This window comes from Flavobacterium gelidilacus DSM 15343 (assembly GCF_000422685.1).
In the GTDB taxonomy this organism is placed as follows: Bacteria; Bacteroidota; Bacteroidia; order Flavobacteriales; family Flavobacteriaceae; genus Flavobacterium; species Flavobacterium gelidilacus.
Map to the genome: position 1 here is coordinate 57,672 of NZ_AUGN01000001.1, position 57,671 is coordinate 115,342.

Genomic DNA, 57,671 nt, shown 5'->3' on the forward strand with positions numbered 1-57,671 from the left:
CCAATATTATTTTTAAAATTTTCAATGGTTTTTAAACTGTATTTTTGAGAAATTTCTGTGTGAATCATTTCATTAGCATCAAAATTAATCTTTTGATTTTCAATTGTTACAGTTTGTTCAATTTTGCTAAAAATATAACTATAAGTTGTTCCAGAAATCGGATCATAATTAGCATAATGGTCAAATTTTTCTATATCGAAATTTCCGTTTAATTCGCGATTAATTCTCTTTAATAGATTTAAATTGAATCGTTTTGTAACTCCTTTAGAATCATTGTATGCTTCCAAAACTTTATGTGGATTTTTTTTTAAGTCAAAACTGACCATTAAAATATCGCGCTCGTCCATCATGTCGTATATTTTTTTCATGAACATTTCTGCGCTTTCGTTGTCATAATTTCCGATTGTACTTCCTAAAAACAAGATGATTTTTGGATTATCATGAACCAATCGATCTAACGTTTCAAAATAATCACCAGCAATTGGATACATTTCTATAGATGGAATATGAGCTGTTATGTTTTTCTTATTAGTTTCTAAAACATCAGCAGAAATATCTAAAGGATAATAGACCACTTTCTTATTTAAATCTGTAATTCTTTTTAAGAAATGCTTTGTTTTTGAACCGTCACCAGCACCTAAACCTACGATATCAAAACTGTCAAAACCAAAACTAGTTACAATTTTTTCGGTTTGATTATTCAATATTTCTACTTCGCATTTCGGAAGATAATATTCATCCATATGCATAATTTCTTGGAATATTTTATCACCTGCATCATCATAAAAATATTTTGAGGACATTGTTTTTAGAGGTTTTGAAAGACCTTCGATTATATCTTTGTAAAAAGTTTGATTCATTTATTTTTTTATTTTTTTGCAAGTCTAATTCCAGAAAATATCCAACGTGAACTGGTGTGGAAAAAATTTCTATAGGTTTTTCGACTGTGATCTTTTGATGTTGCTATAGACGAACCTCTTAAAACGTGTTGGTTCACCATAAATTTCCCATTATATTCACCTAAAGCTCCAGCAGCTTTTTCAAAATTAGGATAAGGTAAATAGGCACTTGATGTCCATTCCCAAAGTTGTCCGTGATTTAATTTTTCGGAAGCAATTTCCCATTCAAATTCAGTTGGCAAACGCATTCCTTTCCATTCTGCAAAAGCATAAGCTTCGTAATAACTGCAATGTATGACTGGTAAATTTGGATTTACTTTTTCCAAACCATTAAAGTTATAGTAGTACCATTCACCTTCAATTTTGTACCAATATAAAGGTGCTTTTATGTTATTTTGATTGATAAAATCCCAACCTTCAGCGTGCCATAAATTGAAATTTTCATAACCATCAGCATTCATAAATTCTATAAATTCTCCATTGGTGATTAACTTATTTGCTATTTCTGTGTTTTGAATGTAAGTTTTATGAAATCCCAACTCGTTATCAAAACAAAAGTTGTCATTGTTATGACCAATTTCGTAAACACCTTCTTTTATTTGAATAAATTCAGACTTATGTGTTTCTTCTTTTAAATGCATTTCAGTTTCAAAAGAAGGAAAAGTGGGTTGATTTCCTAAAATGAATTTGATGTCATAAGCCAATAATTCCTGATGTTGTTCTTCGTGATTAATTCCTATTTGAAGTAAATTTAGAATTTCATCAGAAGGATTATTTTCAACTAAAGCAATAATATTTTTGGTTACATATTTTCGATAAGATAAAACTTCTGAAACAACAGGTCTAGACATTAAACCTCTGTTTGGTCGCAGAACTCTTTTTCCTGCATTGTTATAATAACTGTTGAATATAAATCCGAAATCTTCATGAAAAACTTCGTAATTTTTATCAAATTGAATCAAAATAAATTGTTCAAAAAACCAAGTAGAATGTGCTAAATGCCATTTTGGCGGTGATATATTTTCATTAGGTTGAACCGAATAATCTTCGATTTCCAAGGGTTTACAAAGGTTTTCTGTATTCGTTCGAGTTATTTTAAATTTTTCAAGTATCCTTTCAATCTTCATATACTATTATTCAATAATTTCTGTTTCAAATTTCACTTCGCTTGCCAATGTTTTATGTACTGGACATTTTGAAGCTATTTCCTTCATTTTTGTTTTTTGTTCGGAAGTCAAATCACCAATAAACTTTAATTTTTTTGTGATGAAGTCAATAGAACCATCCTTTTCACCTAAATCATCAATATGTTTTTTGGAATGTGTGATGTAAACAAAAACTTCTTCTAAAGGCCATTTTTTTCGTTCAGCATATAATTTTATAGTCATAACAGTACAAGCAGCTAAACCAGCCGTTAATAATTCATATGGTGAAGGTCCAAAATCATCTCCACCAACACTTGTGGGTTCATCAGCTATTAAAGTATGATTTTTAGTTTGAATTTGTGTCGTGAAATTGTCTTCCAATAGATTAAGATGTCCAACTAATTGTTCACCTTCAGTAGAAAGCATAGTGTTTTCTTCTGTTTTAAAATAACGTTGTACCCAAGCACCAATAAGATTTCCGATATAAACACTATCTTCTTTTTTGGATAATAAATGATCGGCATTATCTAAAGAAATAAAACTTTTTGGATGTCTTGCATTTTTATAAAGTTGTTCAGCATTTTCAATTCCGACAATTGTATCGGTTGGCGAATGCATTATTAATAAGGGTTTGCGTAAATTTTTTACGATTTCTGGTAAATCTATTTTATCAAAATCATCTACAAATTCTTTATTGATAACAAAAGGCCTTCCTCCGATATTTACCGAAATATCACCTTTAGTAGGAACATCATCTAATTGATGTATAAATAAATTTTTAACATGTGAAACGGAAGCTGGAGCTGCAATAGTTACAACTGCTTTTATGTCATCTAGTTTAGAAGCTGCTGTTAAAACGGCTGCACCACCTAGAGAATGTCCAATTAATAGGCTAGGAGCGTTGTAATTTTCTTTGATATACTTATGAACACTAATTAAATCATCAACATTTCCTGAAAAATGACTTTCTGCGAATTTACCTTCACTATTTCCTAAACCTGTAAAGTCAAAACGAATTACTCCAAAACCATGATTGGTTAACGCACGACTGATATTTCGAACGGGTCCAAAACTTCCGCTACAAGTGAAACAATGTGCAAAAATGGCAAAATGATTTGGTTTTTGATTCGCAGGAAGTTCTAAATAAGCATTAAGAGCGTTTCCTTTTGTATTTATAATATTTAGTTTTTCGCTTTTCATGCTTTAATTTTATTTTTATTTATTAAGTTTTTTTGAATTTAAAAAAAATACTTAATTGATATATCGACTTTTCTCATAGAATGCATATTATTGACAAATTTACTTTAATTGATGTTTTTAAATTTATATAATTCCTATCAAATTTTATAAAATATGCTGTTAAAAAGTTTATTTTTCAACAGTTACCCCTTTCCAAAAGGCAACATATCCTTTTATTGGAGTAAATCCAGCTTTAACTTCTGGGTAAAACCAAGCTGCATCTTTATTTTCGTTTCCTTCAACATTGACATTATAATAACTCGCAACACCTTTATAAGGACATGTTGTGTGTGTTTGAGATTCATTAAAAAACTCCTTGTTAATACTTTCTGCAGGAAAATAATGATTTCCTTCCACGACTTGAGTTTTGTCGCTTTCTGCGATAACTTGATTGTTCCAAATAGCTTTCATAGTTTTTAGTTTTTTTAATCTGAACTTGTTTCAGATTCTGTTTATTATTAATTATTAAGAACTACAAGACAAAGCAGAGCAACCTACTTTATTTTTAGCCCATTCTGGTCTTTTGGCAAACCATTTTTCAAATTGAGGTTGTTCCTCATAGGGTTTTAACAGTATTTCATATAATTCGTTGAGTAAATTATAATCATTTTTATCAGCATCATCAATAGCTAATTGAGCCATATAATTTCTCAAAACGTATTTTGGGTTAACCAAATTCATAGCTTTTTTTCTTTCTGAATCCAATTGATTTTCAAGCTTCAACTGATCTATATATAAAGTAAACCAATACATCCAAGTATCATAAGTTGCATCTTTAACTTCATCAATACTATAAAAAGCTTCTTTAATTTTCTCAAAAGCATTTTCAACAGAATCTTCTTTTGAAACGTGACTCAAATTTCTGAAGAAAATAGTCATGTCAGTTTCAGTTAGTTCTAGGTTTTCAGTCAAAAGATAGATAATATTTTTAGTTGCTTCATTTGAAATTTTAAGACCTAACTTATTGTGCATCATCTGAATATAATCGGCTTCATACTTAATAGGAAAGTTATTCAGAATTTTTTCTAAAGGTTTTACTTCCTCAATTAAAGGAAACAAAGCATTCGCTAATTGCAGTAAATTCCACTGAGCAACTTGAGGTTGATTCCCAAAGCGATAGCGTTTGTGTTCATTGTCCGTTGTATTTGGTGTCCAATTTGGATTATAATCTTCCAGCCAACCATAAGGACCATAATCAATTGTGATTCCATGAATGGACATGTTATCTGTATTCATTACACCATGAACAAAACCAACGCGTTGCCAATGCACTATCATTTCACGAGTTTTATCAGCAACAGCTTCAAAGAATTCCAAATATTTTTCTTTTCCTTCGGATTGTATTTCGGGATAATAATGTTTGATGGTATAATCTGTCAATAATTGAAGATTTTTTACGTCTTCGCGTGAAGTAAATAATTCAAAATTTCCAAAGCGGATGAAACTTGGTGCTGTTCTGCAAACAATGGCTCCTTTTTCATAAGCTTCATTTCCGTTATATAAGACGTCTCTTAAAACTTCATCACCACTCAAAAACAAAGCTAAAGAACGAGTAGTTGGAACTCCTAAATTGTACATAGCTTCGCTACACAAATGTTCCCGAATTGACGAACGTAAAACAGCTAAACCATCACCACGTCGAGAGTAAGGAGTTTTTCCAGCACCTTTTAATTGAAACATTGTACACTTGTTGTTATGAATAGCTTCAAAAAGTGTAATGGCTCTTCCATCACCTAATTGTCCGGCCCAATTACCAAATTGATGACCAGCATAAGCCATGGCATAAGGTTTAGAGTTTTCTAAAACAGTATTTCCTGTAAATACATTTAAAAATTCTTTTGATTTTGTTTCTTCTAAAGAAATACCAAGACTTTTAGCAACTTCATTAGATACATGAATTAAACTTGGTTTTTTTGGTTTCACTGGATTTACATATGAAAAAGCAGCTTCTATGACTTGTCTTGTCTGGTTTGATTCGATTAAATCAGCTGGTAATTCATTAGTAAAAAGGTTTTTTATTTTTTCTTTCAATTTTAGCATAGGTAAAATTACAAAAATTACATTTTATTTAACTTTCTCATTTCATAAAAAATGGTTAATTTGTCAATCAATCAATTGAAATTTATGAAAAAATACTTTTTTTACTTGCTTTTTGTTTTATTCTTAAGCAATTGTTCTTCTGTCCAAAAACATAATGCCTTATTAGAAACTAACTTGTCCGTTGAAGAGCAAATTGAAGATGTAAACTATTTAGAACAAAAATTGGAGAAAATTCAACCTAGTTTGCATCAATTTATTTCAGAAGAAGAATTAAGAAGAAAATTTGATAGTGTTAGAAGTACCATAAATATTCCATTAAAACCAAATGATTTTTATTTTAAAGTTAGTCCGCTTTTAGCATCAATTCGTCAAGGTCATGCTGCTATGAGTCCATTAACTCTTAAATATTCTAATAAAGAATCAAAAGAAATGAAGAAAAAAGGGCTTGGACCTGTTTCTCAATTTGATTATAAATTTATAGAAAATAAACTATACATTGTAAAAAATAAATCCAAAGATTCAACAATTCAAGAAGGAACAGAAGTTGTTTCAATTGATAATGTGACTCCACAAGAATTGTTTTCAAAATATAGAAAAACCTATTCTTCTGATGGTTATAATGAAACATTTATTCCTTACGCTTTTACGATGCGTTTTGGTTCTTATATTTTTTATGAATTAGGTATAAGAGATAGTTTGAACTTTAATCTTAAATGTTATGATTCTGTTTCTACAAAATTGATTAAAAGATTTCCGGATAAAAAAGAGGTAAAAAAAGAAGAAAAAAAAGATTCACTTTCAGATTCTAAAAAGAAAGATTTAACGGTTAAAAAATTAACTAAAGAAGAGAAAAAGTTAGCTAAGAAGAAGAAGAAAGAAAAAGACTCGTATGATTATAATTACGGATATGACAAGGCAAATAAAGAATATACAAAAACCTTAACATTTACTGATATTGACAGTTGCACTGCCATTTTAAAGATTAAAAACTTTTCAAAAGGTGGTTATAAAGAAGCTTATGAAGAAGTATTTGAGTTATTAAAAAAAACTAACACAAAAAATTTAGTTTTAGATTTAAGAGGAAATCCTGGTGGAAGATTAAACGAAATTCATGAATTATACTCTTATCTAACAGTCGACTCTACTTTTCAATTGATAGAAGCAGCCAAAGTTACATCAAAGACTAGTTTGTTGCAAGCTGATTATTTGAGTTCAATACCAAAATCATTATATATTTTGGCTATTCCAACTTATCCTGTTTATGCAGGTGTTTTGATGTTAAAAACAAGAAAAGATGAAAATGGTGATTATCGTTTTAGAATGAAAAGTAGTAAAGAAAAACCTCATAATGCAGATTATTTTGATGGAAAAATTTATGTTTTAATTAATGGAGGAAGTTTTTCTGCTGCTTGTATAATATCGTCCAAATTAAAAGAAAATCCAGAAATTACATTTGTTGGAGAAGAAACGGGTGGAGCATTTAATGGAACAGTTGCTGGTAGAACTTCTTCTTACGAATTGCCTAATTCTAAATTAAGAACACGTTTGTGGATTATGGATATTGCTGCAACAAATAAAACGGTAGAAGAGGGAAGAGGTATTTTTCCGGATAAAGAAATAATTCCCTCAGTAGATGATTTATTATCTGGTGCTGATCCTGAAATAGAATGGATTAAATTGGACATTGAAAGTAAAAAGTAAAATTAAAAAAGCCATTATAAATTAATAAAATGGCTTTTTCTTAGTTATATTTTAGTTGAAATTAAATGTCATCAAAACTAATATCTGTAAAGCTATTTTTTGATGATTCTTCGATGGCATCTTCTTGATTTTCAAAACTTTCTTTCTTAAAATCTTTTTGATGTCTTTCTGAAATAACTTCTTCCCCTTTATGTTCTAAAACATAATCAGTCATTTCGTCTAATATTTCTTTAAATGCTGCAAAATCTTCTTTGTATAAATAAATTTTGTGTTTTTTAAAATGGTACGAACCATCTTCTTCTGTAAACTTTTTACTTTCTGTGATTGTAATATAATAATCATCAGCTTTTGTTGATCTAACATCAAAGAAATAAGTTCTTCTTCCGGCTCTTAATACTTTAGAAAAAATATCTTCCTTTTCATACATGTCTTTATCGCTCATAATCCTTCGTTCTTTTTTATGTTTAAACTCAACCAAAATTCTAAAAAAAATAATTATAAAACAATAGTTTAGTAAATTTCTTTTTCTAAAAGTTGTTTATTGTATAATTCTTTGTAATAGCCTTCAACTTCTATTAATTGATTATGAGAACCTTGCTGAATAATTTGACCTTCATCAAGGATAATGATTTTATCAGCATTTTTGGCTGATGAAATTCTATGGCTGACAATTATAGTTGTTTTTTGTTGAGTTAATTGCAATAAATTGTTTAAAATTTGCTCTTCAGTTTCAGTATCTACAGCACTTAGACAATCATCTAAAAGTAGTACAGGAGCTTCTTTAATGAATGCTCTTGCAATAGAAACACGCTGTTTTTGACCACCAGAAAGCGTAATTCCTCTTTCTCCCAGAACAGTGTCATATCCTAGAGAGAAGTTAATTATATTATCATGAACGGCTGCTTTTTTCGCAACATTTATTACTTCTTCGTCCGTAGCATTTTCTTTTCCAAATTTAATGTTATTTTTTATCGAATCTGAAAACAAAAAAGCATCTTGAGGAACAACTGCAATACTGTCGCGTAAATCGTTTAAATTTATGTTTTTTATTGGCTTATCGTCAATTAGAATTTCTCCACTTGTTGTATCATAAAGTCTGCTTATTAATGTTAAGATAGTAGATTTTCCTGATCCTGTTTTTCCTAAAATAGCTAACATTTTTCCGTTTTCAACTTCAAAAGAAATATTTTTAAGAGCTTCTATGTTTGTGTCATCGTAGGTAAATGATACATTTTTAAAGGAAATTTTTCCGTCTATATAAGACTTCTGAAGGTTATAATTTTGAATATCTGACTCTGTATTTAAAAACTCATTTAATCTTTTTTGAGAGGCTTCTGCTTCTTGAATCATTGATGAAACCCAACCTAATGAAGCAACTGGCCAAGTTAACATATTAATGTATAATATAAATTGAGCAATAGTTCCAATATTTTGAATAGTTCCATTGATATACATCATCCCACCAGCGTAAATAACCACTAAATTAGATAAACCAATAAGCAAAATCATTAACGGTCCAAAGAATGAGTTAGTTTTAGCTAACGATAAGTTTTTGTCTTTACTTTCTTGAGTTAATGCTTTAAATTCTTCTGATTTATTGTTTTCTAACGCATAAGCTTTTACAACTCTAATTCCAGAGAAAAATTCTTGCGCAAACGAAGATAAAGTAGATAAATTTTGTTGGTATAAACTACTTTTTTTATGAATTTGAGCACTAATTTTAAAAATACTATAAGATAGTAAAGGCAATGGTAATAATGAATACAATGTTAATTTTGGTGAAATATTGTACATATAAACAATTACTACTCCAAATCGAATAACAGTGTTAAGCGAATACATTACTGCTGGTCCAACGTACATTCTTACCTTGCTGACATCTTCACTTATTCTATTCATTAAATCACCAGTTCTATTTCTTTTATAGAAGCTTTGTGATAGTTTTTGGTAATGCTTATAAACTTCATTTTTTAGATCAAATTCAATATGCCTTGACATAACTATTAACGTTTGTCGCATTAAAAAAGTCAATAACCCTGCAATAATGGTAGTGGCCAAAATTATTAAAATGTTGTTTAATAGTTCTCTTCTAGCAAAAGCAGGATTTGATTTAGCAAACTCTTCAATAGTGTTTATCGAATTACCAATATATTCTGGTGTATATAAAGAGAAAACTTGGGCTAAAATTGTAAACAACAATCCTAAAAAAAACCTGTATTTATATTTAACAAAATACTTATTTAGATACTTTAATTCTTTCATTTTTGTAAAAAAAGTAATTTTTTAATATTAATTTAATAAAAAACAGCAAAATAACGCAATTATCAAATTGTTAGTTAAAACATGATTTATTAATAATTTATTAAAAAAACCAAACGTTTTAGAAATATATCGAATTAATATTTAATTTTGTGCTTTAAATATATGAAAATAACAATATAACAAAATAATTATGACTTCAAACATTATACCTGTAAATGAAATGCACAAAGTTGATCCAGTTTTTGGTCAAATTTCATTTGATGGTCATGAACAAGTTGTTTTTTGCCACGACAAAGATACTGGTTTAAAAGCAATAATTGGTATTCATAACACAATTTTAGGACCTGCATTGGGTGGAACGAGAATGTGGAATTATACAAATGAATGGGAAGCACTAAATGACGTTTTACGATTATCAAGAGGAATGTCTTTTAAATCTTCAATTTCTGGTTTAAATCTTGGTGGTGGAAAAGCTGTTATCATTGGCGATGCTAAAACCCAAAAAACACCTGAATTAATGAGAAAATTTGGTGAATTTGTTAACTCCCTATCCGGAAAATATATTACAGCTGAAGACGTTGGTATGGAAACTAAAGATATGGATACAGTTAGAGAAGTCACTCCTTATGTAACAGGAATTTCTGAATCGAAAGGTGGTTCTGGAAATCCATCTCCAATTACAGCTTATGGTGTTTATATGGGAATGAAAGCGGCATCAAAATATCAATTTGGTACAGATAATCTTGAAGGTAAAAAAATATTAGTTCAAGGAATTGGACATGTTGGGGAAGTTTTAGTTGAACACTTAACTAAAGATGGTGCAATAGTTACTATTTCTGATATAAATGAAGATAGGTTACACCAGGTTGGAGCTAAATATGGTGCTAAAATTTTTAAAGGTGAGAGTTTGTATTCTGCTGATGTAGATATCTATGCTCCTTGTGCTTTAGGGGCAACTATTAATGATGATACCATAAAATTAATTAAAGCTAAAGTTATTGCGGGTGCAGCAAATAACCAGCTGGCAAATGAAGTTATTCACGGACAAATATTAAAAGATAAAGGAATTTTATATGCTCCTGACTTTTTAATAAATGCTGGTGGTGTAATTAATGTTTATTCTGAATTAGCTAAATTATCTAAAGCTGAAGTAATGGAAAAAACTGAGAATATATATAATACTTCCTTAGAGATTTTCAAACATGCTGATGCAAATAACATTACAACACATCAAGCAGCATTGTTAATTGCTCAAAAAAGAATTGATGACAGAAAAAAAGAAAAAGCACAATAATAAACTATAAAAAGTGTATTTTTGCAGAGCGAGAGGGAAATCTTTCGCTTTGTTAATTAAATAAGTTCTTATACAATGTTGAATAGAAGACATATTCGAGTTAAAGTAATGCAAAGTATTTATGCGGTTCACCAGCATAAATCAGATGATTTGAACAGAGAAGAGAAATTTTTGTTTTATAGTATTGAAGCAATTCAGGAACTATATCTTTTGCTTTTTTCGGCTCTTATTGAGTTAAAAAATAAAGAAGAAAATTATCTTAATTTAGCGTCCAAAAAGCATTTAGCTTCAGCAGAAGAAAAAATTCCAAATCTAAAGTTTGTGCAAAATGAAGTACTAAACTTATTGGAAAATCAATCTAGTTTATCTGTAGCAATCGAAACTAAAAAAATTAATCATTGGAAATTAAATGATGATTTAATTTTGCAGTTGTTAGAAGATATCAAGAAATCCGATGTTTACAATGCTTACATGTCTACAGAATTATCATCTTTTCAAGAAGATGCTAAATTTGTTGTAGATTTATTTGTAAAAGTTCTTGCTCCAAATGATAGATTATATGATTATCTAGAAGACAATAAATTAACTTGGATTGATGATTATGCTTTAGTGAACACTTATATTAGTAAACAATTAAAGCAATTAAAAAATCCATCTAGCATAATTGATATTCCTAGAGTTTATAAAGATGAAGATGATAAAGATTTTGCCAAGCAACTTTTTGTTAAAACACTTTTAAACGAAACGGAATTAGGTAAAGAATATGTGAATAAAACACCAAATTGGGATTCTGAAAGAATTGCAGAAATAGATACTATTTTATTAAAAATGGCTATTTGTGAAATATTAAAATTCCCATCAATTCCCGTTAAGGTTACTATCAACGAATACCTAGAAATCGCTAAAGAATATTCTACACCAAAAAGTAGTATTTTTATAAACGGAATTTTAGATAACTTGATAAAAGATTATAAAGAAGAAAATAAACTGAATAAATCAGGAAGAGGTTTAATGTAAATTATAAATAATTATGAAAATAAAATTAATACCAGTATTTGCTATTGCTACTTTATTTTTAGTAGCGTCATGTAAAGACAATGCTTCATCAAAAATTACTGAAGCTGATATGAAAGTTGCCAACGAAGTTTCTGCTACTTCTGGAAAATTACCTGTTTTAGAATTTGACAAAACAGAACATGATTTCGGAAACATAAACGAAGGAGATAAAGTAACAACAGAGTTTATTTTAAAAAATACAGGTGATGCAGATTTAGTTATTGTGAGTGCTGTAGGAAGTTGTGGTTGTACAGTTCCTGAACCTCCAAAAGAACCAATTAAGCCAGGAGATTCAGCTCCTATTAAAGTAACTTTTGATTCTAATGGTAAACCAGGTCAACAAGAAAAAACAGTTACTATTACATCAAATACAGCTGTTGGTAAAGAAACTTGTAAAATAAAAGCAAACGTAAAACCAAACCCTAACAAACCTGTTGTAAAACACTAAATAAAAATTATGGATTCAAGTTTAATAATACAAATCGTTTTAATGATTGCTGTTTTTTATTTTTTACTAATTATGCCACAGCAAAAAAGAGCTAAAAAAGAAAAAGCTTTTGAACAAGGTATAAAAGTAGGAGATAAGGTTATAACTAAATCAGGAATTCACGGTAAAATTGCAGAATTAGCTGCAGATTCAGTTGTGATTGAAACTATGGCAGGAAAAATTAAAATGGAAAGAAATTCAATTTCTATGGAAATGAGTTCTAAAATGAATGCACAGAAATAAGATTAACTTCTGTATTTATCATTTAAACCGATGTTCGAAAGAATCATCGGTTTTATTTTTTCTAACCGATTTATAGTAGTCTTTTCTTGTTTTGCATCATTAATATATTCCATAAATTCTCTTTGTTTGAATAGAGTAAATAAATCAAATGCTTTTTTTAAATTTGAATCAGACTTAAATTCTTTATCAAGAAGTTCACACGAAATTTCAGCTTTCTTCTGAGGTTTTATTTTTAAATCTTTTCCTTCATTTTCAATAGCTTCTTTTATATATTTTAGAATAGTTTTTTCATTTACTTCTTCTATTGAATTAAATCGCATTTGACGTAAACTTTTGGTATTTTCTTCATTGGCATTAATTAATATATTTTTTTCGTCATTTAAAAAAACACCATTAAAAAACCAAATTCCAAAGTAAGATTTAAAACCACTTATCCCAATTACATTTTTTGATTTATAAGTATAGACAGAAGTTCCCCATTTGATGGTTTCAACTAATTTAGTTTTATTAATTATAGCTTTTAGTAATTCTAATTCTTCTACCCATTTATTGGTTTTATCCCATTTTTTTTTCTCAGTCATTTTTTTAATTAAATATAAAAAAAAAGGCTGTTAATTAAAAAATTAAATTAATTTTTTTGTTTAAAATACTTTTGATATTAACTATATTAATTGTATTTTATCATCTAACAAAAAACAAAATAATAATAAATGAAAATTGGAATTCTATCAAGAAATAGCAAGTTATATTCTACAAGAAGGTTAGTTGAAGCTGGTGAAAAATTAGGTCATGAAATGCATATAATAGATCATTTAAAATGTGATTTAGTAATTGAAAAAAAAGCACCCTCAATAGTATATAAAGATATAAAGTTAGAAGATTTTGATGCTATTATTCCTAGAATTGGAGCTTCTGTAACTTTTTATGGTACGGCAGTTGTTCGCCAATTTGAAATGATGAAAGTTTTTACGGTTGTTGAATCTCAAGCTTTGGTTCGTTCAAGAGATAAGTTAAGAAGTCTTCAAATTTTATCTCGTGCAGGTTTAGGTTTACCAAAAACTGTTTTCACAAATGACACAAGAAATGTTGAAGCCATTATAAAAGAAGTTGGTGGTGCACCATTAATTATTAAATTACTAGAAGGAACTCAAGGTTTAGGTGTAGTTTTAGCCGAAAACGCAAAAGCTGCTGAATCTGTTTTAGAAGCCTTTCATGGTTTACAAGCAAGAGTAATTGTACAAGAATTTATTAAGGAATCAAAAGGTGCTGATATTCGTGCCTTTGTGGTTGATGGACAAGTGGTTGGTGCTATGAAACGACAAGCGAAAGAAGGAGAATTTCGTTCCAATTTACATCGTGGTGGAAGTGCAGAAATTATTGAACTAACAGATGAAGAAGAAACTATGGCTATAAAAGCTGCCAAAGCAATGGGATTAGGTGTTGCAGGTGTTGATATGCTTCAATCTGCTCGTGGACCGCTTATTCTTGAAGTTAATTCTTCTCCAGGTTTAGAAGGTATTGAGCGTGCAACTGGACAAGATATAGCTGGAAAAATTATGAAATATATTTCTAGAAACGTTTAATATTGTTTCTTTCAAAAATAAAAAAGTGCAAAGAAAATTAATTCTTTGCACTTTTTTTATACCAAACTTTGTTGAACTTAAAATTCAATACTTTTTATTTTATAGATTTCAAATACAATTGTTCTACTTTTTCTCTAGCCCAAGGTGTTTTTCTTAAGAAAGTCAAGCTTGATTTTATAGTTGGATTATCAGTAAAACATTTGATCTTAATTTTTTCTCCTAAAACTTCAAAGCCATAGTCAGCGACTAGTTTTTCTAAGATGTCGACTAATTTAATTCCGTGTAATGGGTTGTTGTTCATTTTTTTGATATTCGAATATTAAGAAATTGGATTTTCAGACAACTGAATATCTGAAAATCCTATATTTAATAATCTATTTTTTAGCAGTCAATTCAACAATCTTTATAATTACTTCAGTAGCTTTTACCATACTTTCTACAGGAACATATTCGTATTTTCCATGAAAATTATGTCCACCTGCAAAAATATTTGGACAAGGTAAACCTTTGTAAGATAATTGAGAACCATCTGTTCCACCTCGAATTGGTTTAATTAAAGGTTCAATTCCTAGTTCTTTCATAGCTTTTTCAGCAATATCAACAATATGAAAAACAGGAGTAACCTTTTCTTTCATGTTATAATATTGATCTTTTATTTCTGCTTCACATATATTTTCGCCAAATTGTTTATGGTAAGCTGCATTAAATTCATCTGCAATTGAATAAATTAATTTTTTACGAGCTTCAAATTTATCTTTGTCGTGATCACGAATAATTAATTCAACGGTTGATGCTTCAATTGAACCATTTAAATGATGCACGTGGAAAAACCCTTCATAATCTGTAGTTCTTTCTGGAACTTCATTTTCTGGTAATTTTGCTATAAACTGACTTGCTAATAACATTGAATTAATCATTTTTCCTTTAGCATATCCAGGATGAACACTTTTTCCTTTGAAAGTAACTTTAGCTCCAGCAGCATTGAAATTTTCATATTCTAATTCACCAATCTGACTTCCATCCATAGTGTAAGCCCATTCAGCTCCGAATTTTGCTACATCAAATTTATGAGCACCACGACCAATTTCTTCATCAGGTGTAAATCCAACACGAACTTTACCATGCTTAATTTCAGGATGATTGATTAAATGTTCCATAGCTGTCATGATTTCTGTTATTCCAGCTTTATCATCAGCACCCAACAGAGTAGTTCCATCAGTTGTGATAAGGGTTTGTCCTTTATAAAGTAACAAATCTTCAAAATAACTTGGAGATAAAACTATATTTTGTTCCGCATTTAAAACAATGTCTTTTCCATCATAATTTTCTATGATTTGTGGATTTACATTTTTTCCTGTAAAATCTGGAGTAGTGTCAAAATGAGAAACAAATCCGATTGTAGGAACTTCATGATCAACATTACTTGGTAAAGTTGCCATGATGTACGCATTTTCGTCAATAGTGACATCTTGCATTCCCATTGCTTTTAATTCGTCAACCAATTTGTTTGCCAAATCCCATTGTTTAGCTGTACTTGGAGTTGTGTCTGAATTGGGATCAGATTCTGTATCAATAGTTACGTAACTTATGAATCGATCTATTATTTTTTGCATTTTTTATTTTTTTATTTTCCGTTGGCTAAAGCCGAACGGCAATGAATTATCTGTTTTCTGAAAATCCGAAAATCTATTTTAAAGAACCAACCATATCTTCTGGTTTTACCCAAGCATCAAAATCTTCTTCGGTTACATAACCTAAACGAACGGCTTCAATCTTAAGAGTTGTTCCGTTTTTGTGAGCTGTTTGGGCGATTTCTGCTGATTTGTAATATCCAATTTTTGTATTTAAAGCAGTAACTAACATTAATGAATTATCAACTAATTCTTTAATTCTTGGGTAGTTAGGAACTATTCCAGAAGCGCAATGCTCATCAAAAGACATACAAGCATCTCCTAATAATCTTGCTGATTGCAAGAAATTTGCAGCCATCATTGGTTTAAAAACATTTAATTCATAATGACCTTGTGTTCCACCAATTGTGATGGCAACATCATTACCCATAACTTGAGCACAAACCATTGTTAAAGCTTCAGATTGTGTTGGATTTACTTTTCCTGGCATAATTGAAGAACCTGGTTCGTTTTCTGGAATAATAATTTCTCCAATTCCTGAACGAGGACCAGAAGCCATCATTCGGATATCGTTAGCAATTTTATTTAATGAAACAGCTAATTGTTTTAATGCTCCATGAGATTCAACAATTGCATCGTGAGCTGCTAAAGCTTCAAATTTATTTTCTGCTGTTACGAAAGGCATTCCTGTAAATTTTGCAATGTATTCTGCCACTTTTACATCATATCCTTCTGGCGTATTTAATCCAGTTCCAACTGCAGTTCCACCTAAAGCTACTTCAGATAAATGAGCTAATGTGTTTTTAACCGCTTTTAATCCGTAGTTTAATTGAGCCACATAACCAGAAAGTTCTTGCCCAAGTGTAAGTGGAGTAGCGTCCATAAGGTGTGTACGTCCAATTTTGACTACATTCATATATTCTTTTGACTTAGCAGCCAAAGTATCTCTTAATTTTTCTACTCCAGGAATAGTTACTTCAACGACTGCTTTATAAGCTGCAATGTGCATTCCTGTTGGATAGGTATCGTTTGAAGATTGTGATTTGTTTACATCGTCATTTGCTTTAACCACTGGTTCACCTTCACCAATCTTGAATCCAGCTAAAACTTGAGCACGGTTAGCTACAACTTCATTTACATTCATGTTGCTTTGTGTACCAGAACCTGTTTGCCAAATTACTAAAGGAAATTGGTCGTCTAATTTTCCTTCTAAGATTTCTTCACATACTTGTGCTATAGCATCTCTTTTTTCAGTTGAAAGTACACCCAAATCGCAATTTGCATAAGCTGCAGCTTTTTTAAGGTAAGCAAATCCCATGATTACTTCTCTTGGCATTGAAGCAGAAGGTCCGATTTTGAAATTATTTCTTGAACGTTCTGTTTGAGCTCCCCAATATTTATCTGCAGGAACTTTAACTTCACCCATGGTGTCTTTTTCTATTCTGTATTCCATTTTTATATTTGTTATTTTGTTTTTTTTAGCTTCAGTTATTTCAAAGATTAAACTTTGAATGAACTTCCCAAAATTAATCATTCTAAAACCTTTTTAAAAATAAATTGAAGTATTTATTGCTAAAAAATATAAATACTTTATATTTGTAGAGAATTCATTAAAATTCCGGAAAACATGTTTGAATTTGATCAGTATTTAGGCTTTTTATTATTCTTAACCATTTTAACGATTGGTTTTTGGGTTATGTTCTTTTTAGTTGCTTTCGTACCTTATTGGTTAGGAGGAGCTATTATGGAATTAATCAAAGAAAAGAAAAATAAAAACAAAGATGACGAAGACAAAAAGTAATTTTTGTTTTTAATCAAAAAAAAAGCTCTTTTAGTACTAAAAGAGCTTTTTTGTTATTATTATTATTATTATTATGTTTTTATGGATTACCCATCATTTCATCACCACCACCTTCACCATTTCGTTGGCTTTCTTTTTCTTTTTTCTTATTAAATCTATAAGTGAACGCTAAAGTTATTTGTCTTTGTCTCCATTGAAAAGTTGAATAAGAGGAAACATTATTTAAATCTACTGTATTTCTTCTTTTTCTTGTGTTAAATAAATCACTAACATTCAAAGCAAGTGAACCCTTGTCTTTTAAAATATCTTTACTAAACGATAAATTTACAGTTGTCATATCTAATCGTTTACCTTGTGCATTCTTTTGTGCAGCATTATAAGTTGCATTTGTTTGCCAATCTATTTTATAAGGTAAAGTTACTCTTGATGTTAATCTAGTAAACCAAGTTGATGCAACATTATCAAAGTTTTGAACTACTTCATCGCCTTGAAAGTTTGTATATGAATAATCTCCTTGATTTTCTACTCTATAAAAATTGAAATTTCCATTTAAACGCCACCATTTGTAGGGAGTATAATTCGCATTCATTTCAAATCCTGTTCTATATTCTTTAGCTAAGTTAATTGGAGTACTAATGATTACTGGAGTATTTACAATTACACCGTCAACATTGGTAGTTACAAAGTCACCTGATTCTTTTCTGATGAATTCGAAAGTATTATCAGTAACATTTAAATATATAGAAGAGTTAAAAGTAATTCTGTCCCATTTTTTTAAAAAACCTAAATCTATCACATTAGTATAAGAAGGATTTAAATCTGGATTACCTTGAAAAATATTAATATTACTAGAAAAACTTGAAAAAGGATTTAAGAACCTTCCTCTTGGTCTATTAATTCTTTTACTATAACTTAAAGTAACATTGGTATCATCATTTATTTCATAATTTAAAGTAGCAGAAGGAAAGAAGTTATTGTATTTTTTGGTGTTGTAATCATTGACAGTAATTGAATTTACTTCAATATTACTATCTTCCCATCGAAGTCCAAAAAAGTATGAGAATTTATTAAATTTAGAACCATATTGAGCATAAAATGCATTTACATGTTCTTTATATTCTAATAAGTTTGTAAAAACAGAATTTTCGTTAACTCTAAAATCGGTTAAGTTATTTTGAAAATTACCACGATAACCAGCTTCAAATCTTGAATCTTTTCCAATTGGCAATACATAATCGGCTTGTAATAAGTTTCTTAATTGCGATTGATTATTAAGCGTAACATCCGTAAAAAGAGTTGAAGGATCACCTACAATTTGGTCATAAATTATTGAGTTTTCGTTATCTTGATTTTTAGAAAATGCAACATTTGCAGTTAATTTATGATCTTCTTTTTTAAATTGTTTAGTAAAAATTGATGAATATTCAATACTATATTCTTTACTCAATTGATCGTTTAAACGATTTCTAACGTAAGTCGGATTAAAATCGGCATCATAATAATTAAAAAAAACATCATCTGGATTTGAACCTGATTCTTTAGAGAAAGTTAGTGCGTGAGTCCAAGAAGCCGTTTTAGTTAAAAATAAATCAATTCCATAATTTGCATTGAAAGTTCTATTTAAACGTTGATTAGTTCTTTTTTCATAGATGTAACTATTAGTTGTTCCATCATTATTAAAATATTGGGCATCCGTTGATGAATTCCCTGGAGCATCTCTATAGTTATATCCAAAATTTGAAAACAAATTAAAGGATTCACTTCTAAAATTAATATTTGATGACAAGCCATAAGCAGCAGGATCACCCACAGAAGCTATAACCGAACCATTTATTCCTTGTGCTTTTCCTTTTCTTAAAACTATATTTATAATTCCACCACCACCTTCAGCATCATAACGTGCAGAAGGGTTAGTAATTACTTCGACTTTTTCAACGGAATCCGCTGGTAAAAGTTTTAAAGCATCAGCAATATTTATACCGGCTAACCCAGAAGGTCTTCCATCAATTAAAATTCTAACATTTTCATTTCCACGTAAGGCTACTGTTCCATCAGGATCAACAGTAACAGAAGGAACGTTATTTAAAACATCACTCATCGTACCTCCTTTAACCATCATGTCTTGACCAACATTATAAACACGTTTATCTAGTTTGAATTCAACAGTAGATACATCGGCAATTAATACTATTTCATTTAATTGTGAAACATCTGGTTCTAAAAAGATTGTACCTAAATTTGTATCTGAGTCTATTACTTTGTTATTTGCAACAACGGTTTTTAACGAAATAAATTCATAGCTAATGTTATAAGTTCCTTTTACTACATCTAATTTAAATTCACCTTTTTCATCAGTAACACCACCAGAAACTAATTCGGGTTTATCTACATTTCTTAGAACTATAGTAGCAAACTCTAATGGTGTGTTAGTACTTTTTTCGTAAATTTTACCATTTACGGTTACTTTTGCCATTTGTGCAATTCCTGAATATGAAATCAATAGAATGGTGAAGGCTGATAATAATTTTTTTAGTCTCATTAATTTACTCTTTATAATTTAGTAGATAAGACTGCAAAAATACCTTTTGGTTTAAGCTACAAATCACAAAAGTTTGTTAAATAAACTATAGAATTTCCTTAATTTTTTCTTTTGGTCGGGCAATAATAGCTTTATTGTTCTTTATAATGATTGGACGCTCTATTAATTTTGGATGTTCTATCATGGCATTTATAATTGCATCATCTGATAGTTTTAAGTCTTTATATTGCTCTTTCCAAATGGGTTCATTTTTCCTTACTAATTCTATGGGTTTGTAATTCAGTTTTTTAAGGATGTCTTGTAATTCCTCTTTTGAAATAGGGTTATCTAAATATTTGATAATTTCAATAGGTTGATTTAGCGTTTCTAATTCTAATAGACCTTCACGCGATTTTGAACATCTTGGATTATGGTAAATTTTTATCATGATTTGCTTTTTTAAATGAATTTTTCAGTAAAAAATACTAATTTAGACAAAAATAAAAATAATACTATGTTTATTGCACAAGGAGATAAAAAAGAAAATGAATTTTGGAAATATTTATTGGGTTCTTTACTAGTATTTATAGCATCAATTGTTGGTCAAGTTCCTATTCTAGTAGCAATGCTTTACGAGGTTTTTGTAAATAAAAAAGCACTTCCTTCAACAGAAAAGGATTTATATTCAATGTTTGATTCTAATCTTTTTTTATTTTTGATGCTCGTTTCTTTTTTGTTTGCCCTTTTTGGATTGTATTTTGTAGTCAAAAAATTTCACAACCAAAGTTTTAAAGACATTATAACTTCAAGAAAAAAAATAGATTGGAAACGTTTTTTTGTAGCTTTTTCAGTATGGGCTATTATTTCAATTTCACTCATTTTAATTTCTTATTTTTCAGGTGATGCTGAAATTGAATTACAGTTCAACTTAGTTCCTTTCCTTATTTTATCAGTCATTGCTGTTTTATTGATTCCTATACAAACAAGTACTGAGGAATTAATTTTTAGAGGTTATTTGATGCAAGGGTTTTATAATTTATCCCGAAATAAATGGTTTCCTTTAGTTATGACTTCTGTTATTTTTGGTGGAATGCACTGGTTTAATCCTGAAGTAGCTGAAATGGGACCAATTATTATGGTTTATTATATAGGTACAGGTTTGTTTCTTGGAATTCTTACTTTAATGGATGAAGGAACTGAACTAGCTTTAGGGTTTCATGCTGCCAATAATTTAGTTTCGGCACTTTTAATAACTTCAGATTATAGTGTTTTAAGAACTAATGCTATTTTTAAAGATTTGTCAAAACCAGAAGTTGGTTATGAGATTTTTATGCCCATTATTTTTTATATTGCATTATTATTTCTTTTCACAAAACTGTATAAATGGACTAATTGGAAAGACAAATTAATAGGAAATACATCAGCGCAAAGTCAAGAACCAACAAATTAAATTACATAGAGATGTCAAAATATATACCAAATTATCACAACGTTCACAACAAGTTTAAGTTAAATGGTTTTCATTTGAATGCCGAAGATTTATGTCGTGTAGCTTATAGTTTTATTAAAGAAGGAGAAGATTTTGAAAAACCAGTAGGTGATTTTATTTTGGATTGGTTTGATGGAAAAGAGTTTATAGAAATAAAAACTTCGGGTTCGACCGGAAAACCAAAAACAATTCGAGTTGAAAAGCAAGCCATGGTTAATTCGGCTTTAGCTACAGGTGATTTCTTTGGTTTAGAAGCTGGTGATACTATTTTAAATTGTTTACCGGTAAAATATGTAGCTGGTAAAATGATGTTTATTCGTGCCTTCATTTTAGGTTTAGAAATGGATTTTGTGGCTCCAAGTTCACATCCACTTGAACTGATAGATAAACAATATGATTTTACAGCTTTGGTTCCGCTTCAGGCCATGAATTCTATTGACTTATTACATAATTTTAAAACTATTATTATTGGTGGTTCAGCTGTTTCTTCCGCTTTGGAAAAAGTATTAAAACCTATAAAAGCAAGTATATATGAAACTTATGGAATGACAGAAACCATAACACATATTGCTGCTAGAAAAATGGGAGAAAAAGCCTTTACAACCTTGCCAAATGTAGTTTTATCTCAAGACAAAAATAATTGTTTATTAATTCATGCTTCAGCTATTTCTGATGAAATAATTCATACCAACGATATTGTTGAATTAATTTCTGAAAATAAATTTGTATTTTTAGGTAGGTTTGATAATGTTATAAATAGTGGTGGAATTAAATTAATTCCAGAGCAAATTGAAGCTAAAATGTTGCCTTTTATAAAGAATCGCTTTTTTGTAATGGGTAAACCTGATAAAGAACTAGGAGAACATTTAGTTTTAGTTGTTGAAGGAAAAGAAGAAACTATTGATTTGAGTAAAATTGAAAGCTTAGATAAATATGAAAAACCAAAAGAAATTATTTTTGTAAATAAATTTAAAGATACTGCAACAGGTAAGATTATTCGAAAAGAAAGTTTGGTTTAATTTTTTTAATAAAAATAATTTCAAATTTTAATTCGTAGGAACTTTATTTAATCTTTCTAACATATTTTTTTCTTGTTCAATAGAAGGTAAGCCAATTTTTTTTCTTTCAAAGTTAATTTGGTCTATTTTCTTTGTGTCATTTACTATTGATTTTAATTTGTCAATCCAAGTAATATAATATAAAGGTTCTCCTTTATTTATTAAAGACCATCTGTCTATCAATGATGAATATATTCTTGGATTACAAGTTCCATTTATAATAAATTTAGGCAATGTTTCTTTATAAAAATCATATGAGCCGTTATAACTAAAATGATTAAATAAAATATCTAACGAAAATTTTCCTATTACTTTTTGAGAAGGAAAACCATTTCGTAAAATATAATTTTTGATTATCGAGTCATTAGTTTTGTCAACTTCTTTCATTAATGGTACACTTTCTTCAAAAGTAATATTTTGTCTATTTCTAACTTCTTGATCATTAAATTCTATTATTTTTAATTCTTTAATAAAATCTGAATCTAATCGAGTTTCATATTTTTTTTCTAATTGTTTTATATGGTTTAAATCAAAACTGTTATTGTTAAAAGCAATTGAAAAGATTGAATCTTTTAGCAAATCATCCTTTTTGTATCCAAAATTTGAAATTAAGTTTTCAAGTTCTTTTTTATATTTTTTGTCATTGTCAATTATTATTAATGTTTTAACATATTTTTCATATTCAAAATAGGACATAATGTTTATGGGTTCATATTTATGAAACAAATCTTCTAATTCCGTTTTATACTTTGTATAATTACAAGCATAATATAAACTATCTGCTTCATAGACTTTTAAGTAATATGGAATAAAATTAGCTTCTTTATCTCCAATTTCTGAGTAAGTACTTTTACAAGAAATTAAAAGTGTTATTGAAAATAGAAAGACAATTATACTTCTTACCATTTATTAATATCTTGACATTGTTTAGTAATCTCATAAAGTGCAAAATTTGCAGCTTGAACAACATTCATACTAGAATTTTCGCCAAACATATCTATATGAATTACCTCATTACAATGTTTTAATGTATTTTCTGAAACTCCAAAGTTTTCATCGCCAATTACTAGAATAATTGGACTACTAAAATCAAATTTTTGTTTTTGGATGGATTTACTATTATTTGTTATTTCTAAAGCGATTATCTGATTTTGTTGCTTCATTTCTAAAAGATAAGCTTCAATATTGGTAATGAATTTATAAGATACATATTTTTCAGTAGCTCTTGAAGTTTTTTTCATCTTACGAGAAATAATGGATGATTCATCACCATTAAAAACAATTTCTTGAATTCCAAAAGCATCACAAATTCTAAATAAAGAACCAATATTTGGAGCATTAGTTACATTTTCACATAAAACAATAATAGGAAATTTTTGTTTTTTGAAACTTGTAGTATCGTGAGTTAATTGCATCGGTGGTTTAGTGGTCAAATTTTATAATTATAAATCTTTCAATCTTTCAATCTTTTAATAAACCTTAATATAATATTTATCAGTTCTTACTTTAATTTCATCTGGAATCGAAAGAACCGGAATTGGTGAAATCTGGTATTCACTAGTCACTAAAACTCGTTTTCTTACTCCGTTTATTTCTATTTCAACTGGCATTTCGAAATTTGGTTCATCGGTTTGCCATTTGTATTTGAAAGTATTTTTATGTTTTTTCAACACTAAAACTGGAATTGTAGTGTGTTTCAAATATTGATTAAAAAAAGGAGTCATATCATGACCTAATTCTTCGCTAAAGAAATCAATAACCGTTTTAGTATCAATAATTTGCTTTTTGTAAGTGTTTGAATATTTTAACAACATAGCCCACCATTTTGAGTCATTATTAGTAATATGTCGCAACGTATTTAACATCAATGCTCCTTTATAATACATATCTCCAGAACCTTCTTTATTCACACCATAAAAACCAATAACAGGTCTGTCATTCAAAACATTTTTAGATTGACCGTTGATGTATTTTTGAGATTCTTCATACCCTTTTGTACATTCTAAAAATACTGATTCTGAATAAGTTGTAAAGGCTTCATGAATCCACATATCAGCAATATCCTTACTTGTAATGCTGTTTCCAAACCATTCGTGACCAGTTTCGTGAATTGTTATAAAATCAAAGGATAATCCAATTCCGGTTCCAGATAAATCTCTACCCATGTAGCCTTTTTTGAACTTATTTCCATAAGCTACAGCGCTTTGATGTTCCATTCCTAAATAAGGAGTTTCTACTAATTTGTAACCATCTTCATAAAATGGATATTGTCCAAATTTCTCTTGAAAACAATTCATCATAGGCTTTACATCAGCTTCAAAGTGAATTTTTGCTTTTTCCTCATTTTCACGTAAAACATAATAATCCAAATCTAAACCATTTAAATTATCATGAATATGAACATAATCAGCAATATTCACCGTAATAGAGTAGGTGTTTATTGGATTTATAACTTCCCAATCCCAACGAGTATAACCATTTTTTAAATCTTCTTGACCTTTGAATCTTCCGTTTGATACATTCATTAAACCATTTGGAAGAGCGACTTTTATTGTTGCACCTTTGTCTGGTTCATCTGTTTGTGAATCTTTCACAGGATACCATAAACTTGCACCAGTTCCCTGAACAGCAACTGCAATAAAATCTTTTCCATTACTATCTTTTTTGAATACAAAACCACCATCCCACGGAGCATTTTTAGCAATTATAGGTTTTCCAGAATAGTAAAAACGTAACTTTTGTGAGGTATTTTGAGCTAATTCTGAATGAAAGTTGATAAAAACAGCATCATTATCTCGTTTATAAGTCAATTTTTGTTTGTTGAAAACGATTGAATCAATAGTCATGTTTTCAAATAAATCCAATTGAATCTTTTTTGTATTTTGAAGGACATCAAACGTAACTTCATTATAACCAACAATGCTTTTTTCTGCTGGATTTATTTTGATATTCAAATCATATCGTTGCACATCATAACAAGAACGTTCAAAACGCATTCCACCTTGAAGTGAATCTCTACGAGTAAAATTTTGTGCATTTGTTCGAAAAAGACTGAATAATAAAGTAAGAAGGATTAGTTTCTTCATGATTGGATTTTAAAATTCAAATATAATGATTTAGTCGATTAATCGATTATTTGAAAGTTAGATTATTCGAAATATCTATAAATCGAACAATCTAATAATCAAAAATCAGCTTCAACCGTAAAACTCATTTCTTTTTTAGAAATTGGATGCACAAAAGTCAATTGTTCAGCATGAAGATGCAATCTGTTTGCTTTTTTTCCATATAAATCATCACCAACAATTGGAGTTTTTAAGCCTAATTCGTGTGAAGCGTGTATTCGCAATTGATGCGTTCTTCCTGTAATGGGATAAAAATAAACTTTAGTTTTGTTGTCTTTAACTTCAATTTTTTGCCATTTGGTTTGCGCTTTTTTTCCGTGTTCGTAGCAAACTAATTGTCTTGGTCTATCGTCTAAATCAACGCGTAAGGGAAAATCAATAAATCCTTCATTTTCTTCAATAATTCCGTCTAAAAGAGCAACATATCTTTTCTTAATTGTTCTTTTTATGAACTGACTTTGCAACTCTTTGTAAACATCTTCGTTTTTAGCTAAAATCATAATTCCAGAAGTTGACATGTCTAAACGATGGACAATTAATGGTCCGGTTGCATTTGGATATAAATCTTTAACTCTTTGATAAACTGAATCTTTTATTTGTTTTCCAGGAACAGATAAGAATTCAGCTGGTTTGTTGATTAAAACTAAATAGTCATCATCATAAATAATTGAAATATCCTTTCCTTCTGCTGGATTTTGTTCAAAAGGATTTTGTTCCATTTCTAAACCTTCCAACATGTGTTGCATTAAAATAGGCTCACATTTGCTTTTACAAGCAGGATAAAATTGTTTGTGTTTTCTGATTTCGGAATTGGGTGATTTTCCCCACCAAAATTCAGCCATTGCTATTGGTTTTAATTCATTGGCAAAAGCATAATGCAGTAATTTTGGAGCAGCACATTCTCCTGCACCAGCTGGTGGATTTTCTTCAAAAATTTCTCCAATACTTTTGAGTTTTCCATATTGATTTAGAAATGCATATTCAGCGAAAAGCCTTTGTTGTAAATCAGCAGATTTTTGTTTTCTATCTAATTTTAAAGATTCAATTCTTGAATTTATTATGTCAAAATCTTTTTGTGAAGCTTCAATTTTGTAATTCCAGAATTGTGTCATTTTTTTTAACAGAATTCCTTCTTGTTTGCTGGCTTCTTTTAGTTCTTCTTCATTAAATGTTTCTGATTTACGAATTTCATCACGCAACTTTTTCTGAACTTTGATGTTATTCTTTTGGTTTTGAATATCGTTGAAAGCTTCTGTTTTAGTGTTTTCTAAATTTTGAAGAGCATTTTTATATTCATCTGAATTTTCTAAACCTTCAATTTGCTTTGTGATTTGATTTAGTTCGTTTTCACCAATTTTATAAAATCCTTTTTCATCCAACATATCATAAATTGTTGGAACAAATTTTTCATGATGATTTGAATCAGCTAATTTTCCAGAAAAAGCCCATAATTGTCCGATTTCTCCAACTTCATTTTGGCAAATTAAAATCCCAAACATTTTTCCAATTACTAAACCTTTTTGAGTTGCATCTAATCCAAAATTATGTTCAAAATCGGTTTGATTTTCTAAATAATTTTGTAATTCATTGGAAGCAATGACACTAAATTCATGAGGTTCATAATAAAATGGAAACGTAAATTTTTCAGGTAAAGAAATTCCCGAAATATTAGTTTTGAAAGGTTGAAATTTATGGTTAATCATTTGGCAAATATACTTTCTAAAAAAGAAAAATCCACTGAAATTTCAATGGATTTTATACAATAATTTTGACTTAGTATTAAACTTGAATCACACCTAAATTAAACTTTTTCTCAATCGGAGAATGGTTTGCTGCTTCAATTCCCATAGAAATCCAAGTTCTTGTGTCTAATGGATCAATTATTCCGTCTGTCCATAAACGTGAAGCTGCATAATAAGGTGAAACTTGTTCGTCATAACGTGCTTTAATTTTATCAAATAATTCTTGTTCCACTTTTTCATCAACTACTTTTCCTTGTTTTTTTAGTGAAGAAGCTTCAATTTGCGCTAATACTTTTGCTGCTTGAGTTCCACCCATTACAGCTAATTCAGCACTAGGCCAAGCAAAAATTAATCTAGGATCATATGCTTTTCCACACATAGCATAATTTCCTGCACCATAACTATTTCCAACTACAACCGTGAATTTTGGCACAACCGAATTGGCAACTGCATTTACCATTTTGGCACCATCTTTAATGATTCCTCCATGTTCTGATTTACTTCCAACCATGAATCCAGTTACATCTTGCAAGAAGACTAACGGAATTTTCTTTTGGTTACAATTCGCAATAAAACGAGTGGCTTTATCTGCTGAATCTGAATAAATTACACCACCAAATTGCATTTCACTTGGTTTCGTTTTGGCAGCTGTTGTTTTAACAACTTTTCTTTGATTAGCTACTATTCCAACTGCCCAACCTTCAATTCTAGCATAACCTGTAATTAAAGTTTGTCCGTAACCGGCTTTGTATTCATCAAATTCTGAATTATCTACCAAACGATTGATGATTTCCATCATATCATATTGTTCGTTACGGGCTTTTGGTAAAATTCCGTAAATATCTTTAGGCTCTAAAGCTGGTTTTTGCGCTTTTACACGATTGTAACCTGCTTTATCATAATCACCAATTTTTCCAACTATACTTTTTATTCTGTCTAAAGCATCTTTATCATCTTTGGCTTTAAAATCTGTCACACCACTAATTTCACAATGCGTTGTTGCTCCACCAAGAGCTTCATTATCAATAGTTTCACCGATTGCGGCTTTTACTAAATAACTTCCTGCTAAGAAAATACTTCCTGTTTTATCAACGATTAAAGCTTCATCACTCATGATAGGTAAATACGCACCACCAGCAACACAACTACCCATTACAGCAGCGATTTGGGTAATTCCCATGCTACTCATTATGGCATTATTTCTAAAAATTCTACCAAAATGTTCTTTATCTGGAAAAATTTCATCCTGTAAAGGCAAATAAACTCCAGCAGAATCCACTAAATAAATAATTGGCAATCTGTTTTCCATAGCAATTTCTTGCGCACGAAGGTTCTTTTTTCCTGTAATTGGAAACCAAGCACCAGCTTTTACTGTAGCGTCATTTGCTACTACGATACATTGTTTTCCTGAAACATAACCAATTTTAATTACTACTCCTCCAGAAGGACAACCACCATGTTCTTCATACATTCCTTCTCCAACAAAAGCTCCGATTTCAATACTTTTAGATTTTTCATCTAATAAATAATTGATTCGTTCACGAGCTGTCATTTTACCTTCAGCATGTAATTTATCAATACGTTTTTGTCCACCACCCAATTTTACTTGCGTTAGTTTACGTTTCATATCAGAAACTAATAATTTATTGTGGTCTTCGTTTTTGTTGAAATTTAAATCCATTTACTAGTGTTGTTTTTAGAATTGCTAAATTAATCAAATTCATTTAATTCTTTTCAATTAATAAAAAACAATTTTTATCTATTTCAATTATTTATAATTTAAAAAAAAGTTGTTAAATTTATCATAATGATAAATTAATGCTATTTATTGAACGATTTGTGCTATTTTTTATGAAGTAATACAAGTAACTTTGAAAAAACTAAAAAATCATAAATTATGAGTAAAATAACCGAAAGACCAAAATTTCAAGAAAAGTATGATAATTTTATTGGTGGAAAATTTGTTCCTCCAGTCAAAGGAGAATATTTCGACAATATATCACCTATAGACGGAAAAGCATTTACAAAAGTGGCTAGATCTACCATGGAAGATGTTGATTTAGCTATTGATGCGGCTGAAGAAGCTTTCAAAACATGGGGAAAAGCATCTCCAGCTTACAGAAGTAAAGTGATGAATCAAATCGCTGATATTATGGAAGCGAATTTAGAATATTTAGCGACTGTAGAAACTATTGATAATGGTAAGGCATTAAGAGAAACTATGGCTGCGGATTTACCTTTATGTATAGATCATTTTAGATATTTTGCAGGAGTAATTCGTGCAGATGAAGGAACAATTTCTGAACATGATGAACATACGGTTAGTATTTGTCTACACGAACCTTTAGGGGTTGTAGCTCAAATTATTCCTTGGAATTTTCCTTTACTAATGGCAACTTGGAAAATGGCTCCAGCAATTGCAGCGGGAAATTGTACAGTCGTAAAAGCAGCAGAACAAACTCCTACTTCTATATTGGTTTTTATGGATTTAATTAAAGATGTATTGCCTCCTGGAGTAATCAATATAGTAAACGGATTCGGAATTGAAGCTGGAAAACCTTTGGCTTCTTCTCCAAGAATTAAGAAAGTATCTTTTACAGGAGAAACTACAACTGGACGTTTAATTTTACAATATGCTTCAGAAAATATTATTCCAGCAACAATGGAATTGGGTGGAAAATCACCAAATATTTTCTTCAGTTCAGTAGCAGCACAAGATGATGCATTTTTTGATAAAGCGATTGAAGGAGCAGTAATGTTTGCCTTAAACCAAGGTGAAATTTGTACTTGTCCTTCAAGAATTTTAGTTCAGGAAGATATTTATGATAAATTCATGACAAGGGTTATTGAAAGAGTCAAGGCAATTAAAATTGGTCATCCCTTAGATCCAACGGTTATGATGGGAGCTCAAGCTTCAAATGATCAATATGAAAAAATTCAATCCTATTTAAAAATTGGTAAGGAAGAAGGTGCTGAACTTTTAGTAGGTGGTGAAGTAAATCATTTAGAAGGAGAATTAAGTACAGGATATTATATTCAACCAACAGTTTTTAAAGGAACGAACAAGATGAGAATTTTTCAAGAAGAGATTTTTGGACCTGTAGTTTGTGTAACAACTTTCAAAACGGTTGAAGAAGCTATCGAAATTGCAAACGACACTTTATACGGATTAGGTGCAGGAGTTTGGACAAGAGATGCTCACGAATTGTATCAAGTGCCTAGAGCTATTGAAGCAGGTAGAGTTTGGGTAAATAATTACCATGCATATCCAGCACATGCCCCATTTGGAGGTTATAAAAAATCAGGATTTGGTCGTGAAAACCACAAAATGATGTTAGATCATTATAGAAATACTAAAAATATGCTTATTTCTTATGATAAAAATAAGTTAGGTTTCTTTTAGTAGATAATTAATTTCATAACAAAACCTAGCAGTTTTATAGCTGTTAGGTTTTTTAATTTAGTAAAAGTATGATTAAACGAATAGAAAGTACAGAAAAAGCCAACGAATTAATAGCACAACTTAAAGATAGAAATGGCGACTTAATGTTTCATCAAAGTGGAGGTTGTTGTGATGGTTCACAACCTATGTGTTTTGAATTAGGCGATTTTAAAATTGGAAATAGTGATGTTTGCTTGGGAAGTGTTGAAAATTGTAAGTTTTGGATGAGCAAAGATCAATTTGAATATTGGAAACACACCCATTTAACATTAGATGTAGTGGAAGGAAGAGGAGCAAGCTTTTCTCTAGAAATACCTTACGGGAAAAGATTTATTATTCATTCCAGATTATTTACGGAGGAAGAAGCTACTAATTTAGAACCTTTGACTTATTTAGAAGACTAATTAATATATAAAAGTTGGTATTGCTTTGGTGTAATGCCTTCATGCTTTTTGAACAAACGAATAAAATAATTACAATCATCAAAACCAGATTCAAAACAAACTTCATTGATTTGCAGTTTTGGGTTTTTCAATAAAGATTTAGCATACTTTATTTTTTCATTTAGAATGAATTCAACAGGACTCATACCCAACTCTCTTTTGAAGAAACGGTAGAATGAAGTCGAACTCATACAGGCTTTATCACTTAATTCCTTTAAATTAAAATTTTCGCGAATATTACTCCTAATAAATTCCATTATAGGTACAATAGGATTATTAATATCTATAACTGTATTGGTTTCGATGGCTCTTACATTTTGCGATTGAATAATTCTTACTAAAAGTTCTTGTAAAGTCAAATCTGCCAAAGCATCTTTTGTAATTGAAGTACTCATGCATTCTTTTATCAATTTATTGATAGTGGTGCTGAGTTCTAAATTGTTATAAAAGAAATAATTTTCATGGTCTAATTTCCAAAAATTACCTTTTCCATCTTTAGGGTATCTTTCATTTAAAAAGCTCAATGTTTCTTGAATTTTCATTTGATCAATTGCTAGAGCTAAACATTGTGTCGGATTGTTTTTTGAAGCTTCAGGAAAATCAATTTTCATTTCTACGTTGGAAGGAATCAGAACGGTTTCACCAGGTAAATAATCAAATTCAGGATCATCAAACAAATGCATTACTTTTTTACCGCGTAGCATACTAGTCACTACTAAATCATTGAATTTTAAAGGAACTTTTTGTGAAGTTTCATAAGTTTCAAATAAATTCAATTCGCAATTATTTAGCGAATAGATAGTTCTATTTTCCACTAAAGTTTTTAGTGATTTTTCCTTTGTAAGTGAAGGTTTATTCAATAATTTTTTTAGACTTCCCATAAATATTTTAATTCACAGCTAAATATATGAAAAGTATTTAAATAGGAATGAATTTTTATAATTTTTAACAGTTGTTGTAAAAATAAAAAACCCTTCAGTTAAGAAAGGTTTTTTGAATTATTTATTTGGAGTTTTATTCTTCTTCTTTTTGTCCCATTAACATTAAATAGGCTTTCAAGAATTTATCAATATCTCCATTCATTACTCCATCAACATCGCTTGTTTCTGCTCCAGTTCTTACATCTTTTACCAATTTATAAGGTTGCATCACGTAATTTCTTATTTGAGAACCCCATTCAATTTTCATTTTACCAGCTTCTATATCACTTCGTTGTTCTAATTGTTTTTTTAGTTCAATTTCGTACAACTGTGACTTTAACATTTGCATAGCTCTATTACGATTGTCGTGTTGCGAACGTGTCTCAGAACACTGAATTTGAATTCCAGATGGTTTGTGAAATAACTGAACTTTCGTTTCTACTTTATTCACATTTTGACCACCAGCACCGCTTGAACGAGCTGTTGTGATTTCAATATCAGCTGGATTGATTTCAATTTCAATAGTATCATCCACCAAAGGGTAAACATAAACCGAAGCAAAAGAGGTATGACGTTTGGCATTGCTATCAAAGGGAGAAATACGGACTAACCTATGTACTCCATTTTCACCTTTCAAATATCCAAATGCAAAATCTCCTTCGATTTCTAAGGTTACGGTTTTTATTCCAGCAACATCACCTTCTTGATAATTTAATTCTTTGATTTTAAATTTTTGCTTTTCGGCCCACATCATATACATACGCATAAGCATGGCAGCCCAATCGCAACTCTCTGTACCACCAGCACCAGCTGTAATTTGAAGTACTGCACTTAGACTATCACCTTCATCAGAAAGCATGTTTCTAAATTCAATTTCTTCAATATGAGCGATTAACTCATCATAATATGATTCAACTTCTTCATCTGTCATTTCACCTTCTTTGTGAAAATCCAACATAATTTGAAGTTCTTCATTCATATCAACAGCTTTCGTGTAATCTTCCACCCACTTTTTCTTTGAGCGTAAGTCTCTTACAACAATTTCTGCCTCTTTGGCGTTATTCCAAAAGTCAGGTGCAAATGTTTTTTCTTCTTCGTTAGTGATCTCAATTAATTTCCTATCGACGTCAAAGATACCTCCTTAACGCACCAAGGCGATTAATAATATCCTTTACATGTTCTGTATTTATCATAATTTATGTAATTTTGTAACACAAAAATAGTGATTCCTTTTGATTCTATGGAAATAAATTTAATAAGTGATACCGTAACAAAACCAAGTGTTGGAATGTTACAAAAAATGTTTAATGCAAAAGTTGGTGATGATGTCTATAAATCAGACCCTACTGTAAATCTATTTGAAGAAACAGTAGCTGATTTATTTGGTATGGAAGCTGCGCTGTTTTTTCCTTCGGGAACTATGGCAAACCAGACTGCTATAAAATTACACACCAATCCAGGTGAACAAGTTGTATGTGATAAATATTCGCATATCTATCATTATGAAGGTGGTGGAGCCTCTTTTAATAGTGGTGTTTCATGTAATTTACTTGATGGAAAAAGAGGTTTAATAACAGCGGATTTAGTTAAAAACGGAATTAATGATCCTGAATTTTATCACGCCCCTTTAACATCTTTAGTAAGTCTTGAAAACACTACAAACAAAGGAGGTGGTGCTTGTTATGAGTTGAAAGAACTTCAAAAAATAAAGCAAGTTTGTGACGACAATAATTTGAAATATCATTTAGATGGTGCTCGTTTATGGAATGCAATCGTAGCCAAAAAACAACATCCTAAGGAGTTTGGGAAATTATTTGACACAATTTCTGTGTGTTTTTCAAAAGGTTTGGGCGCACCAGTTGGTTCTGTTTTATTAGGCTCTAAAGAGGATATGAAACGTGCCTTAAGAATCCGAAAAATATTTGGAGGAAATATGCGTCAATCTGGTTATTTAGCTGCAGCAGGATTATATGCTTTAGAAAATAACGTGACTCGTTTAGAAGAAGATCACAAAAAAGCCAAAGAGTTAGAAGAATTATTACTTTCATTTTCTTGGATTGAAAACGTTGAGCCTGTTGAAACAAACATTATAATTTTTAACTTACATAAAGCTATTGATGAGAAGCTGTTTTTAGAAAAATTAAAACAAAAAAACATTCATATTAGCTCAATGGGACATGGTAAATTAAGAATTGTGACCCATTTAGATTATAAAGAAGTTATGCATACTTACGTAAAAGAAACTTTGAGTAAGTTTCATTTTTAAGTACTTTTACTATAAAAATCCCAAAAGTCATTTCTAGTAAATGACTTTTGGGATTTTTTGTTTTATCCAAACATATCCATTCCTGGAATATTAGGCATGCCTTCTTTAGCTACAGCAGCTAATTCTGTTTCGTTTACGTTTGTTGCTTTTTCAATGGCTTTGTTGAAAACAGTTATTAAATAGTCTTCCAACATTTCTTTATCAGCCATTAAATCATCGCTAATTGACACATTTTTGATCGTTCTATTTGCTGTTAAAGTGACTTTTAAAAAACCATCATTGCTTTGTTCATCTACTAAAACGTGGTCTAATCTTTTTTTAGTTTCTTCTACTTTTTGTTGGGTTTCTTTAAGTTTACCCATCATTCCCATCATATCTCCAAACATTGTTAATAATTTATTTATTGATTAAAGAACAAAATTAGTAAATTGCATCTGAAAATCAATCTAAAAAACATGAAAAATAATCTATTTATTGTTGCATTATGCCTTATTTTTGCAACTTCTTGTAAAAAAAATAAAGAATCAAAAATGAGTCAGAACATTGCGCCTCCTATGGCAAAAGTAAAGGATACGATTTTAGAAAAACATGGTGATAAAAGAAATGATCCCTACTATTGGTTAAATGACAGAGAAAATCCAGAAGTTATTGACTACTTGACTAAAGAAAATGAATATTATGATAAAATAACGGCTCATACTAAAGCTTTCCAGAAAGACTTATTCGAAGAAATGAAGTCAAGAATAAAAGAAGATGATGAGTCTGTTCCTTATTTTTATAATGGTTATTATTATATGACTCGTTTTGAAAAAGGAAAAGATTATCCAATATACTCTAGAAAAAAAGGTAGTTTAGAAGCTAAAGAAGAAGTTATTTTTAATTGCAATGAAATGGCCAAAGGTCATTCTTATTTCAGTTTAAGTGGATTGAGTGTAAGTGAAGATAATAAATGGGTTTCTTTTGGTATTGATTTAGTATCAAGAAGACAATATACGATCCAAGTCAAGAATTTGGAAACTAACGAGATTCTTCCTGAAAAAATATTAAATTGTAGTGGAGGAGCTACATGGGCAAGTGATAATAAAACTATTTTTTATGTAAAAAATGATTTAAAAACATTGCGATCTGATAAAATTTACCGTCACACAATAAACACTAATTCTTCAAATGATATTTTGGTTTTCGAAGAAAAGGACGATACATTCAATACTTTTGTTTACAAAGAGAAATCAAAGAAATATTTAGTTATTGGATCATCAAGTACATTAACTAATGAATATCAAATATTAGAATCAGACAATCCAACAGGAAAATTCAGGTATTTTCAAAAAAGAGTTCGAGGTTTAGAATACAGTATTTCTCATTTTGGGGATAGTTTTTATATCGTGACAAATAAAGATAAGGCAACAAACTTTAAGTTGATGAAAACGAACGAAAACAATACTTTACAAGAAAACTGGACAGATGTTATTCCGCATAGAAAGGAAACTTTATTAGAAGGAATCGATATTTTTAAGGATTATTTAGTAGTTGAAGAAAGAACGGACGGCTTACATAAAATTCAAATTAGGCCTTGGAGTGGAGTAGGAGCATACTATTTACCTTTTGAAAGTGAAACATATACAGCTTATACAACAACGAATCCAGATTTTGACACAAATATACTTCGTTACGGTTATCAATCGCTAACAACTCCTTCTTCAGTAATAGATTTCAACATGAAAACTAAAGAGAAAAAAATACTAAAAGAGCAAGAAGTATTAGGAGGAAAATTTGATAAAGATAATTATGTAGAAGAAAGAATTTGGGCTACAGCAAAAGACGGAACAAAAATTCCGATTTCATTAGTTTATAGAAAAGGGATGAAAAAAAATGGAGAAAATCCAGTTTTGCAATACGCTTATGGTTCTTACGGTTATTCCATGGATGCTTATTTCTCAACAACTCGTTTAAGCCTTTTAGATAGAGGATTTATCTACGCTATAGCACACATTAGAGGTGGAGAAGATTTAGGTCGAGAGTGGTATGAAAATGGAAAATTATTAAAAAAAATGAATACGTTTAGCGATTTTGTAGATTGTTCAAAATATTTAATAGGTCAAAAATACACTTCACCTAAGCATTTATATGCAGAAGGAGGTTCAGCTGGCGGTTTGCTAATGGGAGTTGTAGTAAATATCGCACCTGAATTATACAATGGTGTCATAGCACAAGTTCCTTTTGTGGATGTAGTAACAACTATGTTAGACGAATCTATTCCATTAACCACTGGAGAATATGACGAATGGGGAAATCCAAATGATAAAGAGTATTATGACTATATGAAGTCTTATTCACCATATGATAACGTAAAAGCACAAGATTATCCTAATATGTTAATAACTACGGGTTTACACGATTCTCAAGTGCAATATTGGGAACCTGCCAAATGGGTAGCTAAGTTACGAACAAAAAAAACTGATAAAAATATTTTATTGCTAAATACTAATATGGATGCAGGTCATGGTGGTGCTTCAGGAAGATTTGAACAGTTAAAAGAGACCGCAAAAGAATTTAGTTTTCTATTAAATTTAGAAGGAATTGAGAAATAATAAAAAATTTTTATAAATTTGCAAGGTTATAAGGTTGTCAAAAAAATCTATAAAAAAGTTTACCTTGACTAACATAATATTTATGAAAGAACAAATAAACGCTTACAATAATGTTTTAGAACTTATTGGGAATACACCTCTTATTAAGCTTAATAAAATAACAAAAAATTTAAAGGGTAATTTTTACGCAAAAGTAGAAGCCTTTAATCCTGGTCACTCTTCTAAAGATAGAATTGCTTTATACATTATCGAAGAAGCTGAAAAGAAAGGCATATTGACTCCAGGTGACACTATAATTGAAACTACTTCTGGCAACACTGGTTTTAGTATTGCTATGGTAAGTATCATAAAAGGATATAATTGTATCCTAGCTGTTAGTTCAAAATCTTCAAAGGATAAAATAGACATGCTGCGAACAATGGGAGCAAAAGTCTATGTTTGTCCAGCAAATGTATCTGCTGATGATGAGCGCTCTTATTATAGTGTAGCAAAACGTTTGCACGAAGAAACAAAAGGTTCTGTTTATATCAATCAATATTTCAATCAATTGAATATTGATGCACATTATAACTCAACTGGTCCAGAAATTTGGGAACAAACTAAAGGACAAATTACACATTTAGTAGCTTGTAGTGGAACAGGAGGAACTATCTCTGGAATTGCTAAGTATTTAAAAGAGAAAAACCCAAAAATTTCTATTTTAGGAGTTGATGCTTTTGGTTCAGTATTAAAAAAATACCATGAAACAAAAGAATTTGATAACGATGAAATTTATCCATACAGAATAGAAGGTTTAGGTAAAAATCTAATCCCAACAGCAACTGATTTTGATGTAATTGACAAATTTATGAAAGTTACTGATGAAGAAAGTGCACATACAGCAAGAGAATTAGCTAAAACAGAAGGTTTATTCGTAGGATATACTTCAGGTGCAGCTTTACAAGCTGTCAAACAGTATGATCTAGAAGGAGAATTTGATGAAAATAGCAATATTGTTGTTATTTTTCCAGATCATGGTTCAAGATACATGAGTAAAGTATTTAGTGATGACTGGATGAGTGAGCAAGGCTTTTTTGACAGTGTCAACATTGAACAACAACAACAAATTGAATTTATAAAATAATTTGCATTAGCATAAACAATATATAAAAACCTTCATAATGAAGGTTTTTTTATGGAAATTATATAGTATTACTTAATTATATCTTATTTTTGTAAAAACAATCTACTATGAATGCTATTCAAAACAAAACTCAATTAGAAGAATATTTCCAAAAATTTAGAAAAAATATTATTGGAATTAATCAACAATTTGAAACTCCTTTTGGAAAAAAACCTATCATTTATACAGATTGGACTGCAAGTGGACGATTATATCGACCAATTGAAGAGAAAATAAGCAATGATTTTGGACCTTTTGTAGCTAATACTCATACCGAAACATCTGTTACTGGAAAAACAATGACTATTGCTTATCACAAAGCAAAAAATATCATTAAAAAACACGTTAATGCTAATGAAGATGATGTTCTAATTAATTTTGGAACTGGAATGACTGGTGTCGTCAATAAATTACAACGTATCCTTGGATTAAGAATTCCTGAAAATCTAAAAGAATATACAATAATTCCAGATGCTATTAAACCAGTGGTTTTTATTTCGCATATGGAACATCATTCTAACCAGACTTCTTGGTTAGAAACGATTGCAGACGTAGTTATTATTCCAGCAGATAAAGAGGGTTTGTTTTGTCTTAAAGAATTTAATAAATTATTGGAGCAATATAAAGAAAGAAGTTTTAAAATTGCCTCAATTACTTCTTGTTCAAACGTGACGGGAATTATTACTCCATATTATGAGGTAGCTAAATTAATACATCAAAATAATGGTGTTTGTTTTGTAGATTTTGCCTGTTCTGGACCTTATGTTGAAATAAACATGCATCCAGACGATAAAGAATGTTATTTAGATGCTATTTTCTTTTCACCACATAAATTTTTAGGAGGTCCTGGTACTTCTGGAGCTATGCTTTTTAGTAAGAACTTATATAAAAACAATGTTCCCGATTGTCCTGGTGGAGGAACTGTTTCTTGGACAAATCCTTGGGGAGAACATAAATATATTGATAATATTGAAGATAGAGAAGATGGTGGAACTCCAGGTTTTCTTCAAGTTATTAAAACAGCTTTAGCCATTCAGTTGAAAGATCAAATGGGTATTCAAAATATTTTGAAAAGAGAACACGAAATTGTTGAGTATGTTTTTGAAAGTTTAGGTGATATTGAAAATATTAACATTTTAGCCAAAGATCAAAAAGAACGATTAGGGGTTTTTTCTTTTTATATTGATGACTTACATTTTAACTTAGGAGTAAAATTATTAAACGATAGATTCGGAATTCAAAGCCGTGGTGGTTGCAGTTGTGCTGGAACTTACGGACATTATTTATTGCATGTTGACCAAGAAACTTCAAATAATTTGGTTTGTCAAATAGCTTCTGGAGATTTAATTCAGAAACCAGGATGGATTCGTATGTCAATTCACCCAACAACAACTACAGAAGAAATTCAAATGGTTTGTGATAGCATTAAAGAGTTAGCACAAAACCATAAAGAATGGTCAAAAGACTATAGCTACAATTCAAAAACAAATGAATTTGATTTTAACGGAAATGTTTCCAGTGATCATGATTTTGTAGAAGAGTTGTTTAAGTTTTAATTTTATCTTCTATGTTTCCAACGTTTATGTGTCCATAAATAAAATTCGGGCGCTTCATAAATTTGTTTTTCTACTCTACTTATATAATCATCAGTAATTTCAAAACGTTTGGTTTCTTTAGGATTTTCTGCCATTAATTCAAAAGTTCCATCATAATAACCTCTTTTTACTTTCTTGGTTCTGAGAAATATGACATTCATATCATAGCGTTTTGATAAAAATTCAGCACCAGTATGTACAGGTGTTTCAATTCCCATAAACTTACACCAATGCAAGGCTTTATCAATTTTTGGTGATTGATCACTAGCAAAGCCATATATACTCAAAATGCCTTTTCTATTATTTTCATCAATAACTGAAGCTGTTTCTTTTGTAGTTATTAAATTTGCTTTAAATTTTGAACGAATATCGTGTACTAATCTGTCAAAATACTTATTGGCAATTTTTTTATAAATTCCATAACCTTTAAAAGTAATTTGATGATTCATAGAAACAACCCATTCATAACTAGCATAATGTGCACATAAAAGAGCTATGCTTTTTCCTTTTTTTTCTAAATTATGATAGACTTCAATATTGGTAAATTTAAACCGTTTATCCATCTCTTTTTTTGAAATTGAAAGTGTTTTAATCATTTCTAAAAACATATCACACATATGTTTAAAGAATTTTTTTTCGATGATATCTCTTTCTTCTTTAGATAAGTGAGGTAATGCTAAGGCTAAATTTTCTCTTACTGTACTTTTTCTATATTTTATAATTCGATATACGATAAAGTATACAAAGTCAGATAATAAATACAATAACCTAAAAGGCAATATAGAAATCAACCATAAAATTGGGTAGAAAATAATAAAAATTAATAACTGCATTCTTTAAAATTTTTACAAATATACTTATAAATTATAGTATAGCATTACATCAATTTTTTTACATTTACAAAAAACCAAATTAATGGATATATTACTGATCACAATTATTGCTGCAAATGCAATTGTAAGTTTTAAAGGATTTAGCGATCAATTATTTTTTAGAAAATATGAATTTCATATTGGAAGTATAAAGGCTGGAGAACAAATTAGAATGCTTACTTCAGGCTTTCTTCATGTTGATATAGCACATTTGGCTTTTAATATGTTGACTTTGTATTTTTTTGCGCCTATAATCTTAAATCAATTTAATGATTTGTGGTTTTTATACATTTATTTTGGTAGTTTAGTTGGTGGAAGTTTATTAACCTACTATTTTCACAAAGATGAGTACAGTTATAGAGCAGTTGGAGCTTCTGGTGCGGTAACTGGAATAATATACAGTGCGATTCTTTTATATCCTGAAATGGATTTATACTTGTTTTTTATTCCAATTGGAATTCCAGGTTATATTTTTGGAATAGGCTATTTATTGTATTCTATCTATGGAATGAAAGCTAAGCGCGATAATATTGGACATACAGCACATTTTGGAGGTGCAATAGCAGGTTATATTATAACTTTAGCAAAAGAACCTCATATGCTTATTGACAATACCCAAATGGTAATTCTATTGGCTATTCCAATAGTAATACTTTTTTATTTACACAAAACGAATAAATTATAATTTTGGCATGCAATTTGAAATTGTATTAAAAAAAAACATCATGAAAAAAATAATCTTATTATTAGTTATGTCCACAAGTATACTGTTTGCTCAAGAAGTAAAACAAGTCCCACAAATTTCTGTTTCAGGTGAAGGAAAGATAAAAGTCGTTCCAGATGAAGCAATGATTACAGTTTCTATAGAAAATACTTCAAAAGAAGCTGCAGAAGCAAAAAGAGCAAATGATATTGTTGCTGATAAAGTTTTGAAGTTAATTAAAAGCAAAGGGATTGATATTAAAGACTTTCAAACGCAACGCATGAACTTATATCAAAACTATGATTATACTTCAAAGAAAAAGAGTTATGTCGCCAATCAAACGATAACTATTCACTTAAAAGATTTATCTAAATACGATGCTTTAATGATGGATTTAGTTGAAACTGGTATAAACGGAATTCAAGGAGTCGAATTTATGTCATCTAAAATTAAGGAATTAGAAAAACAAGCTCGTAAAAACGCTTTGTTAGATGCAAAATCAAAAGCAGAAGATTATGTTTCGGTTTTAGTAGGACAAAAATTAGGAAAAGTAGTTTTGATTAGTGATAATTCTCAAACAAACTATCCACAACCTTTGTATAGAGGAGCAATGAAAACGATGGCAATGGAAAGCGATGCTTTTTCAAGAGAAACTTTAGCAGTAGGTGAAATTGAAATAATTTCAAATGTATCGGTTACATTTGTTTTAGAATAAATTCTTTTAAAGATTTAAAATAAAAAAGCAACTCAATTGAGTTGCTTTTTTTGTGGGGAGAGCAGGATTCGAACCTGCGAAGTTTTCACAGCAGATTTACAGTCTGCCCTCGTTGGCCGCTTGAGTATCTCCCCATTCCCATGCTTTAGTGCCTTAACGGGTGCAAATATAGAATAGTTTTTGATGTATACAAACATTTTTTATAACAAAATTCAACTTATTTTATAAGCGTTTGAAAATGAAATAAATAAAAATTCCCATTGCATATAAATACAATGGGAATTTTATAAATAGTTAGGTTTCTAAGGACTATTGAACTCCTAAAAGTTCTTTAACTTTAGCTTTTAATTCTTCACCTCTTAAGTCTTTTGCAACAATTTTACCTGAAGCATCTAATAAGAAAGTAGCTGGAATAGATTTTACATTATATTGTTCTGCTATTGGTTCTTTCCAATGTTTTAAATTTGAAATATGATTCCAAGTTAAACCATCTTTTGCAATAGCATCTTTCCATTTTTGAGAATCTCCTTCTTTATCTAAAGAAACACCAATAATATTTAATCCTTTTTCATGTAACTCATTATACATAGCTACAACATTTGGATTCTCTTGACGACATGGTCCACACCAAGAAGCCCAAAAATCAATTAAAGTAACTTTACCCATAGATTCTTTTAAAGAAATCATTTTTCCATCAGGAGATGGAGCAGAGAAATCAGGAGCAATACTTCCAACATTAACAGAGGTCATTGCATCTAACATTTTTTTAATATTTTTACCACTTTTCGTGTCAACAATACTTTTGTCTAGCTTTTCATAATATGCTTTTACTTCTTCTGGAGTTAAATAATTTCTCATTAAGAAATTTTCTAACAATAAAGCAGAGATAAATGCATCAGGGTTTTTGTTTATAAACGCTTTTGATTGAACATTCATGTCATCCTGAAATTTATTAAAATCTTTCATTAAAACATTAACAGTTGCTGTATCTTGAGCTTGTTGAGCAGCCATCATCTTTTGTTGATTTGCTTCCTGAAATTTCATCATTTTTTTATAAATAACTTGTGATTCGTTATTATATGATTGAAATATATCATTATTTTTTGTTCCACCAATTTTTGAGTTTTGAATAGTATCTTTGTTAAATTCAACAGATATGTCACCATTTTCAAGAATCATAGGTACAGATCCGTTTAAGGTTTCAATTCTAACGAAAGCTAATTCAACACCTTCTTTTAATTTTCCGTCAAATTTAAATTTTTCACTTTCAACAACTGCTGTATCAAGAGTAGCTGGTCCAGTTTCACTTTGAGTTTCTAAGAAAACTTTTTTACCATTTTCTACCCCTTTTGCTATTCCACTAATTTCATAACCTTCTTTTTTACAAGACATTACTGATAATGCAGCAAATACTATTAATGCGATTTTTTTCATTTTTTATTTGTTATAATTTTTGGCAAATGTATTTAAAAAATTGTAATTTTTATAGTTTATAATTCTAAACTTTTCACAAAAAAAATCAGGCAATTAACCTGATTCTTAATTTTTTATTTTAAAATAATATTATTTTAAGGTACTTGGACAAACGTAATCTGTTAAAGGTACATCTGTATTTCTAATACCAGACATGCCTTTTTCTACATTTATCATATTGTGATACCCTCTTGCTTTTAAAATAGAAGCCCAAATCACTGAACGATATCCACCAGCACAGTGTACATAAAAAGTTTCATCTTTTGGCACTTCGGCTAAATGATCGTTTATATAGTCTAAAGGGATATTAATTGCGTTATCAACATGTTCTGCAGAAAATTCAGAAGGCTTTCTTGCATCTATTACAGGCATTTCTTTATAATGTTTAGCAAATTCTTCTGAAGAAACAGATTCTATTGAGTCTACTTCAAAACCAGCTTCTTTCCATGCTTTTAAGCCACCTTCTAAGTATCCTAAAGTATTGTCAAAACCAACACGAGATAATCGAGTTATAGTTTCTTCTTCTCTACCTTTGGAAGTAACCAATAAAATAGGTTGTTTTACATCTTTAATTAAAGCACCAACCCAAGGAGCAAATCCACCATCAATACCAATGAAAATTGAATTTGGGACATGTTCTAAAACATAATCGTTCTCATTTCTAACATCTAAAATTAAAGCTTCAGTTTGATTTGCAACGGCTTCAAATTCTTTTGGAGATAATGGTTTAAATGCTTTAGTCATAATGCTATCTAAACTTTCATACCCATTAATGTTCATCATAACATTTTGAGGAAAATAGGCTGGAGGAGGAGTTAATCCATCTAACAATTCAGCTTTAAATTCTTCTTTTGTCATATCAGCACGAAGTGCATAATTGGTTTTCTTTTGATTTCCTAAGGTATCAGTAGTTTCCTTACTCATGTTTTTACCACAAGCACTTCCTGCACCGTGATTTGGATATACAATTAAATCATCCGGTAAAGGCATAATTTTGTTGCGAAGAGAATCATATAAATAACCAGCTAATTTATCTTGCGTTAGATCAGCAACTACCTTTTGTGCTAAATCAGGACGTCCAACATCACCAATAAATAAAGTATCACCTGTAATAATTCCATGTGCTTTTCCGTTTTCATCAGAGACTAAGTAACAAGTACTTTCTAATGTATGACCTGGAGTGTGAATTACTTTTATGGTATAATTTCCAACTTTATATTCTTGATTGTCTTCTGCAGTTGTGCATTCATAACCACATTTAGCGGTTGGTCCAAAAATAATTTCAGCACCTGTTTTCTTAGCTAAATCAATATGACCTGAAACGAAGTCAGCATGAAAATGCGTTTCAAAAATATATTTAATTTTTGCATTGTCTTTTATAGCTCTGTCGATATAAGGTTGTACTTCTCTTAAAGGATCAAAAATGGCAGCTTCACCATTGTTTTCGATGTAATACGCAGCGTGTGAGATACATCCTGTATAAATTTGTTCTATTTTCATAATTTAAATTTTTTATTTTTCATAATGTAAATTTAATAATTGAATGGGTCTTTATTAGTAACATACGTTACACAAAGTAAAACTCTTTAAATAAAATAAAAGTTGCCATGGCTAATACAAAGTAACCAAAACCTATTTTTAATTGTTTTTCATTTATGTATCTATGCAGATAAATACCAATAAAGATACCAATTATTGATATGGAAGTAAATATCATTAAGAAATCCCAATCAATACTCGGGTTAGAAGCATCACCTAAAAAACCAATTAGCGAATTTATGGTAATAATAAAGAGTGAAGTTCCTACCGCTTTTTTCATAGGTAACTTGGCAAATAAAACCAAAGAAGGAATGATTAAGAAACCACCTCCAGCACCTACTAAACCTATAATAACCCCAATAATAGAATTTTGAATAACTAAATTTAAAAGATATTTTTTTCGAGTAATTTCTCTTAAAACTAATTTTGGTTTCTTAAGCATAGAATAGGCTGCAAAAAGCATAACTATAGCAAAAAATGCCATCAAAAATTTATCTTTCGTCAACAATAAAGTCGCAGTTTCTACTATAGTATCTGGAATTCTTGGTAGAATAAATCTGCGAGTAACAAAGACAGCTATAAAGGATGGAATCGCGAATATAATTCCGGTTTTAATATCTACTAGTCCTTTAAAATAATTTTGAGTGGCTCCAAAGGCTGAAGTTGTACCAACAATAAATAAAGAATAAGCAGTTGCTAAGACGGGATCGATTAACAAAACATAAACCAAAATAGGCACTGTTAATACCGAACCACCTCCACCAGTTAATCCTAAAATTAACCCTATTAGTAGAGCACCAACATATCCGAAGATTTCACTCAAAATTCTAAAATTTCTATATTGTTTCTATTCAATTTAATTTTTCCTTTTATTTCAAGAGCTTTTAAAAGTCTTGAAATTACCACGCGAGAAGTATGCATTTCATAAGCTATTTCTTGATGTGTATTATTAATTTCTGTTTTTCCAATCACCTTAGCTTTATCCGTTAAATACTTATACAAACGTTCGTCTAAATTCATAAAGGCTAAAGTGTCAATAGCTTCTAACATCTCTTTTAAACGGACATTATAACTATCAAATACAAAATTTCTCCATGTTTTATATTTAGTTAACCAATCTTCCATTTTTTCAACGGGAATCATAATTAAAGTACCATCTGTTTCGGCAACTGCTCTAATTTTACTTTTGGCTTGACCCATACAACAAGTCAAAGTCATAGCACAAGTATCTCCTTTTTCTAAAAAATAAAGCAAAAGTTCATCGCCTTTATCATCTTCTCTAAGGATTTTAATTGCACCTGTTAATAATAATGGCATTGATTTGATATAATCACCAATTTCAATCAGATAATCATCAGCTTTAAAATTTCTGAAAGTACCAACTTTTGAAATTTCTTCTAATAATTCCTCTTCAAAAATGTAATTATACGAGTCAAATAATTCTTCTTTCATAGGTGAAATTCTAATTTTGGTAAATATACGGTTTATCTTTAAATATGAAATGATACTTTTGTTACAAAATAATTTATCCTTTGAAAATTAAAACATATTCTCGACATAATTTCCATAAACACACTTTTTGTGTTTTTAAAGAAGTGAGTTTACAAGATATTGCACAACTACAACCTAATTACTCAAGTAAATCGGGTAGTAGTTATTATTTTACAGATGAAGGTTTATATAGGGTTTCGAACCATTGGGGAAGAGCTGCGAATTGCAGATGGAAGTTAGATTCGAGTGCAATGCCCAAAACTAGTAATGTTTATGAGAATCTGAAACGAGTTCAGATTAAAGTTGGCTATGCTAAATGGACTGACTTTTATCCAAACAACGAACAAGAGAGTTTATTTTATATTCAAGTTGATTTTGAAAATGGAACAGTTAATTTCCAACATAAAAACAACCCAACCTATGATGAAAAGTTAGTATGCAGAAACGCATCTGAAACCGCTAAACGTATTAAAATATGTAAAGAAGTTTTACAAGAAGATAATTGGATTAAGTATTTGACACATATTGATTTGGAAGAATTAAGACATGAAATAATAAACGAGTTACTGACCACAAATAACTCGTTTATTGAAATTAAAAGAAACTATATTAAATAAATGGAAAACTGTTATTGTAAATCGGGCAAACCTTTTAAAAACTGTTGTGAACCTTTTCTAAACAAAACCGCATTTCCTGAAACTCCAGAGCAATTAATGCGTTCAAGATATTCAGCTTATGTACTTCATGATGCTGATTATTTAGTTGCTACAACGCATATTTCTGAACAAAAATATTACTCCAAAGCTGAGATTCTAAAATGGTCCAAAAGCAATACTTGGTTAAGATTAGAAGTAATTGAAGCCCATGAAAATATAGTAGAATTCAAAGCTTACTATCTAGATGAAAAACAACAAGATCAAGTTCATCATGAGAAGTCTACTTTTAAACAAAAAGATAAAGTTTGGTATTACTTGGATGGTCAATTTTTTGGGTAAAATTTAATTTATCTCTATTGATTGACGGGTTTCATATTTTTTCTTAACAACCTGAAACAACCTGAAACAAAATAAACAAAACCTAAATCGAAGTGTCAATCTTATAAGTAACCGTCAAGTTCAATGTATATTGAATACCAACTTCAGTTTGGTTTGAATTAATAACTTTATCAAATCCAGCCGTTGAAACACCATCGTAATAGAAACTCTTATTTTTTCGGATTAACTTTTTCATGTAATTGACATTTCTATTGTTGTAATTGGTTTCAATTTCAGCACTTTCATAGGCTTGATATGCTTTATATTGGTTTTTGGGAAAGTAAACCTCAAAAACTTCATTTGCATCTGGTGTTCCTACAATTTTCTTTTTAAACGCTTTTAAATACTTGTCTTTTTTAGCATCAGCTATTTTTAAGGCTTCATCAAATAGGGTATTGTGGATCTGATCTGAATTCTCATTAAAATAGTCTACTTTAATAATATCATGAATTTCATATGCAGAAGCTATAGTTATTATTTTTTCTAAATCACTTACGTTTTTTGTAGTAATGATTATATTTTTCTTAATTTCAAAACCTGTTTCAAATTGTTTGGCTGTAGTTCCTTCCACAGTAAAATCATATACTTTGGTTTGAGAAATAAAATCTATATAACTATCCTCTTTTTTAATGCCCAAAGTTTTAACTTGAGCCATAAATCTATCAATTCTAGTATTTATTTGAGCGTTACAAGCTTTAACGGTTTCTGCTTCTTGATTTAGTCCCAAAGTCAGTACAAAACCATCGGCTTTAGAATTCATAAGAATTGAAATACTTACCGAAAGCGCATTGTTATTGACCGAAAGGGTTTGGCTATTTTGTGATCGATTACTATTGGAGCTTGAGTTGCCATACACTTGATTACCGCTAATTTGTGCTTGACTAAATGCGCCAATAAATAAGAAGATTAAAAGGGCTTTGCTTTTTGTGATTACTGTTTTCATATTTTTAGATTTTAAATTATTTACTGCAATAGTACTAATAGCCCCAAAAAAGCGTTTGGTAAATGAACTTTCTATTTACTATAAAGTTTTTTCTTTACTTTTACAGTACTTTTACAGTGGCATAGAAAACCTGTATGATTATTTTTGACTCCAATTAATTAATGAATCCATTAGATCTTTTTCAAAACCTTAAAAACGATGTGCTTTTTGTCTATAAAGAGCATCATCCTTATTTTGACGGAACATGGAAAACCTTTAGTTCACAAGACATACAAAACCTAATAGAACTCATTGAAATAAAGGTCAAACAAACCGTTAGTGAGAAGTGGATTTATTCCCATTTAAAACCAGAAAAGAATGACAAATTACCTAGAAAAGATATGTTGAATATCTTATCGCAATTGGTTGGGTTTTCGGGTTGGGAGGAATATGTATTTAAGCATAAAGTTGTGATTGCAGAACCTCAACTTAATGTAATGAAAAGCAACAAGAATAAGTTAATATGGTTGGCAGGATTACTTATTATAACTGGAATAAGTGCCTTTGTTTTTTACAATTTAATTTATGAAAAAGACAATGTGCATTCACTAGAAGTAAAAGACTCTTACACCAATGATAAAATCAATATGGATGATATCAAAGCGACTATTGTAAATGATAGTTCAGAAATTCCGATAGAGATTATTAATTCCGAATTGCAAATAAAAACAACTGATAGTATTAAGGTTGTTATAAACAGTCCATTTTACGAACAAAAGGAAGTTATAGTTACCAATACGCATCCACATCCAAATATTGTATTAGAACCGAACGATTATGCTATGATGTTGAAAGGTTTTATGAAATCTGACATTAAAGACTGGCAAACTCGAAAAGAACAATTGAATAAGATTTTCTCAGATGATCTAGAAGTGATTGTGATGCTTAAGAATGATTTAGGAGCTGAATATTTCAATAAAGAAGAATTTTCCGAAAAGTTAATAATTCCAAGTGCTTCGCTTAAGAAGATGAAAGTTTTAGAAATTAAAAATGAAGCGAACAAGCAAATAAATTTTATAAGAATCCTACAACAATAAGATGAAAACCAAAGTACTTACTTTTTTACTACTAGCCTTTGCACTGACATCATTTAGTCAGAGCAACAATACTAGTGCATCTTCTAAAGAGGCTATAAAATCTAATTTCAGTTTTCAAGCGATTAAAGCTTATCAAGAAAGTGCTGTTTTTAAAGTAAAAGATTATTATGCTTATTTGGAATTGTATGCTAACGAAGAAGCTTCAGACTCATTAAAAGTAGAAATTAAAACCGCTATTCATAATTTATTTATACAAAAGCATATAAAAGTTGTTGATTTTGTGTCTTCAGAAAACAATCCCATTCTACTAGATAAATTACTAGACAAAATTGAAAACAAAAACTACAAGTTTAAATTAACAGCTCTTGAAAATTCTATAGTAGGCGCTGACTTTTGGACCACTAAATACAACTTAGAAGTCATAGAAACCAACCAACGTTGTAGTATAGAAGTTTTTAGCAAGATAATTTTCAAACCTGTTGAAAAGAAGTTTGGATCAACGACAAAAGAAGTTTGGTCTATTTATTTAGGTGAAATGGAGTGATTTTAATTGATAATTAACAATTATTGGATTAAATAAATGATTCAATTATGAAATTTTACATTTAAAACTCATAAATTATCCATTATCCATTATCCATTATCCATTATCCATTATCCATTATCCATTATCCATTATCCATTATCCATTATCCATTATCCATTATCCATTATCCATTATCCATTATCCATTATCCATTAAACCGTTCTTCCCAAAACAAACATACTTTCCTGGTTGCTATCTATAATAAGTTGACTTATTTTGTTTTCAACCGCAATCTCCAAAACCTCTTTAGCAGGAAGCGTTACAAATGGTTTAGTTTCAGTAGCCCAACTCATTAAAGTAGCTTGTGAAGTAAAAACGCCCATAACCAATTTGCCTTCCGTTTCAAAGACCGAAGTAAACGATAATTGCGCACCTTTTTCTAAAGTGGTCCATCCTTTTTCAGGGTTTTCTCCAGTAACTGGACTCGAAGTTGGAACTAATAAATAGGCATTATCTCCTTGTAATTCTTCCAAAACTGCCATAAATGTTTCTTGGTTTTGACTAGCTTGAAAGGCTTTTATTTTGGCTAATAAATTTGTATTATCTGGCTTGAAAGTAGTGTTATCTGTATTTGACATTTCATTTATTTAAGATGGCAAAGATAGCTAATTAATCCTTTTTCATAAACTTATAGGAAAAACTCTTATAACATTAGGGTGTTTTTCCTGACCCTTTTATTCGCTTTTTTCCTGACTTTTGTTTCAGTACCATTAAAGCAATATATCCTATGAGAAGCTCTTTGTTTATACTATTTATGCTGGTTTTACTTGTGGGTTGTGTAAAAGATAACAGTGCTAAGGCTAAGTTAAAAACGGCTCAAGAAAAAGAAGTTATAGAAAAACGAAATTTGTTGAATACTAACGGCATGATTTTTCCAAATTATGCTATCGAATTTAATACGGATAGTTTGGAAACAACAAAGAAATCCAATAATAAACCCCATCAAAGTACTTTTTAAAAACCTAATTATGGAAGAAATGCTATATTTTCCTTCAATTATAAGCAAACTCTTTGTCTTACTAACTTTTTTACATGCCTTACTAAAACTTAAAACAAAAAAAAGAATTAATCAATACCTTTTTTACATCTTATGTATTAGCGTTTTTGCTGAATTAAGTAATGCCTATTTAAAATTTTATGACTTACCTTATAGTACTTTTACAACCTTTAGTGTAGTGGTTAGCATTATACTTTGGTTTCGAATATTACACATGATTTTTAATGCTAAAAAATTGATTATAGCTACAATAATTTTGTTTAGTTTGTTTGCTTTTATGAACCTCTTATTTATGGAAGGTCCTATAGAATTTAATTACTATACCTTAATTTTGGGAGCGTTTCTTTATATTCTATTCTTTGTTTTTGAAAGTTTTAACCAATTAAAAAGAGATAACTTCTATTTCTTCCAATCTAATAAATACATTCTTATTGTATCACCCATAATTTTCTTTTTGGGATTGAGTCTACTTTTTTTCTTTAAAAGTCATTACTTGAATTCAAATAATATTATTGAAAATGTAAAGCTTTTTACCTATTTCAGTATTAGTGTGAACGTTATTTTCTATTCCTCTTTAAATTATTATATCCTCAAAGAGAATAAATAAAGTTTAATTTAAAAAGTAAGAGAATAATAAATCAGAAAAAGGCAATAGTTAGTTCCAAAGTAATCTTGATAAAATATATACCTATTTATATTATTTTGGCTTAAGAAATCTCTGGAAGTAATAAAATTTATTTTTAGGTAAGTTTATCTTATTTAGTCACTAAATAGCATTTATTTCTTTAGAACTATATTAAACTAACTATATTGACATTTATCATATAATATTGAATTATAAATTCTTAACTTTATGGATTAAGTTATGAAGTCAAAACTCAACGCATTATTTTATGGTTCAATCTTCTCAATTAGCTTTAAATATAAAAAATTTCTTTATAGAAATAGGAGAATTGGCTTATTTTTCAAGCCGTTTTTTTAGAGAACTTTTTAGTAAACCGTTTGAATTTAAAGAGTTACTCAGACAATGCTATAATATGGGTAATAAATCCTTAGGTTTAGTGTTGATTACTGGTTTTATTATTGGATTAGTATTAACTATACAAACACGTCCTACATTAGAACAGTTTGGAGCAGAATCTTGGATGCCTTCTATGGTTAGTATTTCTATAGTTAGAGAAATAGGACCTATAATTACAGCGTTAATTTGTGCAGGTAGAATTGGTTCAGGTATTGGTGCTGAGTTAGGTTCAATGCGTGTTACAGAACAAATTGACGCTATGGAAGTTTCGGGAACAAACCCTTTTAAATATTTAGTAGTCACTCGCGTTTTAGCTACAACATTAATGATTCCTATATTGGTCTTTTTTGGTGATACTATGGCATTATATGGTTCCTTTCTTGTTGAGAATTTAAATGGAGACGTTTCTTTTTTTCTATATTTTGATAAAGTTTTTCATGCCATAGAATATAGTGATTTACTTCCTGCCACCATTAAGACTTTTTTCTTTGGTTATGCCATAGGATTAGTTGGATGTTATAAAGGATATTATTGCGAAAAAGGAACAGTTGGAGTAGGAATAGCTGCAAATTCTGCCGTAGTTTATACCTCTATGCTTTTGTTTATTATCGATTTTATTGCTGTTTTTATCACTGATATTTTCATCTAAAACCTAAAAAAAATGCTAGAAGAAATTTCAAATATAACACCGAAATTTAATTCAGAAATTAAAACTATTTTAGAAATTAAAAATTTAAAGAAAAGTTTTGGAAACAATCAAGTTTTGAACGGTTTTAATTTGGAGTTAAATGAAGGAGAAAATTTAGTTATAATGGGTAAATCCGGCTCTGGAAAATCGGTAATGATTAAATGTTTGATTGGATTAATTGAACCTGATTCTGGAAGTATTAGGGTAATGGGCCAAGAAATAACAACACTAAACCAAACCCAATTTGATAAATTACGAAGTGAAATTGGATTTTTATTTCAAGGAAGTGCTTTATATGATTCTATGACCGTAAGAGAGAACCTTGAGTTTCCATTGAGACATCATAAAGAACGTTTTGAAAAAAATTTAGATACAACAGCATTTGTAGAAGAGGCACTTACTAATGTTGGATTATTACATGCTATTGATTTAATGCCATCAGAACTTTCGGGTGGAATGAAACGAAGAATTGCATTAGCCAGAACTTTAATATTAAAGCCAAAAATAATTTTATACGATGAACCTACCAGCGGATTAGATCCTATTACATCAAAAGAAATTATTCAACTTATGAAAAACATACAAAAACAATATAAAACCTCATCCCTAATAATTACTCATGATGTAGATTGTGCCCGAGTAATTGCCAACCGAATGATTCTTTTAATCGATGGCATCAATTATGTAGAAGGAAATTATGACACACTAAAAAATTCTTCAGATGAGAAAGTAAAAGCATTTTTTAAATAAAAACAAAAGAGAAGTAAATTAAATATAGTATGAGAAAAACTTCAGATGAAAAACTTAAACTAGGTCTATTTGTAATTATAGGATTGCTATTATTTACTGTAGCCATTTACCTTATTGGAGAACGTCAAAATCTATTTGGAAAAAATGATCTTATAAGTGTTAAGTTTTCAAACATTAACGGCTTAAAAAAAGGGAATAATGTGCGCTATTCCGGAATTAATGTAGGTACTGTAGAATCAATTTCTATGCTGAATGATTCTATAATTAAAGTGGACTTGTTAATTGAAAAAACAATGATAACCCATATTAAAAAAGATGCTATTGCTACTATAGGAACAGATGGTTTAGTTGGAAATATGTTAGTAAATATAATTCCAGGTAAAGGAAAGGAAACAAGTGTAAAAGCTGGTGACTTTATTAAATCTTATACAAAAATAGGTGCTGATGAAATGCTAAACACTTTAAATGTAACCAATGAAAATGCCGCTCTTTTGACTGTCGATTTATTAAAAATAACGAATTCAATCAACCAAAAAAAGGGAACTTTAGGTATGCTTATTAATGACAGCATTACTTCAAACGATATAAAAAAAATCATTATTAACTTGCAAAAAACTAGTTATAATGCTTCAAAAACTATGGATGCCTTAACAACAAAAATCGAGTCCATAAATCTAAATGAAAGTGTCGCTGGAATTCTAGTAAATGATAAAGCTCAAGCGCAAAAGGTTAAAAATATTATTGCCAATTTAGAACGCTCTAGCCAAAATATTAATACTACTCTTGACAGTATTAATAAAACAATTCAACAAATTAAAAACGGAAAAGGAGCAGTTAATTACCTCTCTACAGATGAAGAGTTTGCAAAAAACTTAGACCAAACCATTAAGAACCTAAACGAAGGAACATATAAATTTAACCAAAGTATGGATGCTTTAAAACATAACTTTTTACTTAGAGGTTATTTCAAGAAGTTAGCAAAGGAACAGGAAAAGGTAGAGAAGGAGAGGCTTAAAAAGTAGGTTTTTATTGGAGTGTTCAGTGTTCGTTTTGCAGAAGACAGCTTGTAGAATTTACAAAAATGGGAAAAGGGAATATTTCTTTAACCTTAAAATCGCAAAGGATTACGAAAAGTATGCTAGGAAAACAGGACGAAAGAAGATAAAAGAAAGAAGAAAGATAAAAGAAAGAAGGTTGCTAAGCAATGTATCCTAAAACAAGCAAAGCTCCTTAACCCAAACAAAGAAAAAAACTATGTGTCTTATGTGGTTTAAAAAAATACGTGACCATCAGCTTTTGGCAAAATCAATCCGTGTCATCGACGTTACAACCCACAAGAAACTCCATAAACTAATTCCCAATCTTGTAATCTTACTAAGTAAGATACCTAAGAGAAACTCCAAAAAAAAACTACTTCTATTTTCTGAAAACTGAAAACTAACTAATAATCCTACCATCTTCCATTTGAATAATACGATCGGTACGTTTAGCAAAATCTTCATCATGCGTTACGATTAATAAAGATAAATGCTGTTTATCGCATAATTCTCTAAAAATAGTAAAAACATTGTCTGCATTATGACTATCAAGGTTTCCAGTAGGTTCATCACCCATGATTATTGAAGGATTATTGATAAGTGCTCTTGCAATGGCTACACGTTGTTTTTCTCCGCCAGAAACCTGAGAAGCTTTTTTAAGTGCCAAATGTTCAATCTTTAAGAGTTTTAGCTTATCATAAGCATCTTGTTCTATTTCTACTAATGATTTTTCTCCCAGCTTTTTTGCAGGAAGCATGATGTTTTCTAAAACCGTAAAATCAGCTAACAGATAATGAAATTGAAAAACAAACCCAATATGCTTGTTTCTTATGTAGGATAAATGATTACTACTTTGCCCACTTATGATTTCATTGTTTAGCAATAAAGCACCTTCATATTCAGTATCCATTGTAGAAAGAATATAGAGTAGAGTAGATTTACCACAACCGGATTTTCCCATAATAGAAACAAACTCTCCTTTTTCAATCTTAAAGTTAATATCCTTTAACACATGAAAGCGAGTTGGCTTTTCAAAATACTTATTGATGCTTTTTGCTTCTAAAACTGTACTCATTTTATTGTCCTCTTATGATTTTTACTGGATCTATTTTTTTGGCTTTTTGAGCAGGCAAATAGCCCGCAAAGAACGTTGATAGTAAAGCGAACACTATTCCAATACCATAAAACCATGGATTGAAATTAATGGGATAGGTCTTAATAGTCGGCAAAGCTTCCGTTTCAAAAGGAATGGTACTTATAAGACTGGATAAGCCAAAACCCAATAACAAACCTAAAACACCTCCTACAAAACCAATAATCATAGCCTGACTCATAAATATCATTTGAACATCCTTACCAGAGAATCCAATTGCTTTTAGTATAGCTATGTCATTCATCTTTTCGTAAATAAGCATGTTTAAGATATTATAGATTCCAAAACCTGCTACAATTAACAAGGTAATGGAAACCGCATAAGTAATTAAGTTTCTAACCGTAGTTCCCGTTTCAAATTGGGCATTTGCAGTGTTAATGTCTATGGCTCTTAGTTCAAATTGACGCTCTATTTTTTTAGCCATAGGCAAAGCCATTTCTATGTTGTTTAGTTTGACGTTGATATCTGTTATATAATTTTCTGCTTCCCCTAAAATGCGTTGCACCGTTTTAAGATTAGAAAAACTTTGAATAGCATCTATATCTTTAACACCACTTTGATAAAGTCCCACAATTCTAAGCGGAAAGACATCTCCTTTTATGGTGCTTATTTGTATTCTATCTCCCACATGAAGCGACATCTTTTTGGCAATACCCACACCCAACAAAATACCATTTTCATTATTGTTCAAGGCTTCAGCTGAACCTTCTATGATATAATCCTTTAAATTGAATAACCGCGCTTCTTCTAAAGCATTAATTCCTGTTAAATTACCAGCAATTTCTATAGAACCCGCAATGTAAAAGATTTGAGCTTTAATTTGCGGAATAGCTCCTTTAACATTAGCATCTTCATTCAAATACTTCATTAAAGGCAAAGCATTGTGTATTTTTTTCTGACTTAGTTTGGGTTTTATCGAATGCACAATATGGGTACTGTTCACCACTTTATCATATAAACCGATAGGTTGTTCTTTAGAGGGTTCAATTTCATTATAGATATGAATGTGTGGGGTTTGATTCATCATCAAATTATCTAACATCGTATTTAAACCTGTCATAAAGCTTACTAAAGTAATATAAGCCCCAATACCAAACGTAACTCCAAGCGCAGCCACAGAAGTCTGTTTAATCTTCGTAATTAAATGCGTTTTAGCAATCGTTAAGATAACAGTCCAATTGATCATTTCTCCGTTTTATAAAGTAGTGTTTTTTCAGTAATCCCTGATAGGACTTCTATATATTCCATGTTGCGCAAGCCAGTTGTTATGGTTACTATTCCGGCATCCGTTTTTACTTTATCATCATCAAGTAAATAAGCTATCGGAATGGCTAGTATGTTTTCTCGTCTGCCAATTACAATATTAGCTTCACCCGATAAACCCGGGTATAGTACTTTAGGAGCAGTATCAAAAACGGCTTCAACTTTAAAAGTCTGATTGCGTTCATCTTTTTGGGGTAATATTTTAGTCACTTTGGCTGTAAAAATCTCACCTTTGTAAGCATCCAAATTTATAATGACCTCTTGACCTTTAATTACCTTAACAATATCCACTTCATCTACTAGCATTTCAATAATAAACTGGCTGCCACTCCCTAAAGTCGCTATAGGGGTTACTGTATTAATTAGTTCCCCTAAATTTTTATGAAGTGCATAAACCTTTCCAGTGATACTGCTTTTAATCGTATAATCTTTAGTTGCCACAAGAGAAGTATTGTAATTGTTTTTAGCTTGTTTAACGTTGATTAACAATTCATTTTTAGTTCGGTTTAACTTACTTTGAAGAGTTGTTAAGTTATTTTTGGCTAAATCATAATTCAATTTTTTAGTATCAAATTCAATTTTAGAACCTATTTTTTGA

The 57,671-nt window shown here is 29.9% G+C and carries 56 protein-coding genes and 1 tRNA gene (2 of these 57 cut by a window edge); 25 read left to right on the forward strand and 32 right to left on the reverse strand.

The window, feature by feature from the left end; genetic code table 11:
* The 5 genes from G507_RS0100215 to G507_RS0100235 all read right to left on the reverse strand — a co-directional run.
* Positions 1-860, reverse strand: the 5' portion of a protein-coding gene (locus G507_RS0100215; protein ID WP_026715586.1) for an L-histidine N(alpha)-methyltransferase. 67 nt of this gene lie to the left of the window's left edge; the window shows 860 of its 927 coding nt (coding positions 1-860); it begins with the start codon at positions 858-860; its stop codon lies off the left edge, out of view.
* A gap of 8 nt (positions 861-868) precedes the next feature.
* Entirely contained in the window at positions 869-2,026 is a 1,158-nt protein-coding gene (gene egtB / locus G507_RS0100220) for an ergothioneine biosynthesis protein EgtB (RefSeq protein WP_035665301.1), read from the reverse strand.
* Between the two features lie 6 nt (positions 2,027-2,032).
* On the reverse strand, positions 2,033-3,244 hold the full coding sequence (locus tag G507_RS0100225) for a bifunctional alpha/beta hydrolase/OsmC family protein (RefSeq protein WP_026715588.1): 1,212 nt from the start codon (positions 3,242-3,244) through the stop codon (positions 2,033-2,035).
* A gap of 168 nt (positions 3,245-3,412) precedes the next feature.
* Entirely contained in the window at positions 3,413-3,694 is a 282-nt protein-coding gene (locus G507_RS0100230; RefSeq protein WP_026715589.1) for a DUF427 domain-containing protein, read from the reverse strand.
* Between the two features lie 54 nt (positions 3,695-3,748).
* Positions 3,749-5,323, reverse strand: coding sequence for a protein adenylyltransferase SelO (locus G507_RS0100235; RefSeq protein ID WP_415776843.1), 1,575 nt, complete (start codon positions 5,321-5,323; stop codon positions 3,749-3,751).
* Positions 5,324-5,407: 84 nt separating this feature from the next.
* Here G507_RS0100235 and G507_RS0100240 point away from each other — a divergent pair, with 84 nt between their 5' ends.
* Entirely contained in the window at positions 5,408-7,024 is a 1,617-nt protein-coding gene (locus G507_RS0100240) for a S41 family peptidase (protein ID WP_026715591.1), read from the forward strand.
* Positions 7,025-7,085: 61 nt separating this feature from the next.
* Here the strand turns inward: G507_RS0100240 and G507_RS0100245 are convergent, their stop codons facing one another.
* Both G507_RS0100245 and G507_RS0100250 read right to left on the reverse strand, forming a co-directional pair.
* Positions 7,086-7,466: a PUR family DNA/RNA-binding protein gene (locus tag G507_RS0100245; RefSeq protein ID WP_026715592.1), complete on the reverse strand. Its 381-nt coding sequence runs from the start codon at positions 7,464-7,466 to the stop codon at positions 7,086-7,088.
* Between the two features lie 68 nt (positions 7,467-7,534).
* A complete protein-coding gene (locus tag G507_RS0100250) occupies positions 7,535-9,286 on the reverse strand; it encodes an ABC transporter ATP-binding protein (protein WP_026715593.1) in 1,752 nt (583 codons plus the stop codon).
* 190 nt (positions 9,287-9,476) lie between these two features.
* Between G507_RS0100250 and G507_RS0100255 the strand changes: the two genes are divergently transcribed.
* From G507_RS0100255 to yajC, 4 genes are all read left to right on the forward strand, one after another.
* Complete coding sequence (locus G507_RS0100255) at positions 9,477-10,580, forward strand: Glu/Leu/Phe/Val dehydrogenase dimerization domain-containing protein (protein ID WP_026715594.1); 1,104 nt, start codon at positions 9,477-9,479, stop codon at positions 10,578-10,580.
* 75 nt (positions 10,581-10,655) lie between these two features.
* The gene (nusB, locus tag G507_RS0100260; RefSeq protein ID WP_026715595.1) at positions 10,656-11,597 is read left to right on the forward strand and encodes a transcription antitermination factor NusB; all 942 of its coding nucleotides are present in this window, start codon (positions 10,656-10,658) and stop codon (positions 11,595-11,597) included.
* Between the two features lie 13 nt (positions 11,598-11,610).
* Positions 11,611-12,084, forward strand: coding sequence for a DUF1573 domain-containing protein (locus G507_RS0100265; RefSeq protein ID WP_026715596.1), 474 nt, complete (start codon positions 11,611-11,613; stop codon positions 12,082-12,084).
* A 9-nt stretch (positions 12,085-12,093) separates the two neighbouring features.
* Positions 12,094-12,366: a preprotein translocase subunit YajC gene (gene yajC, locus G507_RS0100270; protein WP_026715597.1), complete on the forward strand. Its 273-nt coding sequence runs from the start codon at positions 12,094-12,096 to the stop codon at positions 12,364-12,366.
* A gap of 2 nt (positions 12,367-12,368) precedes the next feature.
* Here yajC and G507_RS0100275 read toward each other — a convergent pair whose 3' ends face one another.
* Positions 12,369-12,947: a YdeI/OmpD-associated family protein gene (locus G507_RS0100275; RefSeq protein WP_026715598.1), complete on the reverse strand. Its 579-nt coding sequence runs from the start codon at positions 12,945-12,947 to the stop codon at positions 12,369-12,371.
* A 129-nt stretch (positions 12,948-13,076) separates the two neighbouring features.
* Here G507_RS0100275 and rimK point away from each other — a divergent pair, with 129 nt between their 5' ends.
* Positions 13,077-13,949, forward strand: coding sequence for a 30S ribosomal protein S6--L-glutamate ligase (gene rimK / locus G507_RS0100280; RefSeq protein ID WP_026715599.1), 873 nt, complete (start codon positions 13,077-13,079; stop codon positions 13,947-13,949).
* A 94-nt stretch (positions 13,950-14,043) separates the two neighbouring features.
* Here the strand turns inward: rimK and G507_RS0100285 are convergent, their stop codons facing one another.
* The 3 genes from G507_RS0100285 to fumC all read right to left on the reverse strand — a co-directional run bounded on the left by G507_RS0100285 (position 14,044) and on the right by fumC (position 17,033).
* A complete protein-coding gene (locus G507_RS0100285; RefSeq protein ID WP_035665305.1) occupies positions 14,044-14,250 on the reverse strand; it encodes a VF530 family protein in 207 nt (68 codons plus the stop codon).
* 73 nt (positions 14,251-14,323) lie between these two features.
* On the reverse strand, positions 14,324-15,562 hold the full coding sequence (gene pepT / locus G507_RS0100290; protein ID WP_026715601.1) for a peptidase T: 1,239 nt from the start codon (positions 15,560-15,562) through the stop codon (positions 14,324-14,326).
* Positions 15,563-15,635: 73 nt separating this feature from the next.
* Entirely contained in the window at positions 15,636-17,033 is a 1,398-nt protein-coding gene (fumC, locus tag G507_RS0100295; RefSeq protein ID WP_026715602.1) for a class II fumarate hydratase, read from the reverse strand.
* Between the two features lie 174 nt (positions 17,034-17,207).
* Between fumC and G507_RS17700 the strand changes: the two genes are divergently transcribed.
* A complete protein-coding gene (locus G507_RS17700) occupies positions 17,208-17,381 on the forward strand; it encodes a hypothetical protein (RefSeq protein ID WP_026715603.1) in 174 nt (57 codons plus the stop codon).
* Positions 17,382-17,460: 79 nt separating this feature from the next.
* On the opposite strand, the gene G507_RS0100305 is transcribed toward G507_RS17700, so the two are convergent.
* Positions 17,461-19,920 (reverse strand): TonB-dependent receptor, encoded by a 2,460-nt coding sequence (locus G507_RS0100305; protein ID WP_035665307.1) that lies wholly within the window; start codon positions 19,918-19,920, stop codon positions 17,461-17,463.
* An 85-nt stretch (positions 19,921-20,005) separates the two neighbouring features.
* Positions 20,006-20,347, reverse strand: coding sequence for an arsenate reductase (glutaredoxin) (gene arsC, locus G507_RS0100310; protein ID WP_026715605.1), 342 nt, complete (start codon positions 20,345-20,347; stop codon positions 20,006-20,008).
* A gap of 15 nt (positions 20,348-20,362) precedes the next feature.
* Here arsC and G507_RS0100315 point away from each other — a divergent pair, with 15 nt between their 5' ends.
* Positions 20,363-21,349: a CPBP family intramembrane glutamic endopeptidase gene (locus G507_RS0100315; RefSeq protein WP_342662419.1), complete on the forward strand. Its 987-nt coding sequence runs from the start codon at positions 20,363-20,365 to the stop codon at positions 21,347-21,349.
* An 11-nt stretch (positions 21,350-21,360) separates the two neighbouring features.
* Positions 21,361-22,407, forward strand: coding sequence for an AMP-binding protein (locus G507_RS0100320; protein WP_026715607.1), 1,047 nt, complete (start codon positions 21,361-21,363; stop codon positions 22,405-22,407).
* 27 nt (positions 22,408-22,434) lie between these two features.
* Here the strand turns inward: G507_RS0100320 and G507_RS0100325 are convergent, their stop codons facing one another.
* The 5 genes from G507_RS0100325 to G507_RS0100345 form a co-directional block, all read right to left on the reverse strand.
* On the reverse strand, positions 22,435-23,352 hold the full coding sequence (locus G507_RS0100325) for a hypothetical protein (RefSeq protein WP_026715608.1): 918 nt from the start codon (positions 23,350-23,352) through the stop codon (positions 22,435-22,437).
* Positions 23,346-23,861, reverse strand: coding sequence for a TrmH family RNA methyltransferase (locus G507_RS0100330; RefSeq protein WP_026715609.1), 516 nt, complete (start codon positions 23,859-23,861; stop codon positions 23,346-23,348). Before G507_RS0100330 ends, G507_RS0100325 begins: the two co-directional genes overlap by 7 nt.
* 54 nt (positions 23,862-23,915) lie before the next feature.
* Positions 23,916-25,532 carry a M1 family metallopeptidase gene (locus G507_RS0100335; protein WP_026715610.1) on the reverse strand — a complete coding sequence of 539 codons (1,617 nt, stop codon included), beginning with the start codon at positions 25,530-25,532 and terminating at the stop codon, positions 23,916-23,918.
* Between the two features lie 98 nt (positions 25,533-25,630).
* Positions 25,631-27,274 carry an RluA family pseudouridine synthase gene (locus G507_RS0100340; protein WP_026715611.1) on the reverse strand — a complete coding sequence of 548 codons (1,644 nt, stop codon included), beginning with the start codon at positions 27,272-27,274 and terminating at the stop codon, positions 25,631-25,633.
* A gap of 76 nt (positions 27,275-27,350) precedes the next feature.
* Positions 27,351-28,994 (reverse strand): acyl-CoA carboxylase subunit beta, encoded by a 1,644-nt coding sequence (locus tag G507_RS0100345; RefSeq protein ID WP_026715612.1) that lies wholly within the window; start codon positions 28,992-28,994, stop codon positions 27,351-27,353.
* A 216-nt stretch (positions 28,995-29,210) separates the two neighbouring features.
* On the opposite strand from G507_RS0100345, the gene G507_RS0100350 reads away from it, so the two are divergent.
* A complete protein-coding gene (locus tag G507_RS0100350; RefSeq protein WP_026715613.1) occupies positions 29,211-30,716 on the forward strand; it encodes an aldehyde dehydrogenase family protein in 1,506 nt (501 codons plus the stop codon).
* A 68-nt stretch (positions 30,717-30,784) separates the two neighbouring features.
* Positions 30,785-31,159, forward strand: a complete 375-nt coding sequence (locus tag G507_RS0100355; RefSeq protein ID WP_035665311.1) for a DUF779 domain-containing protein — start codon at positions 30,785-30,787, stop codon at positions 31,157-31,159.
* Here G507_RS0100355 and G507_RS0100360 read toward each other — a convergent pair.
* Together G507_RS0100360 and prfB are read right to left on the reverse strand one after the other, a co-directional pair.
* Positions 31,156-32,079 (reverse strand): AraC family transcriptional regulator, encoded by a 924-nt coding sequence (locus tag G507_RS0100360; RefSeq protein ID WP_026715615.1) that lies wholly within the window; start codon positions 32,077-32,079, stop codon positions 31,156-31,158. The genes G507_RS0100355 and G507_RS0100360 overlap by 4 nt on opposite strands.
* A 133-nt stretch (positions 32,080-32,212) precedes the next feature.
* A protein-coding gene (gene prfB / locus G507_RS0100365) for a peptide chain release factor 2 (RefSeq protein ID WP_157496447.1) occupies positions 32,213-33,311 on the reverse strand; the annotation gives its coding sequence in 2 pieces (ribosomal slippage) (positions 32,213-33,247 and positions 33,249-33,311; 1,098 coding nt in all).
* 47 nt (positions 33,312-33,358) lie between these two features.
* Between prfB and G507_RS0100370 the strand changes: the two genes are divergently transcribed.
* The gene (locus tag G507_RS0100370) at positions 33,359-34,384 is read left to right on the forward strand and encodes a threonine aldolase family protein (RefSeq protein ID WP_026715617.1); all 1,026 of its coding nucleotides are present in this window, start codon (positions 33,359-33,361) and stop codon (positions 34,382-34,384) included.
* A 62-nt stretch (positions 34,385-34,446) separates the two neighbouring features.
* On the opposite strand, the gene G507_RS0100375 is transcribed toward G507_RS0100370, so the two are convergent.
* Positions 34,447-34,770 (reverse strand): YbaB/EbfC family nucleoid-associated protein, encoded by a 324-nt coding sequence (locus G507_RS0100375; RefSeq protein WP_026715618.1) that lies wholly within the window; start codon positions 34,768-34,770, stop codon positions 34,447-34,449.
* A 69-nt stretch (positions 34,771-34,839) separates the two neighbouring features.
* Between G507_RS0100375 and G507_RS0100380 the strand changes: the two genes are divergently transcribed.
* From G507_RS0100380 to G507_RS0100390, 3 genes are all read left to right on the forward strand, one after another.
* Positions 34,840-36,975: a S9 family peptidase gene (locus G507_RS0100380; protein ID WP_026715619.1), complete on the forward strand. Its 2,136-nt coding sequence runs from the start codon at positions 34,840-34,842 to the stop codon at positions 36,973-36,975.
* Between the two features lie 82 nt (positions 36,976-37,057).
* Positions 37,058-38,098, forward strand: coding sequence for a cysteate synthase (gene capA / locus G507_RS0100385; RefSeq protein WP_026715620.1), 1,041 nt, complete (start codon positions 37,058-37,060; stop codon positions 38,096-38,098).
* 107 nt (positions 38,099-38,205) lie between these two features.
* Complete coding sequence (locus G507_RS0100390; protein ID WP_026715621.1) at positions 38,206-39,693, forward strand: aminotransferase class V-fold PLP-dependent enzyme; 1,488 nt, start codon at positions 38,206-38,208, stop codon at positions 39,691-39,693.
* Positions 39,694-39,695: 2 nt separating this feature from the next.
* On the opposite strand, the gene G507_RS0100395 is transcribed toward G507_RS0100390, so the two are convergent.
* Complete coding sequence (locus G507_RS0100395) at positions 39,696-40,565, reverse strand: lysophospholipid acyltransferase family protein (RefSeq protein WP_026715622.1); 870 nt, start codon at positions 40,563-40,565, stop codon at positions 39,696-39,698.
* An 82-nt stretch (positions 40,566-40,647) separates the two neighbouring features.
* Here G507_RS0100395 and G507_RS0100400 point away from each other — a divergent pair, with 82 nt between their 5' ends.
* The gene (locus tag G507_RS0100400; protein ID WP_026715623.1) at positions 40,648-41,289 is read left to right on the forward strand and encodes a rhomboid family intramembrane serine protease; all 642 of its coding nucleotides are present in this window, start codon (positions 40,648-40,650) and stop codon (positions 41,287-41,289) included.
* Between the two features lie 40 nt (positions 41,290-41,329).
* The gene (locus G507_RS0100405; protein ID WP_026715624.1) at positions 41,330-42,022 is read left to right on the forward strand and encodes an SIMPL domain-containing protein; all 693 of its coding nucleotides are present in this window, start codon (positions 41,330-41,332) and stop codon (positions 42,020-42,022) included.
* A gap of 53 nt (positions 42,023-42,075) precedes the next feature.
* On the opposite strand, the gene G507_RS0100410 is transcribed toward G507_RS0100405, so the two are convergent.
* The 5 genes from G507_RS0100410 to G507_RS0100430 form a co-directional block, all read right to left on the reverse strand.
* A tRNA-Tyr gene (locus tag G507_RS0100410) sits at positions 42,076-42,156 on the reverse strand.
* A gap of 175 nt (positions 42,157-42,331) precedes the next feature.
* Positions 42,332-43,456 carry a TlpA disulfide reductase family protein gene (locus G507_RS0100415; protein ID WP_026715625.1) on the reverse strand — a complete coding sequence of 375 codons (1,125 nt, stop codon included), beginning with the start codon at positions 43,454-43,456 and terminating at the stop codon, positions 42,332-42,334.
* A 129-nt stretch (positions 43,457-43,585) separates the two neighbouring features.
* Positions 43,586-44,995 (reverse strand): MBL fold metallo-hydrolase, encoded by a 1,410-nt coding sequence (locus tag G507_RS0100420; protein ID WP_026715626.1) that lies wholly within the window; start codon positions 44,993-44,995, stop codon positions 43,586-43,588.
* A 67-nt stretch (positions 44,996-45,062) separates the two neighbouring features.
* Positions 45,063-45,857 carry a sulfite exporter TauE/SafE family protein gene (locus G507_RS0100425; protein ID WP_245575582.1) on the reverse strand — a complete coding sequence of 265 codons (795 nt, stop codon included), beginning with the start codon at positions 45,855-45,857 and terminating at the stop codon, positions 45,063-45,065.
* Positions 45,854-46,486: a Crp/Fnr family transcriptional regulator gene (locus G507_RS0100430; protein WP_026715628.1), complete on the reverse strand. Its 633-nt coding sequence runs from the start codon at positions 46,484-46,486 to the stop codon at positions 45,854-45,856. The genes G507_RS0100425 and G507_RS0100430 overlap by 4 nt, the downstream gene beginning before the upstream one ends.
* 80 nt (positions 46,487-46,566) lie before the next feature.
* Between G507_RS0100430 and G507_RS0100435 the strand changes: the two genes are divergently transcribed.
* The gene (locus G507_RS0100435) at positions 46,567-47,142 is read left to right on the forward strand and encodes a hypothetical protein (protein WP_051191435.1); all 576 of its coding nucleotides are present in this window, start codon (positions 46,567-46,569) and stop codon (positions 47,140-47,142) included.
* Positions 47,143-47,520, forward strand: coding sequence for a YchJ family protein (locus G507_RS0100440; protein WP_026715630.1), 378 nt, complete (start codon positions 47,143-47,145; stop codon positions 47,518-47,520).
* An 82-nt stretch (positions 47,521-47,602) separates the two neighbouring features.
* Here G507_RS0100440 and G507_RS0100445 read toward each other — a convergent pair whose 3' ends face one another.
* Positions 47,603-48,502, reverse strand: a complete 900-nt coding sequence (locus G507_RS0100445; RefSeq protein ID WP_026715631.1) for an SIMPL domain-containing protein — start codon at positions 48,500-48,502, stop codon at positions 47,603-47,605.
* Positions 48,503-48,663: 161 nt separating this feature from the next.
* Here G507_RS0100445 and G507_RS0100450 point away from each other — a divergent pair, with 161 nt between their 5' ends.
* Positions 48,664-49,578: a hypothetical protein gene (locus G507_RS0100450; protein WP_026715632.1), complete on the forward strand. Its 915-nt coding sequence runs from the start codon at positions 48,664-48,666 to the stop codon at positions 49,576-49,578.
* A gap of 1 nt (position 49,579) precedes the next feature.
* Positions 49,580-50,122, forward strand: coding sequence for a hypothetical protein (locus G507_RS0100455; RefSeq protein ID WP_026715633.1), 543 nt, complete (start codon positions 49,580-49,582; stop codon positions 50,120-50,122).
* A gap of 194 nt (positions 50,123-50,316) precedes the next feature.
* On the opposite strand, the gene G507_RS0100460 is transcribed toward G507_RS0100455, so the two are convergent.
* Positions 50,317-50,742: an SseB family protein gene (locus G507_RS0100460; protein ID WP_026715634.1), complete on the reverse strand. Its 426-nt coding sequence runs from the start codon at positions 50,740-50,742 to the stop codon at positions 50,317-50,319.
* Between the two features lie 176 nt (positions 50,743-50,918).
* On the opposite strand from G507_RS0100460, the gene G507_RS0100465 reads away from it, so the two are divergent.
* The 4 genes from G507_RS0100465 to G507_RS0100480 all read left to right on the forward strand — a co-directional run bounded on the left by G507_RS0100465 (position 50,919) and on the right by G507_RS0100480 (position 54,642).
* Entirely contained in the window at positions 50,919-51,122 is a 204-nt protein-coding gene (locus tag G507_RS0100465) for a hypothetical protein (protein WP_026715635.1), read from the forward strand.
* A 932-nt stretch (positions 51,123-52,054) separates the two neighbouring features.
* On the forward strand, positions 52,055-52,831 hold the full coding sequence (locus G507_RS0100470; RefSeq protein WP_026715636.1) for an MlaE family ABC transporter permease: 777 nt from the start codon (positions 52,055-52,057) through the stop codon (positions 52,829-52,831).
* A gap of 12 nt (positions 52,832-52,843) precedes the next feature.
* On the forward strand, positions 52,844-53,620 hold the full coding sequence (locus G507_RS0100475; RefSeq protein ID WP_051191436.1) for an ABC transporter ATP-binding protein: 777 nt from the start codon (positions 52,844-52,846) through the stop codon (positions 53,618-53,620).
* Positions 53,621-53,649: 29 nt separating this feature from the next.
* Positions 53,650-54,642, forward strand: coding sequence for an MlaD family protein (locus G507_RS0100480; RefSeq protein ID WP_026715638.1), 993 nt, complete (start codon positions 53,650-53,652; stop codon positions 54,640-54,642).
* A gap of 415 nt (positions 54,643-55,057) precedes the next feature.
* Here the strand turns inward: G507_RS0100480 and G507_RS0100485 are convergent, their stop codons facing one another.
* The 3 genes in view from G507_RS0100485 to G507_RS0100495 are tightly spaced (at most 1 nt apart) and all read right to left on the reverse strand, a layout consistent with a single transcriptional unit that may run on beyond the window.
* Complete coding sequence (locus tag G507_RS0100485; protein WP_026715639.1) at positions 55,058-55,732, reverse strand: ABC transporter ATP-binding protein; 675 nt, start codon at positions 55,730-55,732, stop codon at positions 55,058-55,060.
* Position 55,733: 1 nt separating this feature from the next.
* Positions 55,734-56,996, reverse strand: coding sequence for an ABC transporter permease (locus G507_RS0100490; protein WP_026715640.1), 1,263 nt, complete (start codon positions 56,994-56,996; stop codon positions 55,734-55,736).
* A protein-coding gene (locus G507_RS0100495; protein ID WP_035665316.1) for an efflux RND transporter periplasmic adaptor subunit crosses the window boundary here: on the reverse strand, positions 56,993-57,671 show its 3' portion. 404 nt of this gene lie beyond the right edge of the window; 679 of the gene's 1,083 nt are visible here — the last part of the coding sequence; the start codon falls outside the window, past its right edge; the stop codon is at positions 56,993-56,995. The genes G507_RS0100490 and G507_RS0100495 overlap by 4 nt, the downstream gene beginning before the upstream one ends.

Excerpts from the sequence above, each read along its gene's own strand:
- egtB (WP_035665301.1), bottom strand. The coding sequence starts at position 2,026 with ATGAAGATTGAAAGGATACTTGAAAAATTTAAAATAACTCGAACGAAT.
- G507_RS0100225 (WP_026715588.1), bottom strand. The coding sequence starts at position 3,244 with ATGAAAAGCGAAAAACTAAATATTATAAATACAAAAGGAAACGCTCTT.
- G507_RS0100230 (WP_026715589.1), bottom strand. The coding sequence starts at position 3,694 with ATGAAAGCTATTTGGAACAATCAAGTTATCGCAGAAAGCGACAAAACT.
- G507_RS0100235 (WP_415776843.1), bottom strand. The coding sequence starts at position 5,323 with ATGCTAAAATTGAAAGAAAAAATAAAAAACCTTTTTACTAATGAATTA.
- G507_RS0100240 (WP_026715591.1), top strand. The coding sequence starts at position 5,408 with ATGAAAAAATACTTTTTTTACTTGCTTTTTGTTTTATTCTTAAGCAAT.
- G507_RS0100245 (WP_026715592.1), bottom strand. The coding sequence starts at position 7,466 with ATGAGCGATAAAGACATGTATGAAAAGGAAGATATTTTTTCTAAAGTA.
- G507_RS0100250 (WP_026715593.1), bottom strand. The coding sequence starts at position 9,286 with ATGAAAGAATTAAAGTATCTAAATAAGTATTTTGTTAAATATAAATAC.
- G507_RS0100255 (WP_026715594.1), top strand. The coding sequence starts at position 9,477 with ATGACTTCAAACATTATACCTGTAAATGAAATGCACAAAGTTGATCCA.
- nusB (WP_026715595.1), top strand. The coding sequence starts at position 10,656 with ATGTTGAATAGAAGACATATTCGAGTTAAAGTAATGCAAAGTATTTAT.
- G507_RS0100265 (WP_026715596.1), top strand. The coding sequence starts at position 11,611 with ATGAAAATAAAATTAATACCAGTATTTGCTATTGCTACTTTATTTTTA.
- yajC (WP_026715597.1), top strand. The coding sequence starts at position 12,094 with ATGGATTCAAGTTTAATAATACAAATCGTTTTAATGATTGCTGTTTTT.
- G507_RS0100275 (WP_026715598.1), bottom strand. The coding sequence starts at position 12,947 with ATGACTGAGAAAAAAAAATGGGATAAAACCAATAAATGGGTAGAAGAA.
- rimK (WP_026715599.1), top strand. The coding sequence starts at position 13,077 with ATGAAAATTGGAATTCTATCAAGAAATAGCAAGTTATATTCTACAAGA.
- G507_RS0100285 (WP_035665305.1), bottom strand. The coding sequence starts at position 14,250 with ATGAACAACAACCCATTACACGGAATTAAATTAGTCGACATCTTAGAA.
- pepT (WP_026715601.1), bottom strand. The coding sequence starts at position 15,562 with ATGCAAAAAATAATAGATCGATTCATAAGTTACGTAACTATTGATACA.
- fumC (WP_026715602.1), bottom strand. The coding sequence starts at position 17,033 with ATGGAATACAGAATAGAAAAAGACACCATGGGTGAAGTTAAAGTTCCT.
- G507_RS17700 (WP_026715603.1), top strand. The coding sequence starts at position 17,208 with ATGTTTGAATTTGATCAGTATTTAGGCTTTTTATTATTCTTAACCATT.
- G507_RS0100305 (WP_035665307.1), bottom strand. The coding sequence starts at position 19,920 with ATGAGACTAAAAAAATTATTATCAGCCTTCACCATTCTATTGATTTCA.
- arsC (WP_026715605.1), bottom strand. The coding sequence starts at position 20,347 with ATGATAAAAATTTACCATAATCCAAGATGTTCAAAATCGCGTGAAGGT.
- G507_RS0100315 (WP_342662419.1), top strand. The coding sequence starts at position 20,363 with ATGAATTTTTCAGTAAAAAATACTAATTTAGACAAAAATAAAAATAAT.
- G507_RS0100320 (WP_026715607.1), top strand. The coding sequence starts at position 21,361 with ATGTCAAAATATATACCAAATTATCACAACGTTCACAACAAGTTTAAG.
- G507_RS0100325 (WP_026715608.1), bottom strand. The coding sequence starts at position 23,352 with ATGGTAAGAAGTATAATTGTCTTTCTATTTTCAATAACACTTTTAATT.
- G507_RS0100330 (WP_026715609.1), bottom strand. The coding sequence starts at position 23,861 with ATGCAATTAACTCACGATACTACAAGTTTCAAAAAACAAAAATTTCCT.
- G507_RS0100335 (WP_026715610.1), bottom strand. The coding sequence starts at position 25,532 with ATGAAGAAACTAATCCTTCTTACTTTATTATTCAGTCTTTTTCGAACA.
- G507_RS0100340 (WP_026715611.1), bottom strand. The coding sequence starts at position 27,274 with ATGATTAACCATAAATTTCAACCTTTCAAAACTAATATTTCGGGAATT.
- G507_RS0100345 (WP_026715612.1), bottom strand. The coding sequence starts at position 28,994 with ATGGATTTAAATTTCAACAAAAACGAAGACCACAATAAATTATTAGTT.
- G507_RS0100350 (WP_026715613.1), top strand. The coding sequence starts at position 29,211 with ATGAGTAAAATAACCGAAAGACCAAAATTTCAAGAAAAGTATGATAAT.
- G507_RS0100355 (WP_035665311.1), top strand. The coding sequence starts at position 30,785 with ATGATTAAACGAATAGAAAGTACAGAAAAAGCCAACGAATTAATAGCA.
- G507_RS0100360 (WP_026715615.1), bottom strand. The coding sequence starts at position 32,079 with ATGGGAAGTCTAAAAAAATTATTGAATAAACCTTCACTTACAAAGGAA.
- G507_RS0100370 (WP_026715617.1), top strand. The coding sequence starts at position 33,359 with ATGGAAATAAATTTAATAAGTGATACCGTAACAAAACCAAGTGTTGGA.
- G507_RS0100375 (WP_026715618.1), bottom strand. The coding sequence starts at position 34,770 with ATGTTTGGAGATATGATGGGAATGATGGGTAAACTTAAAGAAACCCAA.
- G507_RS0100380 (WP_026715619.1), top strand. The coding sequence starts at position 34,840 with ATGAAAAATAATCTATTTATTGTTGCATTATGCCTTATTTTTGCAACT.
- capA (WP_026715620.1), top strand. The coding sequence starts at position 37,058 with ATGAAAGAACAAATAAACGCTTACAATAATGTTTTAGAACTTATTGGG.
- G507_RS0100390 (WP_026715621.1), top strand. The coding sequence starts at position 38,206 with ATGAATGCTATTCAAAACAAAACTCAATTAGAAGAATATTTCCAAAAA.
- G507_RS0100395 (WP_026715622.1), bottom strand. The coding sequence starts at position 40,565 with ATGCAGTTATTAATTTTTATTATTTTCTACCCAATTTTATGGTTGATT.
- G507_RS0100400 (WP_026715623.1), top strand. The coding sequence starts at position 40,648 with ATGGATATATTACTGATCACAATTATTGCTGCAAATGCAATTGTAAGT.
- G507_RS0100405 (WP_026715624.1), top strand. The coding sequence starts at position 41,330 with ATGAAAAAAATAATCTTATTATTAGTTATGTCCACAAGTATACTGTTT.
- G507_RS0100415 (WP_026715625.1), bottom strand. The coding sequence starts at position 43,456 with ATGAAAAAAATCGCATTAATAGTATTTGCTGCATTATCAGTAATGTCT.
- G507_RS0100420 (WP_026715626.1), bottom strand. The coding sequence starts at position 44,995 with ATGAAAATAGAACAAATTTATACAGGATGTATCTCACACGCTGCGTAT.
- G507_RS0100430 (WP_026715628.1), bottom strand. The coding sequence starts at position 46,486 with ATGAAAGAAGAATTATTTGACTCGTATAATTACATTTTTGAAGAGGAA.
- G507_RS0100440 (WP_026715630.1), top strand. The coding sequence starts at position 47,143 with ATGGAAAACTGTTATTGTAAATCGGGCAAACCTTTTAAAAACTGTTGT.
- G507_RS0100445 (WP_026715631.1), bottom strand. The coding sequence starts at position 48,502 with ATGAAAACAGTAATCACAAAAAGCAAAGCCCTTTTAATCTTCTTATTT.
- G507_RS0100450 (WP_026715632.1), top strand. The coding sequence starts at position 48,664 with ATGAATCCATTAGATCTTTTTCAAAACCTTAAAAACGATGTGCTTTTT.
- G507_RS0100455 (WP_026715633.1), top strand. The coding sequence starts at position 49,580 with ATGAAAACCAAAGTACTTACTTTTTTACTACTAGCCTTTGCACTGACA.
- G507_RS0100460 (WP_026715634.1), bottom strand. The coding sequence starts at position 50,742 with ATGTCAAATACAGATAACACTACTTTCAAGCCAGATAATACAAATTTA.
- G507_RS0100465 (WP_026715635.1), top strand. The coding sequence starts at position 50,919 with ATGCTGGTTTTACTTGTGGGTTGTGTAAAAGATAACAGTGCTAAGGCT.
- G507_RS0100470 (WP_026715636.1), top strand. The coding sequence starts at position 52,055 with ATGGTTCAATCTTCTCAATTAGCTTTAAATATAAAAAATTTCTTTATA.
- G507_RS0100475 (WP_051191436.1), top strand. The coding sequence starts at position 52,844 with ATGCTAGAAGAAATTTCAAATATAACACCGAAATTTAATTCAGAAATT.
- G507_RS0100480 (WP_026715638.1), top strand. The coding sequence starts at position 53,650 with ATGAGAAAAACTTCAGATGAAAAACTTAAACTAGGTCTATTTGTAATT.
- G507_RS0100485 (WP_026715639.1), bottom strand. The coding sequence starts at position 55,732 with ATGAGTACAGTTTTAGAAGCAAAAAGCATCAATAAGTATTTTGAAAAG.
- G507_RS0100490 (WP_026715640.1), bottom strand. The coding sequence starts at position 56,996 with ATGATCAATTGGACTGTTATCTTAACGATTGCTAAAACGCATTTAATT.